The 54270-nt window shown below is 74.2% G+C and carries 64 protein-coding genes and 1 tRNA gene (2 of these 65 running past the window's edge); 38 read left to right on the forward strand and 27 right to left on the reverse strand.

Annotation, left to right across the window (positions count from 1 at the left end; translation table 11 throughout):
* From ACI79Q_RS03735 to ACI79Q_RS03755, 5 genes are all read right to left on the reverse strand, one after another.
* Positions 1-138: the beginning of a DUF3618 domain-containing protein gene (locus ACI79Q_RS03735; protein ID WP_456587446.1), read on the reverse strand. The gene continues 627 nt to the left of window position 1, outside the view; only the first 138 of its 765 coding nucleotides appear in the window; it begins with the start codon at positions 136-138; the stop codon falls past the left edge of the window.
* Between the two features lie 44 nt (positions 139-182).
* Positions 183-704, reverse strand: a complete 522-nt coding sequence (locus tag ACI79Q_RS03740; protein ID WP_456587447.1) for a phage holin family protein — start codon at positions 702-704, stop codon at positions 183-185.
* A 1-nt stretch (position 705) separates the two neighbouring features.
* Positions 706-1545 (reverse strand): hypothetical protein, encoded by an 840-nt coding sequence (locus ACI79Q_RS03745; RefSeq protein ID WP_456614193.1) that lies wholly within the window; start codon positions 1543-1545, stop codon positions 706-708.
* Between the two features lie 305 nt (positions 1546-1850).
* Positions 1851-2630, reverse strand: coding sequence for an enoyl-CoA hydratase/isomerase family protein (locus ACI79Q_RS03750; protein WP_456612760.1), 780 nt, complete (start codon positions 2628-2630; stop codon positions 1851-1853).
* A 3-nt stretch (positions 2631-2633) separates the two neighbouring features.
* Positions 2634-2750 (reverse strand): neutral zinc metallopeptidase, encoded by a 117-nt coding sequence (locus tag ACI79Q_RS03755; protein WP_456587450.1) that lies wholly within the window; start codon positions 2748-2750, stop codon positions 2634-2636.
* 53 nt (positions 2751-2803) lie between these two features.
* Between ACI79Q_RS03755 and ACI79Q_RS03760 the strand changes: the two genes are divergently transcribed.
* Positions 2804-3247: a nitroreductase family deazaflavin-dependent oxidoreductase gene (locus ACI79Q_RS03760; RefSeq protein WP_456587451.1), complete on the forward strand. Its 444-nt coding sequence runs from the start codon at positions 2804-2806 to the stop codon at positions 3245-3247.
* A gap of 21 nt (positions 3248-3268) precedes the next feature.
* On the opposite strand, the gene ACI79Q_RS03765 is transcribed toward ACI79Q_RS03760, so the two are convergent.
* Positions 3269-4330: a winged helix DNA-binding domain-containing protein gene (locus tag ACI79Q_RS03765; RefSeq protein ID WP_456614194.1), complete on the reverse strand. Its 1062-nt coding sequence runs from the start codon at positions 4328-4330 to the stop codon at positions 3269-3271.
* Between the two features lie 38 nt (positions 4331-4368).
* Entirely contained in the window at positions 4369-5133 is a 765-nt protein-coding gene (locus tag ACI79Q_RS03770) for a TrkA C-terminal domain-containing protein (protein WP_456587453.1), read from the reverse strand.
* A 57-nt stretch (positions 5134-5190) separates the two neighbouring features.
* On the opposite strand from ACI79Q_RS03770, the gene ACI79Q_RS03775 reads away from it, so the two are divergent.
* The 4 genes from ACI79Q_RS03775 to ACI79Q_RS03790 all read left to right on the forward strand — a co-directional run bounded on the left by ACI79Q_RS03775 (position 5191) and on the right by ACI79Q_RS03790 (position 7983).
* Positions 5191-5787: a class I SAM-dependent methyltransferase gene (locus tag ACI79Q_RS03775; RefSeq protein WP_456614195.1), complete on the forward strand. Its 597-nt coding sequence runs from the start codon at positions 5191-5193 to the stop codon at positions 5785-5787.
* Between the two features lie 11 nt (positions 5788-5798).
* Positions 5799-5924, forward strand: a complete 126-nt coding sequence (locus ACI79Q_RS03780; protein ID WP_456587455.1) for a hypothetical protein — start codon at positions 5799-5801, stop codon at positions 5922-5924.
* Between the two features lie 102 nt (positions 5925-6026).
* Positions 6027-6326 (forward strand): three-helix bundle dimerization domain-containing protein, encoded by a 300-nt coding sequence (locus ACI79Q_RS03785; protein ID WP_456587456.1) that lies wholly within the window; start codon positions 6027-6029, stop codon positions 6324-6326.
* A gap of 37 nt (positions 6327-6363) precedes the next feature.
* On the forward strand, positions 6364-7983 hold the full coding sequence (locus ACI79Q_RS03790; RefSeq protein WP_456587457.1) for an ABC-F family ATP-binding cassette domain-containing protein: 1620 nt from the start codon (positions 6364-6366) through the stop codon (positions 7981-7983).
* Here ACI79Q_RS03790 and ACI79Q_RS03795 read toward each other — a convergent pair whose 3' ends face one another.
* A complete protein-coding gene (locus ACI79Q_RS03795) occupies positions 7984-9198 on the reverse strand; it encodes an alanine racemase (RefSeq protein ID WP_456614196.1) in 1215 nt (404 codons plus the stop codon).
* Positions 9199-9303: 105 nt separating this feature from the next.
* On the opposite strand from ACI79Q_RS03795, the gene ACI79Q_RS03800 reads away from it, so the two are divergent.
* Complete coding sequence (locus tag ACI79Q_RS03800) at positions 9304-10641, forward strand: D-arabinono-1,4-lactone oxidase (protein WP_456614197.1); 1338 nt, start codon at positions 9304-9306, stop codon at positions 10639-10641.
* A gap of 20 nt (positions 10642-10661) precedes the next feature.
* On the opposite strand, the gene ACI79Q_RS03805 is transcribed toward ACI79Q_RS03800, so the two are convergent.
* The 3 genes from ACI79Q_RS03805 to ACI79Q_RS03815 all read right to left on the reverse strand — a co-directional run bounded on the left by ACI79Q_RS03805 (position 10662) and on the right by ACI79Q_RS03815 (position 14155).
* Positions 10662-11555, reverse strand: a complete 894-nt coding sequence (locus ACI79Q_RS03805; protein WP_456612754.1) for an oxidoreductase — start codon at positions 11553-11555, stop codon at positions 10662-10664.
* Positions 11556-11595: 40 nt separating this feature from the next.
* On the reverse strand, positions 11596-12804 hold the full coding sequence (locus ACI79Q_RS03810; protein WP_456596759.1) for an MFS transporter: 1209 nt from the start codon (positions 12802-12804) through the stop codon (positions 11596-11598).
* A gap of 169 nt (positions 12805-12973) precedes the next feature.
* Entirely contained in the window at positions 12974-14155 is a 1182-nt protein-coding gene (locus tag ACI79Q_RS03815) for a zinc-dependent alcohol dehydrogenase (RefSeq protein ID WP_456596758.1), read from the reverse strand.
* A gap of 277 nt (positions 14156-14432) precedes the next feature.
* Here ACI79Q_RS03815 and ACI79Q_RS03820 point away from each other — a divergent pair, with 277 nt between their 5' ends.
* Both ACI79Q_RS03820 and ACI79Q_RS03825 read left to right on the forward strand, forming a co-directional pair.
* Entirely contained in the window at positions 14433-15884 is a 1452-nt protein-coding gene (locus ACI79Q_RS03820) for a M23 family metallopeptidase (RefSeq protein WP_456614198.1), read from the forward strand.
* A gap of 101 nt (positions 15885-15985) precedes the next feature.
* Positions 15986-16990, forward strand: coding sequence for a cytochrome c oxidase assembly protein (locus tag ACI79Q_RS03825; RefSeq protein WP_456587464.1), 1005 nt, complete (start codon positions 15986-15988; stop codon positions 16988-16990).
* Between the two features lie 73 nt (positions 16991-17063).
* Here the strand turns inward: ACI79Q_RS03825 and ACI79Q_RS03830 are convergent, their stop codons facing one another.
* A complete protein-coding gene (locus ACI79Q_RS03830) occupies positions 17064-18662 on the reverse strand; it encodes an MFS transporter (RefSeq protein ID WP_456596755.1) in 1599 nt (532 codons plus the stop codon).
* 76 nt (positions 18663-18738) lie between these two features.
* Here ACI79Q_RS03830 and ACI79Q_RS03835 point away from each other — a divergent pair, with 76 nt between their 5' ends.
* From ACI79Q_RS03835 to ACI79Q_RS03855, 5 genes are all read left to right on the forward strand, one after another.
* The gene (locus tag ACI79Q_RS03835) at positions 18739-19248 is read left to right on the forward strand and encodes a metallophosphoesterase family protein (protein ID WP_456612751.1); all 510 of its coding nucleotides are present in this window, start codon (positions 18739-18741) and stop codon (positions 19246-19248) included.
* Positions 19245-20102 carry a putative RNA methyltransferase gene (locus ACI79Q_RS03840; RefSeq protein ID WP_456614199.1) on the forward strand — a complete coding sequence of 286 codons (858 nt, stop codon included), beginning with the start codon at positions 19245-19247 and terminating at the stop codon, positions 20100-20102. Before ACI79Q_RS03835 ends, ACI79Q_RS03840 begins: the two co-directional genes overlap by 4 nt.
* A gap of 64 nt (positions 20103-20166) precedes the next feature.
* The gene (gene ctaD / locus ACI79Q_RS03845; protein WP_456587468.1) at positions 20167-21924 is read left to right on the forward strand and encodes an aa3-type cytochrome oxidase subunit I; all 1758 of its coding nucleotides are present in this window, start codon (positions 20167-20169) and stop codon (positions 21922-21924) included.
* A 216-nt stretch (positions 21925-22140) separates the two neighbouring features.
* Positions 22141-23406 (forward strand): phosphoserine phosphatase SerB, encoded by a 1266-nt coding sequence (gene serB, locus ACI79Q_RS03850; protein WP_456612749.1) that lies wholly within the window; start codon positions 22141-22143, stop codon positions 23404-23406.
* Positions 23407-23569: 163 nt separating this feature from the next.
* A complete protein-coding gene (locus ACI79Q_RS03855; RefSeq protein ID WP_456587470.1) occupies positions 23570-23764 on the forward strand; it encodes a hypothetical protein in 195 nt (64 codons plus the stop codon).
* Between the two features lie 6 nt (positions 23765-23770).
* Here the strand turns inward: ACI79Q_RS03855 and ACI79Q_RS03860 are convergent, their stop codons facing one another.
* Positions 23771-24346 carry an isochorismatase family protein gene (locus ACI79Q_RS03860; RefSeq protein ID WP_456596751.1) on the reverse strand — a complete coding sequence of 192 codons (576 nt, stop codon included), beginning with the start codon at positions 24344-24346 and terminating at the stop codon, positions 23771-23773.
* 17 nt (positions 24347-24363) lie between these two features.
* Complete coding sequence (locus ACI79Q_RS03865; protein WP_456614200.1) at positions 24364-25647, reverse strand: nicotinate phosphoribosyltransferase; 1284 nt, start codon at positions 25645-25647, stop codon at positions 24364-24366.
* A gap of 60 nt (positions 25648-25707) precedes the next feature.
* Between ACI79Q_RS03865 and clpS the strand changes: the two genes are divergently transcribed.
* A complete protein-coding gene (clpS, locus tag ACI79Q_RS03870; RefSeq protein WP_456587473.1) occupies positions 25708-26004 on the forward strand; it encodes an ATP-dependent Clp protease adapter ClpS in 297 nt (98 codons plus the stop codon).
* Complete coding sequence (locus ACI79Q_RS03875) at positions 26001-26498, forward strand: DUF2017 family protein (protein ID WP_456587474.1); 498 nt, start codon at positions 26001-26003, stop codon at positions 26496-26498. Before clpS ends, ACI79Q_RS03875 begins: the two co-directional genes overlap by 4 nt.
* Here ACI79Q_RS03875 and ACI79Q_RS03880 read toward each other — a convergent pair.
* On the reverse strand, positions 26437-26790 hold the full coding sequence (locus ACI79Q_RS03880) for a hypothetical protein (RefSeq protein ID WP_456587475.1): 354 nt from the start codon (positions 26788-26790) through the stop codon (positions 26437-26439). The two genes, ACI79Q_RS03875 and ACI79Q_RS03880, sit on opposite strands and share 62 nt — an antisense overlap.
* Before the next feature lie 102 nt (positions 26791-26892).
* Here ACI79Q_RS03880 and ACI79Q_RS03885 point away from each other — a divergent pair, with 102 nt between their 5' ends.
* From ACI79Q_RS03885 to ACI79Q_RS03935, 11 genes are all read left to right on the forward strand, one after another.
* On the forward strand, positions 26893-27378 hold the full coding sequence (locus ACI79Q_RS03885) for a Mov34/MPN/PAD-1 family protein (RefSeq protein WP_456587476.1): 486 nt from the start codon (positions 26893-26895) through the stop codon (positions 27376-27378).
* A gap of 155 nt (positions 27379-27533) precedes the next feature.
* On the forward strand, positions 27534-27812 hold the full coding sequence (locus ACI79Q_RS03890; protein ID WP_456587477.1) for a MoaD/ThiS family protein: 279 nt from the start codon (positions 27534-27536) through the stop codon (positions 27810-27812).
* A 46-nt stretch (positions 27813-27858) separates the two neighbouring features.
* Positions 27859-28809, forward strand: a complete 951-nt coding sequence (locus ACI79Q_RS03895; RefSeq protein ID WP_456587478.1) for a PLP-dependent cysteine synthase family protein — start codon at positions 27859-27861, stop codon at positions 28807-28809.
* An 86-nt stretch (positions 28810-28895) separates the two neighbouring features.
* Positions 28896-29636 (forward strand): 3-keto-5-aminohexanoate cleavage protein, encoded by a 741-nt coding sequence (locus ACI79Q_RS03900; protein ID WP_456596749.1) that lies wholly within the window; start codon positions 28896-28898, stop codon positions 29634-29636.
* A gap of 13 nt (positions 29637-29649) precedes the next feature.
* Positions 29650-30474, forward strand: coding sequence for a glutamate racemase (gene murI, locus ACI79Q_RS03905; RefSeq protein WP_456587480.1), 825 nt, complete (start codon positions 29650-29652; stop codon positions 30472-30474).
* On the forward strand, positions 30471-31214 hold the full coding sequence (locus ACI79Q_RS03910) for an MBL fold metallo-hydrolase (RefSeq protein ID WP_456587481.1): 744 nt from the start codon (positions 30471-30473) through the stop codon (positions 31212-31214). The genes murI and ACI79Q_RS03910 overlap by 4 nt, the downstream gene beginning before the upstream one ends.
* Before the next feature lie 97 nt (positions 31215-31311).
* Entirely contained in the window at positions 31312-32253 is a 942-nt protein-coding gene (locus tag ACI79Q_RS03915; RefSeq protein WP_456614201.1) for a DNA polymerase domain-containing protein, read from the forward strand.
* A 221-nt stretch (positions 32254-32474) separates the two neighbouring features.
* On the forward strand, positions 32475-33923 hold the full coding sequence (locus tag ACI79Q_RS03920; RefSeq protein ID WP_456587483.1) for an alpha/beta hydrolase domain-containing protein: 1449 nt from the start codon (positions 32475-32477) through the stop codon (positions 33921-33923).
* A 338-nt stretch (positions 33924-34261) separates the two neighbouring features.
* Entirely contained in the window at positions 34262-35137 is an 876-nt protein-coding gene (locus tag ACI79Q_RS03925; RefSeq protein ID WP_456587484.1) for a poly(ethylene terephthalate) hydrolase family protein, read from the forward strand.
* A 71-nt stretch (positions 35138-35208) separates the two neighbouring features.
* The gene (locus tag ACI79Q_RS03930; RefSeq protein ID WP_456614202.1) at positions 35209-35799 is read left to right on the forward strand and encodes a QsdR family transcriptional regulator; all 591 of its coding nucleotides are present in this window, start codon (positions 35209-35211) and stop codon (positions 35797-35799) included.
* An 87-nt stretch (positions 35800-35886) separates the two neighbouring features.
* Entirely contained in the window at positions 35887-36369 is a 483-nt protein-coding gene (locus tag ACI79Q_RS03935; protein WP_456596743.1) for a DUF4262 domain-containing protein, read from the forward strand.
* A gap of 70 nt (positions 36370-36439) precedes the next feature.
* On the opposite strand, the gene bcp is transcribed toward ACI79Q_RS03935, so the two are convergent.
* The 3 genes from bcp to ACI79Q_RS03950 are packed head-to-tail and all read right to left on the reverse strand — an operon-like array spanning position 36440 to position 38203.
* Entirely contained in the window at positions 36440-36928 is a 489-nt protein-coding gene (gene bcp, locus ACI79Q_RS03940) for a thioredoxin-dependent thiol peroxidase (protein WP_456587487.1), read from the reverse strand.
* Between the two features lie 52 nt (positions 36929-36980).
* Entirely contained in the window at positions 36981-37385 is a 405-nt protein-coding gene (locus ACI79Q_RS03945) for a YjbQ family protein (protein WP_456587488.1), read from the reverse strand.
* A complete protein-coding gene (locus ACI79Q_RS03950; protein WP_456614203.1) occupies positions 37382-38203 on the reverse strand; it encodes a potassium channel family protein in 822 nt (273 codons plus the stop codon). Before ACI79Q_RS03950 ends, ACI79Q_RS03945 begins: the two co-directional genes overlap by 4 nt.
* Before the next feature lie 76 nt (positions 38204-38279).
* Here ACI79Q_RS03950 and rph point away from each other — a divergent pair, with 76 nt between their 5' ends.
* Positions 38280-39017, forward strand: a complete 738-nt coding sequence (gene rph, locus ACI79Q_RS03955) for a ribonuclease PH (RefSeq protein ID WP_456587490.1) — start codon at positions 38280-38282, stop codon at positions 39015-39017.
* Positions 39014-39625, forward strand: a complete 612-nt coding sequence (gene rdgB / locus ACI79Q_RS03960; protein ID WP_456587491.1) for an RdgB/HAM1 family non-canonical purine NTP pyrophosphatase — start codon at positions 39014-39016, stop codon at positions 39623-39625. The genes rph and rdgB overlap by 4 nt, the downstream gene beginning before the upstream one ends.
* Positions 39626-39637: 12 nt before the next feature.
* Here the strand turns inward: rdgB and ACI79Q_RS03965 are convergent, their stop codons facing one another.
* Complete coding sequence (locus tag ACI79Q_RS03965) at positions 39638-39868, reverse strand: hypothetical protein (RefSeq protein WP_456598960.1); 231 nt, start codon at positions 39866-39868, stop codon at positions 39638-39640.
* A gap of 126 nt (positions 39869-39994) precedes the next feature.
* Between ACI79Q_RS03965 and ACI79Q_RS03970 the strand changes: the two genes are divergently transcribed.
* From ACI79Q_RS03970 to ACI79Q_RS03980, 3 genes are read left to right on the forward strand one after another with little or no spacing between them, the layout of a single operon-like run.
* Positions 39995-40369 (forward strand): hypothetical protein, encoded by a 375-nt coding sequence (locus ACI79Q_RS03970; RefSeq protein ID WP_456587493.1) that lies wholly within the window; start codon positions 39995-39997, stop codon positions 40367-40369.
* 54 nt (positions 40370-40423) lie between these two features.
* The gene (locus tag ACI79Q_RS03975; protein WP_456598961.1) at positions 40424-40939 is read left to right on the forward strand and encodes a DinB family protein; all 516 of its coding nucleotides are present in this window, start codon (positions 40424-40426) and stop codon (positions 40937-40939) included.
* Positions 40940-40980: 41 nt separating this feature from the next.
* The gene (locus ACI79Q_RS03980; protein WP_456614204.1) at positions 40981-41901 is read left to right on the forward strand and encodes a DUF6910 family protein; all 921 of its coding nucleotides are present in this window, start codon (positions 40981-40983) and stop codon (positions 41899-41901) included.
* Between the two features lie 257 nt (positions 41902-42158).
* Here the strand turns inward: ACI79Q_RS03980 and ACI79Q_RS03985 are convergent, their stop codons facing one another.
* Positions 42159-42698: a GIY-YIG nuclease family protein gene (locus ACI79Q_RS03985; RefSeq protein ID WP_456614205.1), complete on the reverse strand. Its 540-nt coding sequence runs from the start codon at positions 42696-42698 to the stop codon at positions 42159-42161.
* A 99-nt stretch (positions 42699-42797) separates the two neighbouring features.
* Positions 42798-42878, reverse strand: a tRNA-Leu gene (locus tag ACI79Q_RS03990).
* Between the two features lie 88 nt (positions 42879-42966).
* Here ACI79Q_RS03990 and ACI79Q_RS03995 point away from each other — a divergent pair.
* On the forward strand, positions 42967-43260 hold the full coding sequence (locus ACI79Q_RS03995; protein ID WP_456587497.1) for a DUF3618 domain-containing protein: 294 nt from the start codon (positions 42967-42969) through the stop codon (positions 43258-43260).
* Between the two features lie 78 nt (positions 43261-43338).
* Here the strand turns inward: ACI79Q_RS03995 and ACI79Q_RS04000 are convergent, their stop codons facing one another.
* A complete protein-coding gene (locus ACI79Q_RS04000; RefSeq protein WP_456587498.1) occupies positions 43339-43962 on the reverse strand; it encodes a TetR/AcrR family transcriptional regulator in 624 nt (207 codons plus the stop codon).
* 127 nt (positions 43963-44089) lie between these two features.
* On the opposite strand from ACI79Q_RS04000, the gene ACI79Q_RS04005 reads away from it, so the two are divergent.
* The gene (locus ACI79Q_RS04005) at positions 44090-45199 is read left to right on the forward strand and encodes an EAL domain-containing protein (protein WP_456587499.1); all 1110 of its coding nucleotides are present in this window, start codon (positions 44090-44092) and stop codon (positions 45197-45199) included.
* A 12-nt stretch (positions 45200-45211) separates the two neighbouring features.
* Here ACI79Q_RS04005 and ACI79Q_RS04010 read toward each other — a convergent pair whose 3' ends face one another.
* A complete protein-coding gene (locus tag ACI79Q_RS04010; RefSeq protein ID WP_456614206.1) occupies positions 45212-45817 on the reverse strand; it encodes a histidine phosphatase family protein in 606 nt (201 codons plus the stop codon).
* 61 nt (positions 45818-45878) lie between these two features.
* Between ACI79Q_RS04010 and ACI79Q_RS04015 the strand changes: the two genes are divergently transcribed.
* From ACI79Q_RS04015 to ACI79Q_RS04030, 4 genes are all read left to right on the forward strand, one after another.
* Positions 45879-46733 (forward strand): aldo/keto reductase, encoded by an 855-nt coding sequence (locus ACI79Q_RS04015; RefSeq protein WP_456614207.1) that lies wholly within the window; start codon positions 45879-45881, stop codon positions 46731-46733.
* 128 nt (positions 46734-46861) lie between these two features.
* Positions 46862-48025, forward strand: coding sequence for an acyl-CoA dehydrogenase family protein (locus ACI79Q_RS04020; RefSeq protein WP_456587502.1), 1164 nt, complete (start codon positions 46862-46864; stop codon positions 48023-48025).
* Complete coding sequence (locus ACI79Q_RS04025; protein WP_456614208.1) at positions 48018-48701, forward strand: PaaI family thioesterase; 684 nt, start codon at positions 48018-48020, stop codon at positions 48699-48701. The genes ACI79Q_RS04020 and ACI79Q_RS04025 overlap by 8 nt, the downstream gene beginning before the upstream one ends.
* Before the next feature lie 65 nt (positions 48702-48766).
* Positions 48767-50242: an AAA family ATPase gene (locus tag ACI79Q_RS04030; protein WP_456614209.1), complete on the forward strand. Its 1476-nt coding sequence runs from the start codon at positions 48767-48769 to the stop codon at positions 50240-50242.
* Position 50243: 1 nt separating this feature from the next.
* Here the strand turns inward: ACI79Q_RS04030 and ACI79Q_RS04035 are convergent, their stop codons facing one another.
* From ACI79Q_RS04035 to ACI79Q_RS04050, 4 genes are all read right to left on the reverse strand, one after another.
* Complete coding sequence (locus ACI79Q_RS04035) at positions 50244-51362, reverse strand: NAD-dependent epimerase/dehydratase family protein (protein ID WP_456614210.1); 1119 nt, start codon at positions 51360-51362, stop codon at positions 50244-50246.
* Between the two features lie 48 nt (positions 51363-51410).
* Positions 51411-52775, reverse strand: coding sequence for an MFS transporter (locus ACI79Q_RS04040; RefSeq protein ID WP_456587506.1), 1365 nt, complete (start codon positions 52773-52775; stop codon positions 51411-51413).
* Between the two features lie 91 nt (positions 52776-52866).
* On the reverse strand, positions 52867-53103 hold the full coding sequence (locus ACI79Q_RS04045) for a hypothetical protein (RefSeq protein ID WP_456587507.1): 237 nt from the start codon (positions 53101-53103) through the stop codon (positions 52867-52869).
* 129 nt (positions 53104-53232) lie between these two features.
* Positions 53233-54060 (reverse strand): alpha/beta fold hydrolase, encoded by an 828-nt coding sequence (locus tag ACI79Q_RS04050; protein ID WP_456614211.1) that lies wholly within the window; start codon positions 54058-54060, stop codon positions 53233-53235.
* A gap of 84 nt (positions 54061-54144) precedes the next feature.
* On the opposite strand from ACI79Q_RS04050, the gene idi reads away from it, so the two are divergent.
* On the forward strand, positions 54145-54270 hold the 5' portion of the coding sequence (gene idi, locus ACI79Q_RS04055) for an isopentenyl-diphosphate Delta-isomerase (protein ID WP_456614212.1). Its footprint extends 414 nt past the window's final position; only the first 126 of its 540 coding nucleotides appear in the window; it begins with the start codon at positions 54145-54147; its stop codon lies beyond the right edge, outside the window.

Below are 54270 nucleotides of genomic sequence, written 5' to 3' on the forward strand. Positions count from 1 at the left end.
GCCCTTGGCCGCGGTCACCCGCCGGTCCATGACGCGGGACGGGTTGACCTTCTCGTTGAGGGCGTCGACGTCGTAGCTGAGCTCGCGCCGGGTGTCCTCGATCTGCCGCCGGATGACGTCCGGGTCACTGCTGGTCATTGGTATCGGCTCCTGCCGTTCAAGAGACCTCAGCGGTCTGGTGGTCAGTTGGGCTTGAGGGCACCGGGCACCTGCTGCAGGGTGTCCACGGTCCGTTCGGGCTTCGGGTGGACCTGCTCGAACTTCTTGCGGCCCATCACGTACGCGACGGCCCCGACGGCGCCCCAGAGGACGGCCACGATGAGGGCGGCCAGCCCGGCGTCCATCACGTTCTCCAACGCCCACCACAGGGCGAAGGACAGGAACATCAGCACCATGTAGCCGGCGAAGCCGGCGGCGCCGAACATGCCGGCACCCTGCCCGGCCTTCTTGGCCTCGCTCTTCAGCTCGACCTTGGCCAGCTCGAGCTCCTGGCGCATCAGGGTGGAGAGGTCCTTGGTGACCTCCCCGATGAGCGCGCCGACCGAGACGCCTTCGACGTCGGGGTGACCGGAGTCGGTGGTGGGGGTGCCCATGGCGCCGCTGTGCTGCTGGCCCTGGGAGTAGTCCGCCGCGTAGTTCTGCGGCGTCGGCTCCGCATAGCCCTGCGACCCGGCCGGGGTGGCCCCGGAGTAGGGGGTGCTCATGTCAGCGCACCTCACCGGGCCGGCGGGACGGGTCGTCCCAGCCAGCGGGCGTCGCCGGGGGCACCATGCTGCCGGCGGGCGGCACCGTGCCGTACGGCGGCGGCGGGAGCGGGGCGCCGGTGCCGGTCCCCGCGCCGGTGGTGGCGCTGGAGTAGTCCGAGTACGTCGGCGCGGGGTCGACGTAGTTCGTCGGCGTGCTGCGGTGACCGTTGCCCGACCCGGAGTCGCTGTGCGCGGCCTTGGCCCCGCTGGTCAGCCGACCGGCGACGATCCCGGCGGCCGCGGCGCCGAGCAGGAACAGGCCCGGCTTGCGGCGGGCGAAGCTGCGCACCTCGTCGAGGAGCTGCGCCGGCTCGCGGTTCTGCAGCTTGTCGGCGAAGCCCTCGACGACGCCGGAGGCCTGGTGCAGCAGGTCGCGCGCCGGGCCGGGGGCGCCGTCGCTCGTGCCGTCGGCGAGGCCCCGCAGCTCCTGCGCGAGGGACGACAGGCCGGTCGCGGCCTTCTGCTGCTGGCTGATGGCCTGTTCCTTGAGCTGGGTGCGCCCCTGCTCGATGAGGTCCATGGCCTGGCGCTGGGTCTCGTTCGCCACGTTCATGGCCTGGTCGGCGGCGGTCGAGGCGACCTGGCTGCCGGCCTGGGCCGCGGTCTGCCCGACGTTGCGGGCCTCGTCCTTGGCGACGTCCTTGGTCTGCTGGGCCTCGTGCTTGGCGACGTTCTTGGCGTTCTGCGCCTCGTGCTTGGCTGCGTCCTTGGTCGACGAGCTCTCGGTCGTGGTGCCCGTCGTCGCGCCGCTCGTCGGCGGAACCGGTGGCGGGAACGGGGCATCGATGGAGTGAGTCATCGGTCCTCCTCGGCATGCTTGCTGGTCGGTGGGAGCGCTACCCCGACGCCGTTGCGGCACACATCCGGGCGCTGCACGGGCCCGGGGTGCCGCGACGACGTCGGCTCGGCGCCCTGGTGGGGCGGGAAGAGCTGACCGAAGTCCACCCGGCGCATCCGTGCGTCTCGGGGCGGGATCGGGGGTGGCAGGGGCTGGCCAGCGTCGTCGCTGCGCCATCCGCCTGCCGCTCGTGAAGAGCGCCGTTCCGCGCAACGGGTGGGGTACCCCCGGTGAGGGGTGGGTGAAACCGCCGGACGCCCCCGGCGTCAGCCGGACCAGGGGAAGCGCGGGGCGCGGCGCTCCGCGAAGGCCCGGACGCCCTCGGCCAGCTCCCCGGCGGCGATCGTCTCCCGGTACCGCGCCGCGGCGAGCGCCTCGCCGTCCCCGCCCTCGGCCAGCGCGGCCACGGTCTCCTTGGTGGCGCGCTGGGTGAGCGCGGAGCGGGACGCCAGCACCCCGGCGAACCGGTGCGCCTCGGCAGCCAGGTCCTCGGCGTCGACGAGCCGGTCGACCAGCCCGGTGCGCAGGGCGGTGGGGGCGTCGATCAGCTCGCCGCTGTACAGCAGGTACTTCGTCGTCGCCGGCCCCACCAGGTCCACCAGGGCCTTGGTGGAGGAGGGCGTGTAGACGATGCCGACCTTGGCGGGGGTGACCCCGAAGACCGCCGTCGGGTCGGCGAAGCGGAGATCGCAGCAGGTGGCGAGCTCCACCCCGCCCCCGATGCAGTGCCCGCGCACGACCGCGACGGTGGGTTTGGGGAAGGTGCGCAGCGCCGCCTGCGCGGCGAGGTTGTGCCGCCGGACGTCGGCCATCGGGTCCGCGGGGTCGTCGCCACCGAGCAGATCGGAGATGTCGGCGCCCGCGCAGAAGCTGGGGCCCGCGCCGGTGACCAGCAGCACCCGGACCCCGGGGTCGTCGGCGAGCGGGGCCAGCACGGCGGGCAGCGCCGCCCACATCCCCACGGTCATCGCGTTGCGCTTCTGCGGCCGGTCGATGGTGAGGACGGCGACGGAGCCGTCCCGGGTCACGCGGAGGTGGTCGGTCATTCCTCAGCCCAGGTCGTCGGTGGCGAAGGTGTCGCAGCGGCTGGGGTCACCGGTCTCGTACCCGGTGCGGAACCAGCGCTGCCGCTGGCCGACGACACGGTGCCATCGGGGCCCGGGCACCCGCGACCCGGGTCGGCGGGCAGCCGCGCCGCGGCGCCCCTAGATTCGGGAGCATGCCGCTGGAGGGTGAGTACGAACCGAGTCCGCAGCAGTGGGTGCGCGAGCAGGTCGAGCGCTACGAGGCGACCGGGGGGCGGGAGGCGAACACGCTCCTGGACACCGGGCTGCCGGTGGTCATCTTCAGCACCCGCGGCGCGAAGAGCGGCAAGGTGCGCAAGCAGCCGCTGATGCGCGTGGAGCACGACGGGGTGTACGCGATGGTGGGCTCGCAGGGCGGGGCGCCGACCGATCCCGCGTGGGTCGCCAACCTGCGGGCGCACCCCGACCAGGTCACCGTGCAGGACGGCCCCGAGCCGTGGGACGGCGTCGCCCGGGAGATCTCCGGTGCGGAGCGGGACGAGTGGTGGGAGCGGGCCGTGGCGGCCTACCCGCCCTATGCCGAGTACCAGCAGAAGACCGACCGGCAGATCCCCGTGTTCCTCGTCGAGCGCCGCTGAGGAGCAGCGGGGCGGCGCCCGTCAGGGCCAGGCGTCCGCGAGCCGGGTGACGGCTGCCTGGACGTCGGCGTCCCAGGCGGTGAACGGCTCGGCCTCGACGGTGCGCGCGGTGCCCCGGCCGGTGAGCCGCCAGGTGCCGGCGATCCGGCCGTCGACGACCACGGTCGGGCGGAAGACGCCGTTGCGCCCGGGCACGATGCGCTGGGCGTCGGCCGGGTCCAGGACGGCGCCGCGGTCGGCGTAGCCGAGCACGAACTCGTCGAAGCCGGGCAGCAGCAGCGGTGCCCGGGCGGCCTCCCGGTGCGCCGCGCAGCGGTCGAGGGTGTCCGGGTCGAGGAAGTGCTCGGTCCCGTCCACCTCGATGCGCGCCAGCCGGTCGCGGACCGCGTCGAGCCCGGTGCGGACGTCACGCACCGTCGTCCCCGCCCAGCGGACCAGGTCGTGCACCGTGGCCGGGCCGTGGCCGAGGAAGTACCGCAGCACCAGCTCCGCGAGCGCCTCGTCGCGGGCGGGCCGACGCGGTGCGCGCACCCACTCGTCCAGCAGCACGAACGCCTGCTCGCCGTCCTCGGTCGGCCCCAGGCAGAGAGTGCCGGTCTGGGCGAGGAACCACAGCAGGTGGTAGCCGCGCTGGCCGGTGGTGGGCACGCCGCCCTCGTCCAGCACCCCCAGCAGGGCGCGGCGGGAGAGCCGCCGGCCACCCGAGAGGGCCGCCCGAGCGAGGTCCCGGGCGCGCTCGGCATCGGCATCGGTCAGGCCCAGGGCCGCCCGCCGGCCGGCCAGCCCGGCCAGCGCCCGGGGGCCGAGCAGCTCGAGCAGCCACGGCAGGTCCTCCCCGGGCACCAGGTGCAGCGTGCCGCGCATCGGCCAGGACCGGACGACGGCCCCGCTGTCGAGCGCCCGCAGCACGTCGTCCCGGCTCCGGCTGCGGGTGCGCAGGGCCACCGACGTCACCGCGCCCGGGAAGTCCTGCCCCTGCACCGCCACCAGCCGGCGGACGGCCGCGGCGGCGTCCTCCGCCGGCGGCCCGGCGAGCCGCTGCGCGACCAGCCGCAGCAGGGCCACGTCGTGCGGGGTCGTCATGGGCACACCCTCGCAGAGGGGTACGACGGCTCCCGGGCTCAGCGCCGGCGCTCGACGACCTCGACCGGAGGCGTCGCGGCGTGCCAGGCGCGGGACCGCTCGCTGGCCTGGTCGCCCTCGTCGCCGTGCAGCCGGTCGGTGATGTCGTCGAGGATCGCCTGCCGCCCGTAGAGCACCACGACGTCGCCCGTGCGCAGCCGGAGGTCCTCCCTGGGCGCGCCCATCCACGTGCCGTCGTCCCGCTCGACGCCGAGCACGGCGACCCCTTCCTCGGGCAGGCGGAGCCGGCCCAGCGGCCGGGAGGAGATCCAGTCGTCGTCCTTGACCGGCAGCGAGACGACCCGCCACTGGCCCCGCAGGTGCAGCAGCGCGGCGTAGTCGCGGAGGTCGAGGTCGGCGACCCGCCGCAGCACCCGCTCGATCACCCGCCGCAGCACGCGGTCGACGCGCTCGTTGCGCGAGAGCCACAGCAGCGCGGTCATCGAGCCGACGATGGCGACCGTCCGGCGCACCCCGCCCACGGTGGAGTCCACGCCCGCGTACGTGAGGATCAGCGTGCCCAGCACCGACACGGCGCCGGCGCCGCTGACCAGCATCAGCACCATCACGATCCGCCGGCGCACCGGGTGGGAGACCACGGCCTCGGCCTCCGACGTCGTGAAGCCCGTCCCGGTGAAGGCGGAGCGGGCCTGGAAGCGGGCGTGCTGCAACGACATGCCGGTCATGGTCAGCGCGACCGTGGCGACCCGGGTGACGAGCAGGCCCAGCGTGACGATGACGACCAGGGAGACGACGGCGGCCACGCACCACCTCTACCCCGTCCGGGCGCGGGCAGCGACTCCGGCTGCGAGACTGCCGGCGTGCGGGCGGAGGACTGGGACCGGCGCTACGCCGAGCACGCCCAGTGGCCGGCCGAGCCGAACTCGCTCGTGGCGGAGCTGCTCGGTGACCTACCACCCGGTCCCGCGGTCGACCTCGCCGCCGGGGAGGGGCGGCACGCCCTCTGGCTGGCCGCCCGGGGGTGGGCGGTGACCGCGGTCGACTTCTCCGCCGTCGGCCTCGCCCGCGGCCGGGGAAGCCCCGGCGCCGAGCGGGTCCGCTGGGTCACCGCCGACGTGCTGACCTGGTCGGCGCCGCCGGGATCGCTGGACCTGGTGCTGGTCGCCTACCTCCACCTGCCCGAGGAGGAGATGACCGCGCTGCTCACCCGGGCCGTCGGCTGGCTGCGGCCCGGTGGCCGGCTGCTGCTCCTCGGGCACGACGTGGAGAACCTCACCGCGGGTGTCGGCGGGCCGCAGGAGCCGGCGATCCTGCACAGCATCGACCGCCTCGCGCCCGTCGCGCGCCTCCTCGACCTCGACCGGCTGGAGCAGGTCCGCCGGGCCACCCCGCACGGCACCGCCCTCGACACCCTGCTGTGGGGACGGCGACCGGTTCGGTCTCCCGACGGCCGGTAGCGTCGGCCGGTGTGATGGGGATGGGTGGCGCCGGCGGGCGTGACGCGGAGCGGCGCCGGCGACTGGTCGCCGCGCTGGTGGTCCTGGCGATGCTGCTCGCCGCCGGTGCGACGGTGCTCTCGATCGTGGTGGGCTGACCGCGGGTCCTTGGACCCTGGTGCCGGCCACCGCGGAACGGAACCGTATGGAACCGCCGCGTCCGCTCCGGCCCGGCACCGCCCCGGAACGAAGGACCGCCGATGACCCAGGTCGTCCCGCCGAGCTCCTCCGGCCCCGCCGCCGACGAACCCACCGGTGCGGGAGGGCTGCCCACCGGCGGTGAAGCGTTCCCCCGGGACGCCGGCGCCCTCCCGGGCGACGAGGCCGTCAGCGCGGCGGTCAGCCGGCTCAGCGGGGAGTTCTCCGGCCGGGTCGGGCGACGGGTGGTCGTGCGGATCGTCCGGGACTGCCGCCGCGAGCTCGGCGGGTCACCGGTGGGCGCGCTGCCCGAGCTGGTCGAGCGGCTGGCGCGCTACCGCCTGGACCGGCACATCGGCTGACCGGGAACCCGGTTGCCCGGCGGGGCAGGATGACGGCGTGGGCTACGTCGACGTGACCGGGATCCGGCACACCCTCTCCGACGGGCGGGTGCTGCTGGACGACGTCTCCTTCCGCGTCGGCGAGGGTGCGCGCGCGGCGCTCGTGGGGGAGAACGGTGCGGGGAAGACGACGCTGCTGCGGATCATCGCCGGGGACCTGACGCCGGAGGCGGGCTCGGTCGCCCGCACCGGCGGACTCGGGGTGATGCGCCAGTTCATCGGGGCGGTGCGGGACGGCACGACCGTCCAGCGGTTCCTCGTGGATCTGTCGCCCCCCGCGGTGCGGGCCGCCTGGGACGCGGTGGAGGCCGCCGAGCTGACGCTCATGGAGACCGACGACGAGCGGTCGCAGATGGCCTACGCCGACGCGCTGGCGCAGTGGGGCGATGCCGGCGGCTACGACGCCGAGGTCACCTGGGACACGGTGACCGTCGCGGCGCTGGGTGTGCCCTACGAACGCTGCAAGTACCGCGAACTGGCCTCCCTGTCGGGCGGGGAGCAGAAGCGGCTGGCGCTGGAGGCGCTGCTGCGCGGGCCCGACCAGGTGCTGCTGCTCGACGAGCCGGACAACTACCTCGACGTCCCGGGCAAGCGGTGGCTGGAGCAACGCCTGCTCGAGACCCGCAAGACCGTGCTCTTCGTCAGCCACGACCGGGAGCTGCTGGCCCGCGTCGCCGACCGGGTGGTGACCGTCGAGGGCGGGACGGCCTGGGTGCACGGTGGTGGCTTCGCCTCCTACCCGGAGGCGCGCACCGCCCGCCACGAGCGGCTGGCCGAGGTGCGGCGGCGGTGGGACGAGGAGCACCAGCGCCTGATCGACCTGGTGCGCACGCTCCAGCAGCAGGCCGCCAACTCACCCGACATGGCCAACCGGTACCACGCGATGCAGACCCGGCTGGCGAAGTTCGAGGCGGCCGGGCCGCCGCCGGACCGCCCGCCGGAGCAGAAGGTGGCCATGCGCCTGCGCGGTGGCCGGACCGGGGTGCGCGCGGTCGTCGCCGAGCAGCTGGAGCTGACCGGCCTGATGCAGCCGTTCGACCTCGAGGTCTGGTACGGCGACCGGGTCGGCGTCCTCGGTGCCAACGGTGCGGGCAAGTCGCACTTCCTGCGGCTGCTCGCCGGCCAGGAGGTCGCGCACACCGGGGAGTGGCGGCTCGGGGCGCGCGTCGTCCCCGGCTTCTTCGCCCAGACCCACGCGCACCCGGAGTGGCAGGACCGCACCCCGGTCGACCTGCTCTGGCACGGCGAGCCGGGCCGGCCGGGCGTCGACCGCGGTCGGGCGATGGCCGTGCTGCGGCGCTACGGGCTCACCGACGCCGCCGACCGGCCCTTCCGCACCATGTCGGGCGGTCAGCAGGCGCGCTTCCAGATCCTCGTGCTGGAGCTGTCCGGTGCGACCCTGCTGCTGCTCGACGAGCCGACGGACAACCTCGACGTGCTCTCCGCGGAGGCGCTGGAGGAGGCGCTCGCGGCCTTCGACGGCACGGTGCTCGCCGTCACCCACGACCGCTGGTTCGCCCGCTCCTTCGACCGCTTCCTGGTCTTCGGCGCCGACGGCCGGGTCTACGAGTCCGCCGAGCCGGTCTTCGACGAGACGCGGGTCGCCCGCGCCCGCTGATCAGCCGAAGGCCTTGCCCTCGCCGCGGTAGGTGGGCAGCGCGTCGACGACGGTGTCGCCCGCGACCGCGTGCAGGGCGCCGACGTGCTCGCAGACCTCTCCGGCCTTGGCGTGCCGGAACCACACCCGGTCACCGATGCGCAGACCCGCGGTGCCCGGTCCGCGCAGCGGCGTCTGCACCTCGCCGGACCCCTCGCCGGGCAACCGGCGCAGCCCGGCCGGGAAGGTCGGCACCGGCAGCCGGTCGGCCCCCGGCGGCCCCGAGGCGATCCAGCCGCCACCGGCCACGGTCACCACACCGGGCGCCGGGACGCGCGTCACGGGGACGGCGAAGAAGGCGGCCGGGTGCCCCGTGAATGCGCGGTAGCCGTCGAACAGGGTGGGGGAGTAGAGGCCCGAGCCCGCAGCCACCTCGGTCACGGCCGGTTCGGCGGCGGTCCGCTCCAGGCTCCCGGTGCCGCCGCCGTTGACGAACCGCAGGGGCGCGACCGCGGAGACGGCGGCCACGACCGCGGCGCGCCGGGCGGCGAGCTCCCGGGCGGAGAGCGCCTGCAGCCCGCGTACCGCGAGCCCACGCAGGGGCCGGCCGGCGGGCGCGTCCTGCAGGCCGGCGATCTGCGCCTCGTACGCCATGAGGCCCACCAGCTCGACGCCGCGCCGGGCGAGCACCGCGCGCGCCAGGGCGACGGCGTCCTGGGGGGTGTGCACCGGTGACCGCCGGACGCCCACGTGCACCCGGCCACCGGCGGCGCGCAGCGAGGCGTCGACGTCGAGGCAGACCCGCAGCACCGGCCCTCCTGGCGGGGCCACCGCGGCGATGAGCTCCAGGTGCTCGACGGAGTCGACCATCAGCGTCACCCGGCCGGCCGCCTGCTCGTCCCCGGCGAGCTGCCGGAGCGCGTCGGCGTCGACCGACGGGTAGCCGACGACGACGTCGGTGCTGACCGGCTCCTCGCCACCGGCCAGCCAGAGCGCCTCGCGCAGCGTGTAGGCGAGAACGCCGGAGAAACCCGGCCGGGCCAGCACCCGGCGCAGCACGCCGCGGCAGCGCACGGACTTGCTGGCCACGCGGATCGGCTTGCCGGCGGCGCGGGCGACCAGGTCCGCCGCGTTCGCGTCCAGCGCGGCGAGGTCCAGCACGGCGAACGGCGGGTCGAGCCCCGCGGTGGCGCGGTCGAGGGCCGCGTGCCGTGCGGCGGGTGGGTCCGCGGTCATGACGCCGCAGCGTGCCCCGCGCGGTCGGCCGGGGCAAGAGCCCCGGAGCGGTTGACCGGCCGGTGCCGCACCCGCCAGAGTCCCCGCTCGACGGAGGGAGACCAGGTGAGCGAGCCGCTGGACCGGCCGCACGACCGCACCCGCTGGCGCAACTGGGCGGGCAACCAGCGTGCCCAGGTGACCGCGGTGCACCCGGGCTCCGCGGACGAGGTCGCGCAGCTGCTGACGACGGCGGCCGCCGCCGGCCGACGTGTCCGTCCGATCGGCAGCGGCCACTCCTTCTCCGGCATCGGGCTGCCCGAGGACGTCCAGCTCGTGTGCGACCGGCTGACCGGCGTCCGCGCCGTCACCGCGGACGGCCTGGTCACCGTGGGCGCCGGGACGACGCTGCACCGGCTGGGCGTCGAGCTGCTGCGCCGGGGGTGGGCGCTCACCAACCTCGGCGACATCGACCGGCAGACGGTCGCGGGCGCCCTGGCCACCGGGACGCACGGCACCGGGGCCCGGTTCGGCGGGCTCGCCACGCAGGTCCGCGCGCTCGAGCTCGTGCTGCCCTCCGGCGAGGTGCTCGTCTGCGACGCGCAGCGGAACCCGGAGGTGTTCTCCGCTGCCCGCGTGGGCCTGGGCGCGCTGGGGGTGGTGACGGCGGTGACGCTGCAGGCGGAGCCGGCGTTCGCGCTCCGGGCGGTGGAGGGACCGGGCACCCTCACCGCTGCCCTGGAGGGCTTCGACGAGCTGATGACCGCCACCGACCACGTCGAGTTCTACTGGTTCCCCCACACCGACGCGACACTGGTGAAGCGCAACACCCGCGTCCCGCTGGCCGACGGCCTGGCGCCGCTCCCGCGCTGGCGGGCGGTCTGGGACGACGAGGTGATCGCCAACGCGGCGTTCGCCGGGGTGGTGGCGGCGGGCCGCCGGGTGCCGTCGCTGGTGCCCTCGCTGGCGCGGGTGTCGGCGCGGGCCCTGGGCCCGCGCGCGTGGACCGACCACTCCCACCGCGTCTTCGTCAGCCGGCGGCGGGTGCGCTTCCTGGAGATGGAGTACGCCGTCCCCCGGGCCGACGCACCGGCGGTGCTGGCCGAGCTGCGGCGGGTGCACGAGGCCGGCGACTGGCGCGCGGCCTTCCCCGTCGAGGTGCGGCTGGCCGCGGCCGACGACGTCCCCCTGTCGACGGCGTCCGGCCGCGACACGGCCTACATCGCCGCGCACGTCCCCGCGGGCAGCGAGCCGGGCTGCTGGTTCGCCGCGCTCGAGCGGATCGCCGGTGAGGTGGGCGGCCGGCCGCACTGGGGCAAGCTGCACGGCCTGGACGCGGCCACGCTGAGCCGGCGCTACCCCCGGTTCGCCGAGTTCGTCGCGGTGCGCGACCGGGTGGACCCGGCGGGCGTGCTGTCGAACGGGTACCTGGACCGGGTGCTGGGGCCGGTGGCTCGCGGCTGAGGCGCACCACCGGCCACCGGTCAGTCGGCCGGGTCGGGGTCGCCGGTGCCGCCGATCCGGTCGAGCTCGGCGAGCTCCTCCGGGCCGAGCACCCGGGCGGCCGCCTGCAGGTTCTCCTCGAGGTGGGCCACCGACGAGGTGCCGGGGATGAGCAGCAGGTTGGGGGAGCGGGCGAGCAGCCAGGCGAGCGCCACCTGCATGGGCGTCGTCTCCAGCCTGCGGGCGACCGTCTCGAGGGCTGCGGACTGCAGCGGGCTGAATCCGCCCAGGGGGAAGAAGGGCGTGTAGGCGATGCCCTCGCGGGCGAGGGCATCGATCAGCGGGTCGTCGGCGCGGTGCACCAGGTTGTAGTGGTTCTGCACGCACACGACGGGGGCGATGGCCCGGGCCTCGGCGAACATCTGCGGCGTCACGTTGCTCACGCCGAGGTGCCGGATCAGGCCCTCCTGCTGCATGGCCGCCAGCGCCTCGAAGGGCTCGGCGAGTGAGCGCTGCACCGGCTCGGCGAAGCCGGGCATGCGGAGGTTCACCACGTCGAGCGCCTCGACGCCGAGGTGGTCGATGTTCTCCTGCACCGCCCGGCGGAGGTCGTCGGGGTCCAGGGCCTCCGGCCAGCCGCCGTCGGCGTCGCGGCGGGCGCCGACCTTGGTGACGATGACCAGCTCGTCGGGGTAGGGGTGCAGCGCGTCGCGGATGAGCTCGTTGACGACGGTGGGGCCGTAGTAGTCGCTCGTGTCGATGTGGTCGACGCCGAGCTCGACGGCGCGCCGCAGGACGGCGATGGCGGCGTCCCGGTCGGCCGGTGGGCCCATGACGTGGGGGCCGGTCAGCTGCATGGCGCCGTAGCCGAGGCGGCGCACCTCCCGGTCGCCGAGGCGGTAGGTGCCGGACTGCTCTGCGGTGCCGATGGTCATGCGGGCTCCCTACCCGTCGCGGCGGGGGTATGTGCGCCGCTCACGTCGCGACGGCCGGTTCGGCGGCCTCCGCGCCGACGGGCGTCGCGGGGAGCACCGTGGCCGGGTGGCGCCGGGCGTCGGCGCGGATGGCCAGCGCGATCCCCGCGCCGACCAGGGCCAGCCCTGCCCCCACCCACATCGGCGCGGTGAGCCCGAGCCCCTGCGCGATGACGAGCGCGCCGAGGGCGGCGCCGATCGCATTGGCGATGTTGAACGCGCCCTGGTTGGCCGCCGACACCAGGCTGCCACCGGGCACCTGCGCGGCGTCGATGACGGCGTTCTGGACGACCGGCCCCAGTGCGAAGGACAGGGTCCCGAACAGCACCAGCAGCGCGACGGCGGCCACGGTGGACCGGGCGAGGAAGGAGAACGCGACCAGGATGCCGGCCATCGCCACCAGCCCGACCGCGACGAAGGAGAAGCCGTAGCGGTCGCCCAGCCGTCCGCCGGCGAGCGTGCCGACCGTCGTCCCGACGCCGAAGAGCGCGAGAACCGGCGTCACCCACTGCGTCGGGATGCCGCCGAGCTCGGTGAGGATCGGGCTGACGTAGCTGTAGACGGCGAACAGCGCCGAGAAGCCGATCATGGTGAGCGCGAGGACGAGCCAGACCTGTCGACGCCGGAACGCGTGCAGCTCCGCGCGCAGATCGGTGGGCTCGCCGGCGTCGGCGGGCATCCACGCCAGCAGGCCGGCGATCGTCGCGACGCCGATCAGCGCGATCGCCGCCAGGACGATCCGCCAGCCGGCGTGCTGGGCGACGAACGTGCCCAGGGGGACGCCGACCACGTTGGCCAGCGTGAGGCCGGTGATCATCAGCGAGATGGCCCGGGTGGCGCGGTCGGGCGGGACCAGCCGGCGGGCGGCGACCGCCCCGACCCCGAAGAAGGAGCCGTGCGCCAGCGCGGTGAACACCCGGGCGGCGACGAGCAGTCCGTAGCTCGGTGCCACCGCGGACAGGGTGTTGCCGACCACGAACACGACCATCAGCGCGACGAGGGTCTGCCGCGGGGTGAACCGCAGCCCGAGCGCGGTGAGCGTCGGTGCGCCGACGACGACGCCGATCGCGTAGGCCGAGATGAGCAGGCCGACCGCGGACACCGAGACGTCGAGGCCGGCGGCGATCTCGGGCAGCATGCCCATCACGACGAACTCGGTGGTGCCGATGCCGAAGGCGCCGATGGCGAGGGCGAGCAGTCCACGAGGCACGCGAAGAACTCCGGGGGACACGGTGGGGAGCCGGCGGGCCGGGTGATCCCGGGCTGCCGATCAGCGGGGTGCTTGCGTGGTGCAGCGCGGGACCGCTGAGGTTGATGCCGGACCGGGGCGGTGGGACTGCTCACAGCGGGCGGGCGCGAGTGCGCCCGCCCGACTGCGGTCAGGGCTGGAGCAGCACCTTCACGGCGCCGTCCTTCTTCTGCCGGAAGTTCGCGTAGGCCTCCGGCGCCTGCTCGAGCGGCACCCGGTGGGTGGCGAACTCGTCCACGCCCAGCGGGTCGCCCTCCAGGAGCAGCGGCAGGATGTCGGGCACCCAGCGCCACACGTTGGCCTGCCCCATGCGCAGCTGGATCTGCTTGTCGAACATGCGCATGAGCGGGAGCGGGTCGGTGGCGCCGCCGTAGACACCCGACAGCGAGATGGTGCCGCCACGGCGGACCGCCTCGATCGCGGTGTTCAGGGCCGCCAGCCGGTCGATGCCGGCCACGGTCATGACCTTCTCCATGATCGCGTCGGGGACCAGGGCGCTGGCCTTCTGCGCCATCGTCGCCAGCGGCGAGCCGTGCGCCTCCATGCCGACGGCGTCGATCACCGAGTCCGGTCCGCGGCCGTCGGTCAGGTCGCGGACGCGGGCGACGACCTCGGCCTGCTCCGTGGAGTCGATGACGGTGATGCCGTTGCGCCGGGCCCGGGCCAGGCGCTCGGGCACGACGTCGGAGGCGATGACCTGTCCCGCGCCGAGGTGCTTGGCGATGCGCGTGGCCATGTCGCCGATCGGGCCGAGGCCCAGCACCAGCACGCTGCCGCCCTGTGGGATGCCGGCGTACTGCACGGCCTGCCAGGCGGTGGGCAGGACGTCGGAGAGGTAGACGAACCGGTCGTCCAGCGGGGCATCGGGCACCTTGATCGGCAGCGTGTTGCCGAAGGGCACCCGCAGGTACTCGGCCTGCCCGCCGGGGACCTGCCCGTAGAGCTTGGTGTAGCCGAACAGGGAGGCACCCATGCCCTGCTCGCGGTTCTGCGTGGTCTCGCACTGGGAGTGGAGGCCTTCGGAGCACATCCAGCAGGTGCCGCACGAGATGTTGAACGGCACCACGACGCGGTCGCCGGGCTTCACCGCGGTCACCTCGCGTCCGACCTCGCGGACGACCCCCATGGGCTCGTGGCCCATCACGTCACCCACCGACATGAACGGCGCCATGACCTCGATGAGGTGCAGATCGGACCCGCAGATACCGCTGGAGGTGATCTCGACGATGACGTCGGTCTGCTCCTGGATCGTGGGGTCGGGGACGGTCTCCACCCGGACGTCTCCTCGGCCGTGCCAGGTCACTGCGCGCATACGACTTCTCCCTCGATCGGGCTGCGGAAAACGGGCTCCTGCCCGTACGTGAGCCGGATCGCGCCACTCTCAACCATCCACGGCGCGCCCCTTACGTTCCGTAAAGACGCCCTCACGCAACGACGAGAATGCGCGCCGCATCGCGGTGATCCGGTTCACAGAACTGCAGGTCAGTACCCCGGTCGTCAGATCACGAACCCATCACGCCGTGTTTACATGGGCCCCGCTCCTCTCCCCGGGAGTCGCTGTGCAATGTCCGCCGACGGAAGTCAGGTGCATGAGTTCGCTCCACCACGACCGCCTCCCCGAGGGGGGTGCGGTGCCGGCCGGAACGGTCGACGCCACGCTCGCCCCGGCCCGCTCCACCAGCGGGACGATCGAGGAGAAGGCCGCGTCCACGGTTCCGCCGCAGCGCCAGGGGAAGGCGCGCAAGGCGGGGGCCGGCTGGACGACCGATCCCACCGCCCGCCGGCGGGCCAGAGCCGCCACCGTCAAGGTCGCCGGCGCAACCGCGGCCACCGCCGCAGCGGCGACCCGGAAGGCGACCACGGCGGCGCGCGCTGCTGCCGCCGCCCGCAAGACCGCGAAGGCGCGCGGCCCGGAGACCCCGGCCCCGGGTGCGTCCGGGCCGCAGGCGGGAACGGTCGACCGGGCCTCGACGCTGGTCGCGGACGGGTCCACCACGGCGGAGGCCCAGGGCGTGCAGGCGATCGCCGCGACGGCGGCCGCCGAGACGCCGGTGCGGCGCCGCCCGACCCCCTACAAGCGGTCCGCCGTCGACCTCGCGGCACTGGCGCCGGTCACCGACGTCGCCGCGCTCACCGACGCCCCGGTGGTCGCACCCGACGCCGTCGTCGTCGTGAAGGACGCCCCGGCGCAGCCGGAGCGGTCCGCCCTGGCACCGGTGCCCGCGGAGCCGGTCGTCCGGGTCGTCGGCACCCCGGGTGCCGACGCGGCCGAGGTCCTCGCGGCCGTCGCCACCGGCGGGCGTCGCTGGCTGGACCGCCGCCCGCCCGCGGTGCGGCGCCGCCCGGCGCTCTACCTCGCCGCGGTCCTCGTCGGCGCCCTCGGCCTCAGTGGCGCCTCGGTCGCCGGCCCGACGGAGGTCGCGACGGAGACGGTCAGCCAGTCGGTGAGCGTGGCCGAGCAGCTGGGCATCGACGGTTCCGCCGCGGCGCCGCGCGTCGACGAGGACGACACCTCCCGGCTGCGCGAGGTGGTCGCCAGCCGCAGCGCCCGCGAGACCGAGCGCACCGCCGCCGCGAACGCCCAGGCGGAGGCCGACCGGATCGCCCAGGAGGAGGCCGACCGCGCCGCCGCCGAGGCCGCCCGCCCCGCGGCGGTGCTCCCGGTCGAGGGTGGCCGGTTGACCAGCGGGTTCGGCGCGCGCTGGGGCACGCTGCACGCGGGCATCGACCTGGCCGCACCCATGCGCACGCCCGAGTACGCCGTGATGGACGGCGTCGTGCTCGAGGCCGGCCCGGCCGGCGGCTACGGGCTGGTGGTGTACATCCAGCACGGCAACGGTGACGTCACCGTCTACGGCCACATGGACGAGATCCTGGTGACCCCCGGCCAGGTGGTCCGCGCCGGCGACACCATCGCGCTGCTCGGCAACCGCGGTCAGTCCACCGGCCCGCACCTGCACTTCGAGGTGCACGTCGGCGGCATCGGCGGCGAGCCGATCGACCCGCTGCCCTGGCTCCGGGAGCGCGGCGTCCAGATCTGACCCGCGTCACTCCCGACGACGCCCCCTGCCGGAACTCCCGGCGGGGGGCGTCGTCGCGTGGGGAGGATCTCCGTGCTCCCCTCGGGGGAGCGCGGCGCGCGGTGGGACAGTGGGGTCGCACGACCGGCCGGCAGGAGGAGATCGCGGTGGAGCACGGGCACCACTCGGGCATGTGGGTCCCGGAGGACCCGCCGACCTGGGGGCGGATGTTCCTCCCGCACCTGGACGCCTGGTCGGTGCTCCCGGTGCTCAGCGTCATCGGGCTGGTCGTCTACCTGGCCGCTGTCGTCCGCCTGCGCCGGTCCGGGGTCAGCTGGCCGTGGTGGCGGACCCTCGCCTGGATCGCCGGCACCGCGTCGCTGTTCGCCGTCACCGGCACCTGGCTCAACGGCTACAGCATGGTGATCTTCAGCGTCCACATGACCCAGCACATGGTGCTGTCGCTCATCACGCCGCTGCTCCTGCTGCTCGCCGCCCCCGTGACGCTGGCGCTGCGCACCCTCCCGCGCGGCCGCGGGCCGGCCGGCGCCCCGCGGGCACTGCTCCTGGAGGCGCTGCACAGCCGGTTCGCCCGCGTCGTGGCCCACCCGCTGTTCAGCGTGCCGCTGTTCATCGCCAGCCTCTACGGCGTCTACTTCACCCCGCTGTTCGACTGGCTGATGTCGAGCCCGGTGGGCCACCAGTTCATGCTCGCCCACTTCGTCGTCACGGGGCTGCTCTTCTTCGGCCCGATCGTCGCGCAGGACCCGTGGCCGCGGACGCTCAGCCACCCGGGGCGGATGCTCGAGCTGTTCCTGCCCGTGCCGTTCCACGCCTTCTTCGGCGTGGCGATCATGATGGCCGGCTCGCTCGTCGTCGACACGTTCGCCGACCCGCCGGCGGGGTGGGGCGTGGACCCGCTCACCGACCAGGCGGTGGCCGGCGGCATCGTCTGGGCCTTCGGGGAGCTGCCCACCGTCCTGGTGCTCGCCGTCGTCTTCTTCTCCTGGGCCCGCTCGGACGACCGCCGGGCCCGCACGCTCGACCGCGCGGCCGACCGTGACGGCGACGCGGAGCTCGCGGCGTACAACGCCCGGCTCAAGGCGCTCGCCGAGCACCGGGCCTGACCGGTCCCCGGCGCGCAGCGGCCCGCGCCCGGAGGGGCGCGGGCCGCTGCGAGGGGCCGGGACGAGTTCCTTCTCAGCCGACGTGGACGACGGCATCGCCCTCGGCCGGCAGGTCCTCCTTGGTCGCCTTGATGAGCAACGCCGAGACGACGGCGCCCAGCAGCAGCAGCCCGGCGGCCCACGCGAAGGCCGTGGTGTAGCCCTCCACCTGCGCCGAGAGGCCCACCGACGGGTCTCGCGGGTCCGCACCCGAGGCGAGCACGTCGGCGGTGTAGGTGCTGATGGCGGCCACGGACAGCGAGGCGAGCACGGCGGTGCCGATGGAGGCGCCCACCTGCTGCGTGGCGTTCAGCATCGCGCTGGCCGCCCCGGCGTCGTGGACGCCGGCGCCCACCAGCGCCAGGTTCGACAGCGGCACGAACGTGAAGCCCAGGCCGAGCCCGAGCAGCAGCTGGCCGGGGAACGGCAGCTGCCAGAACCCGGTGTCCAGACCGACGAAGGACAGGGTGGCGAGACCGCCTGCGGCGAGCACGCCACCGAGGACCATGAGCGGCTTCGGCCCCACCCGGGGGACCAGCACGCTGGCCAGCCCCGCCGAGATGAAGACGCCGAGGGTGGTCGGCAGCGACGCCAGGCCCGCCATGACCGGCTCGTACCCGAGCACCTGCTGGAAGTAGAGGCTCAGGAAGAAGAACGCCCCCAGCAGCCCGGCTCCCACGAGCGTCGAGGTCAGGTAGGCGCCGCCCCGGTTGCGGTCGAGCACGATGCGCATCGGCAGCAGCGGGTTGCGCGTCCGCAGCTCCAGCAGGACGAACAGGGCGATCAGCACCAGGCCGCCGGCGATGAACAGCCACGCGAGACCGTCGGTCCAGCCGCTCTCCGGCGTCACCAGCGTCGGGATGCCCTGCGCCGCAGCCTCGGCGTTGGCGGCGGCAGCCTGGGCCGCGAAGGCCTGCGAGGCCTCGGCCACGCGGGTGAAGCCGTAGACGATCGACGCCAGGCCGAGGGTGACCAGGACGGCGCCGGGGATGTCGTAGCTGGTGTCGCCGGGAGCCTTGCTCTCCGGGACGATCGGGATGGCCAGCACGATGGCGAGGATCGCCACCGGCAGGTTCACCCAGAAGCACCAGCGCCAGTCGGCGTACTCGGTGAGGACACCGCCGAGCAGCAGGCCGATGGCCGAGCCGCCGCCGGCGATCGCGCCGTAGACGCCGAAGGCCTTGGCGCGCTCCTTCGGGTCGGTGAACAGGACGGTGAGCAGCGCGAGGGACGCCGGGGCCAGCAGTGCGCCGAAGACGCCCTGCAGGGCGCGGGCGCCGAAGAGCATCGTCTCGTTCTGCGCGACGCCGCCGAGCGCCGAGGCGACGGCGAAGCCCGCCGCGCCCACCAGGTAGGTGCGCTTGCGGCCCCAGAAGTCGGCGATGCGGCCGCCGAGCAGGAGGAAGCCGCCGAAGGTCAGGGTGTAGGCGGTCACGATCCACTGCTGGCTGGCCGCGCTGATGCCCAGGTCGGCGGTGACCGCGGGCAGCGCGATGTTGACGATCGTGGCGTCGAGGATGACCAGCAGGACGGTCATGGCGATGACGCCGAGCGCCAGCCACCGCTTCTCGTAGGGCTCATCGGCGGAGGTCGTCGCGCCGGTCGCGGCAGGGGAGGGCAGGGGTTCGGTCACGGGAAGTCCTCGGGTCGTGCGGAACGGGCCGGATCGCCGGCCGGGAGAGAAGGTAGCGGCCTGCAACGATGTCGTCGTGCCTGTTTCGCTGGTGTTCACCGCAGATACGCACGTCCCCAAGCGCGCGCGTGAGCTACCTCTCGGCCTGTGGTCGGCGATCGACTCCGCCGACGTGGTGGTGCACGCCGGTGACTGGGTGGACGTCGCCCTCCTCGACGAGCTGGAACGGCGGGCGCACCGCTTGGTCGCCGTCCACGGCAACAACGACCACGGGGCGCTGCGCGAGCGGCTGCCGGAGGTCGCCCGCGCCGAGATCGAGGGCATCCGGTTCGCCGTCGTGCACGAGACGGGGCAGGCCACCGGGCGCGAGGCGCGGTGCGCGGCGCGCTTCCCCGACGTCGACGTCCTGGTGTTCGGGCACAGCCACATCCCCTGGGACACCACGGCGCCCACCGGGCTGCGGCTGGTGAACCCGGGGTCGCCCACGGACCGGCGTCGCCAGCCGCACGGGACGTTCGTCACCGCGGTGGCCGACGCCGGGCGGCTGCGGGACGTGACCTTCCACGCGGTGCCCCCGCGGCGGTGAGCGCCGCACCGCTCGACCCCCGCGCGGTCGCCCTGCTCGCCTGCCCCGTGTGCGCCGCGCCGTTCACCGCGGAGCCGGACGGCTCGGGGCTCCGCTGCGCCGAGGGACACCGTGTCGACCGCGCGCGGCAGGGGCACCTCACGCTGCTGCCCCCGGGGCGCCGCCCGCCGACCGGCGACTCCGCCGAGATGGTCGCCGACCGGGTGACCTTCCTCTCCGCCGGCCACTACGACGGCGTGACCGCGGCCCTGGCCGCGGCCGTCCGCCGGCCGGGGGAGCCCGCGAGGCTGCTCGACCTGGGTGGCGGCACCGGCCACCACCTGGCCCGGTTGCTCGACGTCCTCCCGGACGCCACCGGCGTGGTGCTCGACGCCTCGCGCTACGCCGCCCGACGGGCGGCGAAGGCCCACCCGCGCGCGGTCGCCGTGGTCGGGGACACCTGGGCCCGGCTGCCGGTGCGCGACGCGGCGGTGGACCGGGTGCTGGTCGTCTTCGCCCCGCGCAACGGGCCCGAGATCGCCCGGGTGCTGTGCGCGGAGGGGCGGCTGGTCGTGGTGACGCCCGGCCGCGACCACCTCGCCGAGCTCGTCGGGCCGCTGGGCCTGCTCCGGGTCGACCCCGCAAAGGCCGAGCGGCTCAGCGCGACGCTGGAGCCGCACCTGGCGCGCGAGGACGCGCACCGCCACCGCCAGACCCTGGTGCTGGACCATCCCGCGGTGGCGACGCTGGTGGGCATGGGGCCGCACGCCCGGCACCTCACGGCCGCCGCTCTCGCGGCCTCGCTGGCGCGCTTGCCGGCCGCCGTGCCGGTCACGATCTCGGTCGACGTCGCCACCTACCGGCGGCCCGGATGATCCTCGCGGCGCGCCCTGCCCGCCCGACCTGAGGCGCCGTATCGCACGGTCTAAGCTGCCAGCCGTGACGATTGCACCGGCGCCCATCGTGAGCCGGCCCAGCCCGGCTCACGTGGTCGAAAAGGGCTCGCGGCTCTCGAACCTGCTGCGGACCACCGACCACAAGACCATCGGCCTGATGTACATGGCCACCTCGTTCACGTTCTTCGTGCTGGGTGGCCTGATGGCGCTGCTGATGCGTGGTGAGCTGGGGCGGCCGGGGCTGCAGTTCCTGTCCCCCGAGCAGTACAACCAGCTGGTCACGATGCACGGCACGATCATGCTGCTGATGTTCGCGACGCCGCTGTTCTTCGCGTTCGCGAACCTGATCATGCCGCTGCAGATCGGTGCGCCGGACGTCGCGTTCCCGCGCATGAACGCCTTCTCCTACTGGCTGTTCCTGTTCGGCAGCCTGATCGTGGTGGGGGGCTTCCTCACCCCCGGTGGGGCGGCGGACTTCGGCTGGTACGCCTACGCACCGCTGTCGAACGTCGTGAACTCCCCGGGCGCGGGCGCGAACATGTGGTTCGCCGGCCTGGCGGTCAGCGGCCTGGGCACGATCCTCGGTGGCGTCAACTTCATCGCCACGATCGTCTGCCTGCGGGCCCCGGGCATGACGCTGTTCCGGATGCCGATCTTCACCTGGAACACGCTGGTCACCAGCCTGCTCATCCTGCTGGCGTTCCCGATCCTCACCGCCGCGATCATGGGCATGCTGGCCGACCGCAACCTCGGTGCGCTGATCTACTCGGACGAGAACGGTGGCCCGATGCTGTGGCAGCACCTGTTCTGGTTCTTCGGCCACCCCGAGGTCTACATCATCGCGCTGCCGTTCTTCGGCATCGTCACCGAGGTCATCCCGGTGTTCGCCCGCAAGCCGTTGTTCGGCTACAAGGGCATGGTCTTCGCGACCATCGCGATCGGCGCGCTGTCGCTGGCGGTGTGGGCGCACCACATGTACGCGACCGGTGCGGTGCTCCTGCCGTTCTTCGCGTTCCTGACTTACCTCATCGCCGTGCCGACCGGCATCAAGTTCTTCAACTGGATCGGCACCATGTGGCGGGGTCAGATGACCTTCGAGACGCCGATGCTGTTCTCGATCGGCTTCATGATCACCTTCCTCCTCGGTGGTCTGACCGGTGTGCTGCTGGCCAGCCCGCCGCTGGACTGGCACGTCAACGACAGCTACTTCGTCGTCGCCCACTTCCACTACGTGGTCTTCGGCACCGTGGTGTTCGCGGCCTACGCCGGCATCTACTTCTGGTTCCCGAAGATGTGCGGCCGGATGATGGACGAGCGGCTGGGCAAGCTGCAGTTCTGGCTGACCTTCATCGGCTTCCACGCCACGTTCCTGGTGCAGCACTGGCTGGGCAACGAGGGCATGCCGCGCCGGTACGTGGACTACCTGGAGACCGACGCGTTCACCGTGCTCAACACGGTCTCGACGATCGGCTCCTTCATCCTCGGCGCCTCGGTGCTCCCGTTCATCTACAACGTGGTCAAGTCCTGGAAGTACGGCGAGCTCGCGCTGCGCGACGACCCGTGGGGCCATGGCAACAGCCTGGAGTGGGCCACCTCCTCCCCGCCGCCGCGGCACAACTTCGTCGAGATCCCCCGGATCCGCTCGGAGCGGCCCGCGTTCGAGGCCCACTACCCGCACCTCGTCGAGCGGCTGCAGGCCGAGGCCCACGTCGGCAAGCGGCACGAGCCCTACGCCGGTGTCAGCGAGCTGGGTGGTACCGGCGGTGCGCGCCAGGGCCCGAAGGACCCCGACCCGACCTGACGAAGGACCACCCTTCCCCCCGCGCCTCGCAGGCTCGGCGCGGGTCCCTGAAGGGTGGCCGTTCCAGAACGTCACGGACGCCCCGCCGGCCACTGGCCGGCGGGGCGTCCGTCGTCCACGGGTGGAAGACCCGGGCGGCGGGCCGCCCCGCATCGCGGCGACCGGCGGGTCAGGGGTCCGGGCGGTCCCCGGGCGGACGTGCGGCACGATGACCGCGTGCCGCTCGACCCGACGCCCCGCCAGCTGCCCGAGCCCGACCCCACCGCGGCGCGGGCGCTGCTCACGGTCACCGGGGCGGACCGGCCGGGGGTGACCGCCCACCTCTTCGCCGCACTGGCCTCGGACGGGGACGGGCGCCCGGAGGTGGAGGTCCTCGACGTCGAGCAGGTCGTCGTGCACGGCCACCTGGTGCTCGGCGTCGTGGTCGGTGCCCTCGCCGGCGATCGGCGACCGGCGGTGGGCGAGGCGGAGCTGCTCGGCCACCTCCGGCGGGTGGCGGGTGAGGTCGAGACCGCCGTGGGCGTGCACGTGGCGGTGGAGTCGGCCAGCGGGCCCGACGCGCCCCTCGTGCAGGGGCGCCCGCACCACGTCATCGTGCTCGGGCGGCCGGTGCCACCCGAGGCCGTGGCCGGCGCCGCGCGGGCCGTCGCGGGCATCGGCGGGAACATCGACGCGATCCGCCGGCTCTCCGACCACCCGGTCACCAGCTTCGAGCTCACCGTCTCCGGGGCGGAGGCCACGGCGCTGCGCACCGCGCTCGCCTCGGTGGCGGCGTCGACAGGTGCCGACATCGCCGTCGAGCAGGTCGGGATCGCCCGGCGCAGCAAGCGGCTGATCGTGCTGGACGTCGACTCGACCCTGGTGCGCGGCGAGGTGATCGACGAGCTGGCGGCGCGCGCCGGGCGGGCGGCGGAGGTCGCCCGCATCACCGCCGCGGCCATGAACGGCGAGCTGGACTTCGCCGAGTCGCTGCGGGCGCGGGTCGCCGTGCTGGCCGGCCTGCCCGAGGAGGTGCTCGACGAGGTGCGCGAGCACCTGGTGCTCACACCCGGCGCGCGCACCCTCATCCGCACGCTCCAGCGTCTCGGCTTCCGCTGCGGCATCGTCAGCGGCGGGTTCACGCAGATCACCGACCCGTTGGCGGAGAGCCTCGGGCTCGACTTCGCCGCCGCCAACACCCTGGAGGTCCGCGACGGCCGCCTCACCGGTGGGCTGGTCGGGGACATCGTCGACCGGCCGGGGAAGGCCCGGGCCCTGATGCGCTTCGCCGAGGAGTACGGCATCCCGCTGGACCAGACGGTCGCGGTCGGCGACGGCGCGAACGACCTGGACATGCTCAACACCGCGGGCCTGGGCATCGCCTTCAACGCGAAGCCCTTCGTGCGCGAGCAGGCGCACACGGCGCTCAACCAGCCCTACCTCGACGCGGTGCTGCAGGTGCTCGGCTTCACCCGCGACGAGGTCCTCGACGCGGCGCCTTGATGATCAGGTGACCTGATCGTCAGGGGTCCTGGCTCAGCGTCGGTCGTGAGCCAGGACCCCATACGGTGAGCCAGGACGCGGTACGGCGAGCCAGGACGCCGTACTGCGGGACGACGCGGGCGTCAGCCCGGCCGAGCGTCGAGGCGCCCGGCATCATGACCCGGTGGACGAGCAGCTTCCCGTCGGGTCCCTGGTGCGCATCCGGGAACCGGAGGACGCGCCGGATCAGCCGATCGGCACTGTGGTCATCTCCCGGGACGCGATGGGGCAGGTGCACGTCCGGCGCGACGGGGTGGGCGTGGAGGTCTACGCGCCCGACGAGGTGGTCGCGGTCAGCACGGACGGTGAAGGCGCCTGACCTCGCTCACGCGCTGGGTCCGAGCTCTCCGGCCAGCTCGACGCCGGCCGTGCGCAGCTGGTCCAGCGCAGCGTCGGTCGTCGCCTCGGAGACGCCGGCGGTGAGCGGCAGCAGCACGCGGGTGGCGAACCCGGCCGCCACGGCGTCGAGCGCGGTGGCGCGGACGCAGTGGTCGGTGGCGATGCCGACGACGTCGACGGCGTCGACCCCTCGCTCGCGGAGCCAGTCGGCCATCCCGACGCCGTCGGCCGCGCCCTCGAAGCCGGAGTAGGCGGCGGCGTACTCGCCCTTGTCGAAGACCGCTTCGAGCGGCTGGCGGTCCAGCGCCGGGTGCAGCTCGACACCGTCGGTGCCGACCACGCAGTGCGGCGGCCAGCTCTCGAGGAAGTCCGGGTGCTCGGCGAAGTGGTCGCCGGGGTCGATGTGGTGGTCGCGGGTGGCGACGACGTGGGCGTACCCGGCGCCCGCCGTCCGCAGGTGCTCGGTGACGCCGGCCGCCACGGCGGCGCCACCGGCGACCGCGAGGCTGCCGCCCTCGCAGAAGTCGTTCTGCACGTCGACCACGATCAGCGCGCGGGTCATGGGCTGCTCCTCCCGGGTCAAGCGGGAACTGTCTCCAGGACCGGTTCCCCGCGTGAGAGCGCCCATGCCTCGGCGGGCAGCGCCTCCCGCACGCGCGCGTGGTGCTCGCGGGCGAGCCGCAGCGCCTCGGCGGGGGAGACGTCGGCGCAGAGCGCGCCGCCACGCACCAGCGGGACCACGAGGTCGCGGTCGCCGTCGCGCGGCCCGACCGGTGTGCTGCTGACCACCTCGGCGACCGCGGTGCCGTCGGCGTCGTGCCGCCGGACGGCGTGCTTGCGCCCGCCGACCGAGTTCTTGCCCTCCGACCGCTTCGCGACCGGGATGCCGTCGCGCTCGACGAGCTTGTAAACCATGCCGGCCGTCGGCGCCCCCGAGCCGGTCACCAGCGAGGTCCCGACCCCGTAGCCGTCGACGGGTGCGGCCATCAGCCCCGCGATCGCGTACTCGTCGAGATCGCTGGTGACGATCACCCGGGTGCGGGTCGCGCCGAGCTCGTCGAGCAGCTGGCGGGCGCGGGTGGCGAGCGTGGGCAGGTCGCCGGAGTCCAGCCGGATGGCGCCCAGCTCCGGGCCGGCCACCTCGATCGCCGTCCGGATGCCCTGCTCGACGTCGTAGGTGTCGACGAGCAGCGTCGTGCCCACCCCCAGCGTCTCCACCTGGGCACGGAAGGCCGCCCGCTCGTCGTCGTGCAGCAGCGTGAACGCGTGGGCGCTGGTGCCGGTCGTGGGGACGCCGTAGCGCCGGCCGGCCTCCAGGTTCGAGCTGGACGCGAAGCCGACCAGGTGGGCCGCGCGCGCCGCGGCCACCGCGGCTCGCTCGTGGGTACGGCGCGAGCCCATCTCGATGCAGGGTCGCTCGCACGCCGCCGCCACCATGCGGGCGGCCGCCGAGGCGATCGCCGAGTCGTGGTTGAGGATGGACAGCGCCAGGGTCTCCAGCAGGACGCCTTCGCCGAAGGGTGCGCGCACGGTGAGCACCGGCGACCCGGGGAAGAACAGTTCGCCCTCCGCGTAGCCGTCGATGTCCCCGCGGAACCGGAAGTCGGCCAGCCAGTCCAGCAGCCGCTGGTCGGTCAGCCCCTGGGCACGCAGGGTCGCGAGCTCCTCGTCGCCGAACCGGAAACCGGGCAGCGCCTCGAGCAGCCGGCCGGTGCCCGCGAGCACCCCGTAGCGACGGCCGTGGGGCAGCCGGCGGGCGAACACCTCGAACACGCAGTCCCGCTCGGCGGTGCCGTCGGCGAGCGCCGCGGCCAGCATCGTCAGCTCGTAGCGGTCGGTGAGCAGCGCGGGGGCCGTCGGCATGGCTCCGCAGCGTAGGCGGCGCCGGGTCCGCGGGGCCGGGCGACGTCCTAAGCTGGATGCGTGGCCGCACCGCTCGCCCCGACTCGGACGCCCGAGACGACCGACGAGGAACGCGGCGACCTCGACCGGCCGTGGGTCACCATCGTCTGGAACGACCCGGTGAACCTGATGACCTACGTGACCTTCGTGCTGCAGGAGCTCTTCGGCTACGACGAGCCGACGGCGACCTCGCTGATGCTGCAGGTGCACCACGAGGGGAAGGCGATCGTCAGCTCCGGCCCGCGCGAGCGGATGGAGCACGACACCAGCCGGCTGCACGCCTACGGGCTGTGGGCCAGCTACCAGAGGGACTCGTGAAGCCGTTCCGTGCCCGGGGCGGGTGGCTGGTCGCCCGGCTCGACCGGGCCGAGGCCGGCATCGTCGGGCTGCTGCTCGACCAGCTCGAGCAGCTCCTGGCCGCCGATCGGGCCGACAGCAGCGGCGATCCGGTGATGGCCCGGCTGTTCCCCGCCGGGCACCGCACCGACCCCGCGCTGGCCGAGGACTACCGGGGGCTCACCGAGCAGGCGCTGCGCGGCGGCAAGGCCGACGACCTGGCCACCGTGCGCGCCACCCTACCGGCCGACGGGGGAGAGGTGCGCCTGGACGCCGACCAGGCCGGTGCCTGGCTGCGCACGAGCAACGACCTCCGGCTGGCGCTCGGCACCCGGATCGACGTCGGTGAGGACACCGAGCCGCCGGACGAGATCGTGGACGAGGCCGACCACCAGCTCGCCGTCTACTACTGGCTCACCGCGCTGCAGGGGTCGCTCGTGGACGCGCTCGTCGCCGATCGCGCCGGCCGAAGGTGAGCAGCACCAGGGCGGCGAGCAGCAGGTCGAGCACGAAGAGCACGTAGACCATGCGGTGCAGCTCGACGTCGGCGAGCATCGCGCCGATCGTGGACACCAGTACCAGGGCCGAGGCGGCGAGCAGCAGCAGCAGGAGCACGGCGCGCACGACGACGATCACCACCACGGGAGCCCGGTCGCCCGGATGGACCGCGCTGTAGCCACGGTGCCGGAACAGCCCCCGTAGCCCCAGGAGGAGCGCCGGAAGGGCCAGCAGCACGACGCCGGCGGTCAGGAGCGACGGGACCCACACGACGCCGACCGTATCGGTCCGGGAGCGTCTCCCGACGGCCGCCCGTCCGTGCGACCGGGGGCGATGGGGGAGCGGCGCGGCGGGCCCGCCTAGACTGGCCCCGTGCTGCGCATCGACCGCGCGACCTACGACGCCATCGTGGCCCACGCCCGGAAGGACCATCCGGACGAGGCCTGCGGTGTCGTCGCCGGTCCGGAGGGGACCGAGCGCCCCGAGCGCTTCGTGCCCATGCTCAACGCCGCACGGTCGCCGACGTTCTACGAGTTCGACAGCGCCGACCTGCTCGCGCTGTACCGCGACCTGGACGACCGCGACGAGTGGCCGGTCGTCGTCTACCACTCGCACACCGCCACCGAGGCCTACCCCTCGCGCACCGACATCGGGTACGCCTCCGGTCCCGCCGCCGATCCGCGCACCCACTACGTGCTGGTGTCCACGCGCCACCACGGGCCGCAGACCGGCCTGGCCGGTGACGAGGTCGAGTTCCGCAGCTACCGCATCGTCGACGGGGAGGTGTCGGAGGAGGAGGTCGAGATCGTCGAGTCCTACCTGTTCGGGCACTCGCCGACGACCGTCGTCTACGACTGAAGAAACACCCCGTTCCCCCGCGCCTCGCAGGCTCGGCGCGGGTCCCTGAACGGGGCCGGAATCCCGCGCGGCGGCCGGGCGTTGACCCGCCAGACGCACGACCGCTGCCCTGTGCAGCGCCCCCACGCATCGACGTCCCCGAGGAGAAGCACGCCATGGCCATCGAGGTCCGTATCCCGACCATCCTGCGCACCCACACCGGCGGCAACAAGACCGTCGAGGGCAGCGGGGACACCCTCGGCGCGCTGATCGACGACCTCGACAGCAAGCACTCGGGCCTGAAGAACCGCCTCGTCACCGAGGAGGGCAAGCTGCACCGTTTCGTCAACGTCTACGTCAACGACGAGGACGTGCGCTTCACCGGCGCCCTGGACACCCAGGTGAAGGACGGCGACTCGGTGACGATCCTCCCGGCGGTCGCGGGCGGCTGCTGAGCGGTCCCCGCTCCGCCCCCGCCCGTCTCCCCGGAAGAGCATCCCTATGGCCCGCTTCGCCTCCCTCGTCGACTCCCTCGGCGGCACCCCGCTGGTGGGGCTGCCGAACCTCTCGCCGACGCCCGACGTCCGGTTGTGGGCCAAGCTCGAGGACCACAACCCCACGGGCTCCATCAAGGACCGCGCGGCGATCAAGATGATCGAGGCGGCCGAGAAGGACGGGCTGCTGAAGCCCGGTTCGACCATCCTGGAGCCCACGAGCGGCAACACCGGGATCTCGCTGGCCATGGTGGCCCGGCAGCGCGGCTACAAGCTGATCTGCGTGATGCCGGAGAACACCTCGGTGGAGCGCCGGCAGCTGCTGGAGATGTACGGGGCGCAGATCATCTCCTCGCCCGCGGCCGGTGGCTCGAACCAGGCCGTCGCCGTCGCCAAGGAGCTGGCCGCCCAGCACGACGACTGGGTGATGCTCTACCAGTACGGCAACCCCGCGAACGCACACGCGCACTACGAGGGCACCGCCCCGGAGATCCTGGCCGACCTGCCGTCGATCACCCACTTCGTCGCCGGCCTGGGGACGACCGGCACGCTCATGGGCTGCTCCCGGTACTTCCGCGAGCACAAGCCCGGGGTGCAGGTGATCGCCGCCGAGCCCCGCTACGGCGAGCTGGTCTACGGCCTGCGCAACATCGACGAGGGCTTCATCCCCGAGCTCTACGACGCCTCGCTGCTGGACTCACGGTTCTCCGTGGGCCCCGACGACGCGATCCACCGCACCCGCCAGCTGGTGGAGCGCGAGGGCATCTTCGCCGGGATCTCGACCGGCGCGATCCTGCACGCGGCGCTGGGCATCGCCGACAAGGAGGTCGCGGCGGGCCGCCGGGCCGACATCGTGTTCGTCGTCTGCGACGGCGGCTGGAAGTACCTCTCCACCGGCGCCTACGCCGGCACGCTCGAGGAGGCGGCCTCCGCGCTGGAGGGCCAGCTCTGGGCCTGAGGCGGTCCCGCTCGGCCCGCTGGTCGCTGACGGGTGGCCGTTCCCGCGCGTGACCTCGGTCGGTGGTGTCTGGCAGGGTGCGGCGCGTGCTGCTCCAGGCCTGCCTCAACGGGTCCCGCCGGCCCGGGGAGCACCCTGCGCTGCCGGTGACACCGGCGGCCGTGGCCCGGGACGCCGCGCTCGTCGTGGCGTCCGGCGCCGGCGCCGTCCACGTCCACCCCAAGGACGACGCCGGCGCGGACTCGCTCCGACCGGGCGACGTGGCCGCCGTCGTCGACGCGGTGCGGGCGGCCGCCCCGGGCATCCCCGTGGGGGTCACCACGGGGGCCTGGGCGGCGCCCGACCCCGCCGACCGGATCGCGGCGATCCGCGGCTGGGCGGTGGTGCCGGACTTCGCTTCCCTGAATTGGCACGAGGACGGCGCGGACGGCGTCGCGGCGGCGCTGCTCGACCGTGGCATCGGGGTGGAGGCCGGGCTCTGGCACCTCGCCGGTGCGGCCGCGTGGGCCGCCTCGCCGCACCGCGACCGCTGCCTGCGCGTGCTGTTGGAGCTGCCTGACGGGCTGGACGAGGCGGGCACGGGGACGGCGGCCGGGCGCCTGCTGACGGCCGTCGGCGACCGGGCGCCGGTGCTGCTGCACGGGGAGGGGAGCAGCGCCTGGCCGGCGCTGCGGCTGGCGGCCCGCCGCGGGCTGGACACCCGCATCGGTCTGGAAGACGTGCTCGAGCTGCCCGACGGCTCGCCGGCCCCGGGCAACGCCGAGCTGATCCGCGCTGCGACCACCGTCACCGCCGCCGTCGGGGCGAGCGGCGAGGCGGGCGGCTAGCCTGACCGGCGACATGGGGACGCAGCCAGCAGCCGACGCGCCGATCGGCATCTTCGACTCGGGGGTCGGTGGGCTCACCGTCGCCCGGGCGGTGCTCGACCAGCTGCCGAACGAGGCGGTCCGCTACATCGGGGACACCGCGAACGGGCCCTACGGCCCGCTCCCGATCGCCGAGGTGCGCCGGCACTCCCTGGCGGTCATGGACGAACTCGTCGACAGCGGCGTCAAGATGCTCGTCGTCGCCTGCAACTCCGCCAGCGCCGCGTCGCTGCGGGACGCCCGGGAGCGCTACGACGTCCCGGTGGTCGAGGTGGTCCTCCCCGCGGTCCGCCGGGCGATCGCGGCCACCCGCAACGGCCGCATCGGCGTCATCGGCACCCAGGCCACCGTCACCAGCGGCGCCTACGACGACGCGTTCGCCGCGGCCCCGCACGTGTCGGTCACCTCTGCGGCCTGCCCCAGCTTCGTCGACTTCGTCGAGCGCGGGATCACCAGCGGCCGGCAGCTGCTCGGGCTCGCGCAGTCCTACCTGGATCCGCTCATGGCGGCCGGCGTGGACACCGTCGTCCTCGGGTGCACCCACTACCCGCTGCTCACCGGCGTGCTCTCGGTCGTGCTCGGCGACGGGGTCACGCTGGTCTCCAGTGCCGAGGAGACCGCCAAGGACGTCTACCGGGTGCTCACCCGAACCGATCTGCTGCGCGACCCCGACGCGCCCGCGCCGGAGCACGCCTTCCTGGCCACGGGCGACCCCGAGCCGTTCGCCCGGCTCGGCCGCCGCTTCCTCGGGCCGGAGATCGGGGCCGTGCTCGGCGCCGGACGGGCGGGGGTCGCGTGAAGCTGACCGTCGTGGGGTGCTGCGGCAGCGGCCCCGGTCCCGACTCGCCCGCGTCCTGCTACCTCGTGGAGCACGACGGCTTCCAGCTCGTGCTCGATCTCGGCAACGGCGCGTTCGGCGCGCTGCAACGGGTCGTGGACCCGGGCGCCGTGGACGCGGTCTTCCTGTCGCACCTGCACGCCGACCACTGCCTGGACGTCGCCCCGTTCGTCGTCTGGCACCGCTACTCCGGCCGGTCCCGGGGAGCGCTCGTACCGCTGTACGCGCCGGTGGGTGCCGAGCGCCGGCTGGCGCTGGCCTACGACGGCGACGGCGACGGGTTGACCGACGTCTTCGACTTCGTCCCCGTGGGCCCGGGCGCCCTCCGCATCGGGCCCTTCGAGGTGGAGCTGGCCCGCACGGCCCACCCGGTCGAGACCTACGCCATCCGGCTGACCGCGGGTGGCCGGTCGATGGTCTACACCGGCGACACCGGCCCCAGCGACCGGCTGGTGGAGCTCGCCCGCGGGGCCGACGTCCTGCTCGCCGAGGCGGCGCACCCGGACAACGCCCCCGACCAGCCGCCCGGTCTGCACCTCACCGGGCGGCAGGCAGCCCAGCACGCGGCGGCCGCGGGGGTAGGCCGGCTGCTGCTCACCCACGTGCCCGCCTGGGTCGACCACATCGGCCAGCTGTTCGCGGCCAGCTCGGTGTTCTCCGAGACCGAGCTGGTCAGCCCCGGCGCCACCTACGAGATCTGAGGAACCGGCCCTCCTGCCCCCACCGCTCGCAGGCTCGCGGCGGGCCCCCGCACGAGGGCCGGTTGCCGGATGGCCGCGATCGCGGAACGGTGACCCCATGGACGAGCGGGACGGCGTGCCGCTGAGCAGCCTCGACTCGCCGCTCGGTGACGGGCTGGGGGTCTCGAAGCGCGCGCTGGTCGACCACCTCGACGCCGTCGCCGACCGGCTGGTCCCGCTGCTGGCCGGCCGGCCGCTCTCGGTGGTGCGGGTGCGGCCGGGCCAGGCGCCGTTCATGCAGCGGAACGTGAGCAAGGGCGCCCCCGCGTGGGTGCGCACCGTGCCCGTCTGGGCCGAGTCGGCGCACCGCGAGGTGCACCAGGTGCTCTGCGAGGACCGGCGCACCCTGATGTGGCTGGCCAACCAGCGCGCGGTCGAGTTCCACGTCCCGTTCCTGCGGGCCGGGTCGCGCGAGCCCACCGGCCTCGTGCTGGACCTGGACCCGCCCGACGGGGTGGAGTTCTCCACCGTCGTGGCGGTCGCCCGGCTGGCCCGGCGGGCGCTCGAGGAGGCCGGCCTGGCCGGCGCGGTGAAGACCAGCGGCGCCACCGGCCTGCACGTCGTGGTGCCCGTGCGCGGCGCTCCGGTCGAGGACGTCGCCGCGGCGACCCGGGCGCTCGCGCAGCGCACGGCGCAGCTGGACCCGGGGATCGCCACGACGGCGTTCCTCAAGGATGAGCGGCAGGGGCGGGTCTTCGTGGACTCCACCCGCTCGGGCACGGGCACGGTCGCCGCCGCCTACAGCCCGCGGGTGCGGCCGGGTCTGCCGGTGTCCGCCCCGGTCGACTGGAACGACCTGGGGTCCGTCCGCCCGGGGGAGCCCACCGTCGCCTCCGGGGCGGCGGGGCTCCCCGACTGGGCGGCCCTGCTGCCCGATCCCCAGCGGCTGCCGGCCGACCTGGTCGCCGAGGGGCACACCATCCCGGTCGCCCGTGCGCAGGCGATGCACGAGGGCAAGCGACGGGCCCGCCTCCGGCGGGAAGCCGGGGACGACGGGTGACGGGCGCCGGGCGGCTCCGGCCCGTGCGGCGGCAGGCTCCGCAACAAGGCGAGGATTTGTTGCAGCAACCGTTGTCGAGCGGTCCTCCGTCGGGCTAGCTTGCAGGGGACGCCATGTGATCGGCGTCATGGTTCTGGGCCTGGAACTCGTTCGCTCCCCATCTGACCGCTGCTCCTCGAGGGTGCCCGTCGGGGTGCCCAGGGGCAGCAGAAGGAGTTCCCTTGCCCGTTCCCACGCCCCTGAGCGCCCGGGCCGGCGGCACCACCGTCGCCCTGGGTGTGGCCCTGGCACTGCTGGCCCCGGCCCTCCCGGCCGGAGCTGCGGACGACGTCCGCGTGCCGATCCGCGACGCCGAGGTCACCGGGCCGCTGCCCAGCGATCTCGGTGGCAGCCCGCTCTCCGACGACCTGGCGGAGACCTACCCGTTCTTCGCGACGTACCAGGACCTCGCCGGCGTCGGGTACGTCGAGGAGGAGTTCCTCGTCTCCGGCCTCGCCGATGCCTACGCCAGCCCCCGCACCCCGGACATCGCCCCGGGCACGCTGCTGGAGGAGGACGTCCCCTACACCACGCGGATCGTCGTCCGCCGGCCGGCGAACCCCCGGCACTTCAGTGGCACCGCCCTGGTCGAGTGGCAGAACGTCACGGCGGGCTACGACCTCGACGCGCTGTGGAACTTCGAGGACGTGACCCGCGACGGTGACGCCTGGATCGGGGTCTCCGCCCAGCAGGTTGGCGTCGACCAGCTGCGGGAGTGGAGCCCGACCCGGTACGGCTCGCTGGACGTCACGGCGGGGGGTGAGTACGCCCTCGACCAGCTGGCGATGGACATCTACGCGCAGGCGGCCAAGGCGCTCGTCGCCCCGACCGGTGTCGACCCGATGGGTGGCCTGGACATCGAGACGCTGCTCTCCATCGGTGCATCGCAGTCCACCCGGTACCAGAGCGCCTACTACGACCACGTCCTGCCGAAGGTCGAGCCGGTGTTCGACGGTTACGCGATCATCGTCGGGACGGCACCGAGCCGGGCCGGGGACGAGCCGGTGTTCCAGGTGCAGTCCGAGACCGACGTGACGGCCGCCGCGGCGGCGGCCCGGCGTCCCGACGACGAGGTGTTCCGGCGCTGGGAAGTCGCGGGCGCGGCCCACTCGGGCTGGCAGGGGCAGGAGTACCGCGCCCCGCTCTCCGAGCGCGACCTCGGTGGCGCACCGCAGTACGACTGCGACCTCCCGCCGTTCAGCCGGGTGCCGATGCACCACGTGACGGCGGCCGCCTACGCGCACCTCGCGCGCTGGGCCGAGAAGGGGATCGCACCTCCGTCGGCGCCGTACCTGGAGTTCGACGACGAGGGCAACAAGGTGCGCAACGAGCTGGGGCTGGCGCAGGGCGGCATCCAGCTCTCCCAGGTGGCGGTGCCCACCGCGCTGAACGCGGGCTACAACAGCGGCGCGAGCTTCTGCCGCCTGTTCGGCACCCACCAGCCGTTCACGCTCGAGCAGCTCACGGCGCTGTACCCGCGCAAGGGTGAGTACATCAACGGCGTGCTGGCGGTCGACCACGCCAACCTGCGGGCCGGCTACATCGAGAAGGCCGACGCGAAGGAGAACTACCAGGAGGCGCTGGTCGTCGAGCGCCAACTGCGGCAGCAGCTGCGGGACGACCGCGGCTGAGCACCTGGCACGTCGGACGGCCGGCCCCTCCGGGGGCCGGCCGTTCGCGTGTCCGGGTCGAGGGCAGGCCGGAGGGCCGGGAGGGGGCGGATCGGCCGGTCCCGGCCCCGGACGCCTGCCGGAGGGAGGCGTGGGCGGACCCCACGCAGGCGGCCGACGGGCCCTGGACCAGGCAGTTCTGAAACACTTGCCGAAAGTGTTGCGCACCTGCAGAGCGTGACGCTACCTTGACGCCACGTCGGCGGTGATGTGCATCACAACCGGGCCCGGTGCGCCGGCGTACGTCCTCCTCGGTCGTCGCGACCGTCGGTCGCGACACTCCTTCCGAAAGGTCCACCGTGCCCATTCCACGCCTGTTGGCGCGCGCCTCCGCGGCGCTCGCCCTCACGCTGGCGACGGTCGTCGCCACGTCGGTCCCCGCCTCCGCCGACCCCGCCTGGTGGCGGGGCCCCGCCCCCACCCAGGCCAGCATCACCGCCGAGCGCGGTCCGTTCGCCGTCTCGACGACGTCGGTGTCGGACTGGTCGACCCCGGGCTTCGGCTCGGCGACCATCTACTACCCGACGACGACGTCGGCGGGCACGTTCGGCGGGGTGGCGATCTCGCCCGGGTACACCGCGTCGGAGTCGACGATCGCCTGGCTGGGCCCGCGGATCGCCTCGCAGGGCTTCGTCGTCATCACGTTCAACACCAACTCCCGCTACGACCAGCCGGCCTCCCGCGGTGACCAGTTGCTGGCCGCGCTGGACTACCTCACCGGTTCCAGCGCCGTCCGGTCGCGGGTCGACGCCTCCCGGCTGGCGGTGATGGGGCACTCCATGGGTGGTGGGGGCTCGCTCGAGGCGGCCAAGGACCGGCCCGCGCTGCGCGCGGCGATCCCGCTGACCGGCTGGAACGTCGACAAGACCTGGCCCGAGGTCCGCACGCCCACCCTGGTCATCGGCGCGGAGAACGACAGCGTCGCGCCCGTCAGCAACCACTCGATCCCGTTCTACAACAGCCTGACCAACGCCTCCGAGCGGGCCTACCTGGAGCTGAACAACGCGAGCCACTTCGCGCCGAACAGCCCCAACGCCGACATCGCGTCCAGCTCGATCGCCTGGCTGAAGCGGTACGTCGACGCCGACACCCGGTACACCCAGTTCCTGTGCCCCGGCCCGACGGTGTCGATCTTCGGCAGCATCTCGGACTACCGGTCCACCTGCCCGATGTGAGCACCCCCTAGGTCGGCGGGGCGGGTTCCGACGACGTCGGGGCCCGCCCCTCCTGGCCTAGGCTCACTGCTGTGAGCGGCGTCCCCGAGGAGATCGTGCGCCACGCGGCGCGGACGCTCATGAGCGGCCGCCGGCTGGACACCGGCGCCCTCGCCGCGGAGCTGGGCATCTCCCGCGCGACGCTGTTCCGCCGGGCCGGCAACCGGGACGCGATCCTCGGTGAGGCCCTGGCCTTCCTCGGCCTGCGGACCCTGCGGGCGATCGAGCGCGAGCACGACGCCCGTCCGGCTCCCTCCGGGGCGCCCACCCGGCTGCGCTCGCTGGCCGTCAGCGAGGAGTTCCGCTATGCCCTCAGCACCGCCCTCCCGATCCGCCGCCTGCTCGACGAGGAGCCGGCGACGGCGATCCGGGTGCTCACCGATCCGCAGGGCCGGGTCCAGCCGCGGGTGGTCGAGGCCTACACCGAGCTGTTCCAGCACGACGTCGACGAGCACGGGCTCGAGCCGCAGATCGCCGTTCCGCTGCTCGCGCTCGCCGTGGTCCGGCTCGGGGAGTCCTTCCTCTACTCCGACGTGCTGGCGGCGCGCGCGCCCGACCTCAAGGCGGCGACGACGGTGCTCGACGCGCTGATCACCAGCGTCTTCGGCCTCGACGACCGCTGAGCGGCGGTCGCCCCCAGGCGCGCCGCCCGTCCACAGCCCGAGTCGGCTGCCCCCTGGTTGTCGGTGGTGAGCCGCACTCTCTGTCGCATGACGACCGATCCGCAGACGCTGGCCTGGCTCGACCAGGAGGACAGCCGGATGGCGCAGACGATCCGGGCCCACCGCGTCGCCGTGCAGTACGTCATGCGCGGCGAGGAGTCCGACGAACCGCCGTTCGGCTACACCGTCGGCCTGTTCGGGGTGGGCCATCCCGAGCTCGTCGTCGTGGGGGTGGGCCACGAGACCGCCTGCGCCATGCTGAACACCGTGGCCGGCCTGGTCCTCGCCGGGCGGGACCTGGTGCCGGGCGAGCTCCTCGTCCTCGACCGGGAGCGCCGGCTCGCCGTCGAGACGCTGCCCAACCCGGCCGACGTGCTGTTCTCGGCCAATCGCTTCTACCAGCGGCCGGACGAGTTCTCGGTGCCCGCCCACCAGCTCACCTGGGCCCACGAGGGGGGCGTCTTCCCCTGGGATCCCGGCTATCCCTGCCCGCCCGAGTGCCAGCCCCGGCCGGGGACGTGGCGCGCGTAGAGCGACGTCCCGGGCACGGCCGCCCCGCAGGGCCCCGCCGCCGGCCTGCGAGTGGCGGGTTGGTCGTCGTTCAGTCGAGGCCGAGGTCGCGGCGCAGCTTGGCGACGTGCCCGGTGGCCTTGACGTTGTAGGACGCGCGCTCGATCCGGCCCTCGGCGTCGATCACGAACGTCGAGCGGATCACGCCGACGACCTCCTTGCCGTACAGCTTCTTGGTGCCGTAGGCGCCGTAGGCCTGCATCACCTGCTTGTCCGGGTCGGACACCAGCGTGATGTCCAGGTCCTCCTTCTCGCGGAAGCGGGCGAGCTTCTCCACCGGGTCGGGCGAGATCCCGATGATCTCGAGCCCGGCCTCGGCGAGGTCGCCGGCGGCGGCGGTGAAGTCGACGGCCTGGGTGGTGCAGCCGGGGGTCAGCGCCGCCGGGTAGCAGTACACGATCACGCGCCGGCCGCGGTAGGAGGAGAGCGACACCGGGTTCCCGTCGGCGTCGGGCAACGTGAAGTCCGGCGCCGGGTCGCCGGGGGTGAGGCGGACGGGGGCGGCGTCGGTCTCGCTCATGCCGCGCATCCTGCCGTGTCCCGGGGGCGGCCCTGCAAGGGGGCGGCGGGGCTCACCCGGGCAGGAAGGAGAAGCGCACCTGCCGCTGGGGGTTGTCGGTGTTGGTGTCCACCAGGCAGATCCGCTGCCAGGTGCCCAGCATCAACCGCCCCTCGAGGACCGGCACGCTGGCGTGCGGCGGGACGAACGCCGGCAGCACGTGGTCGCGCCCGTGCCCCGGGCTGCCGTGCCGGTGGCGCCAGCGGTCGTCGCGGGGGAGCAGCTCCTCCAGCTGGGCCAGCAGGTCGTCGTCACTGCCCGAGCCGGTCTCCAGGATCGCCAGGCCGGCGGTGGCGTGCGGGACGAAGACGTGCAGCAGGCCGTCGTCCTCGGACCGCACGAAGTCGGCGCAGTCGTCGGTGAGGTCGACGACGACGGGGGCGCCCCCGGTCCGGACGGCACGCAACTCCGATCTCATGGCGACGATCCTGCCCGGTCCGCCGGCCCGGTGTGCGGTGGACGGGTACCGCGGGTCCCCGGGGCGGCGTCGGATCCGTCGCCGCGGGGATCCGCCGACAGGAGCGACCGCAGCCGGGCGACCTCCTCGGTGAGCGCCTGCAGGTCGCGTCGCGTCACCGCTTCGGACTCCTCGCCCACCTGCTGCACGCGCTCGACCAGCCAGGACGCGAACGTCGCGGTGATCACCCCGAGCAGGGCGATACCGGTGAGCATGAGACCGGCGGCGACCACCCGCCCCTCGGCGGTCACGGGGTAGCGGTCGCCGTACCCGACCGTGGTCACGGTCGCGAAGGCCCACCACAGCGCCTCGCCGAAGCCGTCGATGTTCGCCTCCGGGTGGTTCCGCTCGGCGTCGAGCACGGCCAGGGCGGCGACGAACATGAGCAGGGCCGTGGCGCCCACGACGAACACCGCGACGCGGCCGCGCAGCGAGTGCCCGGCGTGCCGGTTCAGCGCGTGGAGCAGGGTGACCAGGCGGAGCAACCGCAGCGGCCGCAGCAGCGGGAGGACGATGACGGCGAGGTCGAACAGGTGGGTCCGAACGAACCGCCGGCGGTGCTCCGACAGGGCGAGGCGGATCCCGTAGTCGACGGCGAACCACAGCCAGCTCAGCCAGGTGACCCAGCGGCAGACGGTGGGCCACGGCGGCGCGAGGTCGGGTTCGAGGACCGGCCAGGCGTAGGCGGCCAGGAACAGCAGCGCGGCCGCGGTGAGGATCCAGTCGGTGGAGCGCTCCCAGCGCTCCCGCCGCGGATCGGTCAGGGAGGTCACCGCCATGTCCGCCGACGCTAACGGGACACCGCTCCGGGCATGCGCCGTGGTGGTCCTGCACGGGGCACTACTGTCGGTGGCCGTGACCCGCCCCGACGGCCGTACGGCCGAGCAGCTCCGCCCGGTGACGATCACCCGCAACTGGCTGGATCACGCCGAGGGCTCGGTCCTCGTCGAGTTCGGCCGCACCCGCGTCCTCTGCGCGGCCAGCGTCACCGAGGGTGTTCCGCGGTGGCGCAAGGGCTCGGGACTGGGGTGGGTGACCGCCGAGTACTCGATGCTGCCGCGCGCCACGCACACCCGCAGCGACCGCGAGTCGGTGAAGGGGAAGATCGGTGGCCGCACCCACGAGATCAGCCGGCTGATCGGCCGTTCGCTGCGCGCCGCCGTCGACCTCGGCGCGCTGGGGGAGAACAGCATCGCCATCGACTGCGACGTCCTGCAGGCCGACGGCGGCACCCGCACCGCGGCCATCACCGGCGCCTACGTCGCGCTGGCCGACGCCGTCTCCTGGCTCGGCGCGCGGAAGCGGCTGGCCCGGCCGACGGCGATCGTCCAGTCGGTCGCCGCGGTCAGCGTCGGGATCATCGACGGCGAGCCCCGGCTGGACCTCGCCTACGAGGAGGACGTGCGGGCCGGTACCGACATGAACGTGGTCTGCACCGGCGACGGCGGGTTCGTCGAGGTGCAGGGGACGGCGGAGGGCGCGGTCTTCGACCGTGCGGCGCTGGACGCGCTGCTCGACCTGGCGGTCGCCGGCTGCGCCGAGCTCACCCGCCTGCAGGCCACGGCGCTGTCACTGGAGCCGGTGGTCCGATGAGCACCCGGCTGCTGCTGGCCACCCGCAACGCCGGCAAGCTCGCCGAGCTGCAGCGGCTGCTCGCGAGCGCGGTGCCCGGCGTCGAGGTGGTCGGGCTGCGCGACGTCCAGGAGTACCCCGAAGCACCCGAGACCGGGGCGACCTTCGCCGAGAACGCCCTGCTCAAGGCGCGCGAGGCGGTCCGCTACACCGGTCTGCCGGCGGTGGCCGACGACTCCGGGCTCGCGGTGGACGCGCTGAACGGCATGCCCGGCGTGCTGTCGGCGCGCTGGTCGGGCCAGCACGGTGACGACGACGCCAACACTGCGCTGCTGCTCGGGCAGCTCGCCGACGTGCCGGACGAGCGGCGAGGAGCGGCGTTCGTCTGCGCGGCGGCGCTGGTCACCCCCGACGGCGCCGAGCGGGTGCTGGAGCGGGAGTGGCGCGGGCGGGTGATCCGCGAGAAGCGGGGGAGCAACGGCTTCGGCTACGACCCGGTGTTCGTCCCGGAAGGCCTGGAGCTCACCTCCGCCGAGCTGGAGCCCGCCGAGAAGGACGCCCGCAGCCACCGGGGGCAGGCGTTCGTGGCGCTCGTGCCCGTGCTGACCGAGGTGCTCGCCGGGCGCTGAGCCCCCGTCGGGTCAGTCCCGGCGCAGCGCGAAGCCGAGCCAGGCGAGTGAGTCCTCCTCCTCGGGCTCGGCGTGCCGGCCCGGGCGGAGCAGCTGCTCCTCGTCGGGCACCCGCGCCGGGGCCTCGAACTCCGAGGCGCGGTGCCGGCCACGGGCAGGTGCGGCGGCGGGGGAGTGGACGACGGCGGCGCGCACCATGGCGGCCGGCAGCCAGGTCGTGGTCGGGGTGGCGCCGGAGGTCATGCCCTCCCATCGGCCGGTGCCCCGCCGGGCGAGAGGGGCACCGGGGCGACGCCACCCGGCTGGGTGAACGGCCCGACCAGGTTCTGTGACGGGGTGCACTCCCGCCGCCTCAGTAGCCTCCGGGGCATGGAGCTCGTTCGTCTTCTCCTCGTCGTCGTCCACATCCTCGGCCTCTCCCTGATCATCGGGCCGTTCCTGTTCCAGGTGAGCCGCAAGGCCGGGTTCGACACGACGCTGATGACGATCGGTGCGCTCACCCAGCTGGTGAGCGGCCTGGCGCTGGTCGGCATCCGCGAGGCCGACGACCTCCCCGTCGACCACGCCAAGATCGGTGTCAAGCTCGTCGTCACGGTGCTGGCCGTGGTCACGGTGTTCCTGGCCGCGCGCAAGCAGCAGGCCGCCGACGCCGGCCGGGCCGCTCCGAAGTCGCCGCTGCCGTTCTTCCACTCCACCGGGGCGCTGGCGATCCTGAACGTCTTCATCGCCGTCCTCTGGACCTGACCGGAGCGGAACCCGGCTGACAGCTCCGGGGGCGGGGCGCTAGCGTCCGGCCCCGTGCACCCGCCTCCGCGTGTCCGACCGCCCGGGGCCGCGGACGAGCGGGCTCAGCTCGGGGGCTGGCTGGACCTGCAGCGTTCGCTGGTGCACCACAAGTGCGAGGGCCTGGGCGAGGACGACGCCCACCGCGCCCTCCTGCCGACCTCGCCGCTGATGACGGTGGCCGGCCTGGTCTCCCACCTGCGCTGGGTCGAACACTGCTGGTTCGAGGTGCTGTTCCTCGATCGGCCCGCCGCACCCAACCCCCAGTTCGGCCAGGAAGGGGACGCCGACTTCCGCGTCGAGGGGGTGCCGCTGGCGCGGCTGCTGGACGAGTACGCCCGCCAGTGCGCGGTGTCGAACGGGATCGTGGCGGCGGCGTCGCTGGATGACCGCGGCCGGAACGGGCAGTACGGAGCCGACGCGCTGTCCCTGCGCTGGATCCTCGGGCACATGGTCGAGGAGGTGGCCCGGCACGTGGGGCACCTCGACCTGCTCCGGGAGATGCTCGACGGGCGGACCGGCTACTACTGAGCGGGCGCGTGACCCGCCGTCACCCGGGGCACACCCCAGCGATGCAGGTCTTCGTGGACGCCGCCCGGACGCTGAGCTTCGCCGACGGCACCCCGGTGACCGCGGCCTCGGGCGTGGCCCCGCTCGGGGACGGCTGGCTCGTGGTGCCGGACGACTCGACGATCGCCGCCTGGCGCCGTCCCGGCGAGGTGCTGGCGGTGCCGGTGCTCCCACCCGTCGAGGGGCTGCACACCTTCCGCGAGTCCGACGGCACCAAGCACCTCAAGCCCGACCTGGAGGTCGCCTGCCCCGCGGAGTTGGACGGGGAGCCCGCCGTGCTCCTGCTGGGCTCGGGGTCCACGCCCCGGCGGATGCACGCGGTCCTCGTGCGGCTCGAGGACCGGCAGCCGGTGGTGCGCTCCGCCGAGCTGACCCCGGTGTACCAGCGCGTGGCCGAGCGCCTGGGGCTGCCGATGGACCACGTGAACCTCGAAGGCGCGAGCTGGCACGGGGACGTGGTCCGGTGGTTCAACCGGGGCAACCTCTCCGCCGGCGTCCGCTCGGCGAGCGTCGACGTGCCGCTGCACGACCTGGTCGCCGCCGTCCTGGGCCGGGCCGAGCCCGCCGCCGTCCCGGTGGACCGGCCCCGCGAGTACGAGCTGGGCGAGGTCGAGGGCGTGGGCCTGGCGGTCACCGACGCGGTCGCGCTGCCCGACGGCCGGGTGCTGCTGAGCGCCGCCGCCGAGGACACCCCGAACGCGGTCGACGACGGGCCGGTGGTCGCCACCGCGATCGCGCTGCTGGACGGTGACACGGTGCGGGAGGTCGTGCCCATCCCCGAGGTGGACGGCCATGTGCAGAAGGTCGAGGGCCTGGCGCTGCGCGGCATCGAGGACGGCGTGGTGCGTCTGCTGGCCGTCGTGGACGACGACGACCCGGACACCCCGTCGGCCGAGCTGGACCTGCGCGTCGACCTGGGCTGAGCCGACCGGCTGCTACGGGCGGTGAGCGGGCGGGCCGGGCGGTTGGCGTCATCCCATGGACTTCGTCGTCTGCCCGCACGACGCCGCCCACCTGAAGGTCGTGGAGCGGCGCCGCGGCCACCCTGACGGACCTCTCCTGACCTGCCCGCACTGTCGACGACGGTTCGTGATGTCCGGTCGCGAGGTGAAAGAGGTGCCACCACCGTCGCCCTGAACGGTCGCTGCGGGCGGAGTCCCGACGCCGTCCAGCGGGTGGGCTACGGGTGAGGGCCGGCGGAGGCGCGGTAGGCCGCCCGCGCCGCTCTGATCATCTCGTACGACGGGTGGGCCTTGTTGTCCCGCTGGTTGAGCGGCGGGGCCGACTCGGCGATGACGGCCGCCTCCACCGCCTTCGGTTCCGGGTGCACCGCCCACGTCACCTGCAGGTGTGTGCGCATCCACTCGGACAGCCGCGCCTCGTCAGCGTCGACCGGGACGACGCGGTCCGTCGTCCACCGGGTGGTGTAACTCTCGGACGGCATCAGCAGCGCGACCAGGACACGGCGCAGGGTGGAGGAACCGGTCGGGCCTCGGAAGTGGTTGCCGACCACTCTGGCACGCAGGTCCCGAGCCAAGCCGATGTACAGCAGCTCCAGCCCTTCGACGCCCGGATGAGCCGGGCCGGACACCCCGGGCAGCGTCCCCGCCCGAGCCCACCAGGCGTAGAGACCGGAGCGACGCGGGATCTGTCCGCCCGCTCGCTCCGCATCGGCCGGTGGCCCGCACAACTCGTTCGCGACGGCGAGTGCATCGGTCACTTCCGCAGCCTCCCACCGCTCTCCGGCGGGACGTGGCGTCGTGCGGGGGAGACCCGGGCGTCGTCCGGCGTGGGGCCCCGGCCTGCGGGGTTGCTCCAGTGCGGGAGAGGGGAGTCGAACCCCTACGCCCGAAGGCACCAGATCCTAAGTCTGGCGTGGCTGCCGTTACACCACTCCCGCGTGCTTCCGGAGTCTAGGAGCACCCGTGCGGGCACCCCGGGAGGACCGTCACCGCGCTGACCTGCGCCGCGTCTGGCAGGCTGTCGCCGTGCCCCGCGACCCACGACAGATCCAGCTCGAGATCGATGCGGCCCGCGAGTCGCTGGCCGCCACCCTGGACCAGATCGCCTACCGCAGCAGCCCCACGCGCCTGAAGGCCCAGGGCAAGGACGCCGTGCAGCGCTTCCTGCAGACGCCCGCCGGTCAGGCCACGATGGGCGCCGTCGGGCTCCTGGTCACGCTGGTGGTGGTGCAGAAGGTCCGGCACCGCAAGGCCGCGGCGCCGGCCAAGCGGAACCGTCGGCCCGTCGTGGAGAAGAAGGTCCAGTACCGCACGCGCTGATCGCCGTCCGACACGACGAGACCGGCCCGTCCCCCAGGGGGACGGGCCGGTCTCGTGGTTCTCGGGTGCTCGGCCGGGTCAGGCGCTGGTCGCCCGGTGGCGCACCAGGGGCAGGACGACGGTCTCCAGCACCTCGTCGACGAAGGCCTCGTCGACCGGGCGGTGGGTGAGCAGCCAGCGCTGCACGAGGAGCGCGCTGACGGTCTCGGCGGCGACCGAGGTGCGGAACGACGGGTCGAGCTCGCCGCGCGCCTCGGCGTTCTGCCACACCTGCTCGAAGGACTGCTGCCACACGGCCAGCGGACCCTTCTCGAACGCCTCGGCCAGCGCCGGGTGACGCGGCACGGTCGACAGCAGGGAGAGGGTGGCCGCGCCCGTCGGGCCGTTCACGACGCCGACGAGGGAGTGCATGATCTCGCGCAGGTCGCCCTCGAGGGAGCCGGTGTCGGGGCTGTGCGCCTCGGCGCGGTTGAGGTCGGAGATCGTGTCGACGACCAGGTCCTGCTTGGTGCGCCACCGTCGGTAGATCGTCGCCTTGCCCACGCCGGCCTCCGCGGCGACCGCATCCATGGTCAGCGCGCCGTAACCCACGTCGGCGAGCAGGCGGAGGATCGCCGCGCGGATCACGCCGTCCCGGCTGGGATCGCGCGGCCGGCCGCCACGACTCGGACGAGCGGCTTCTGCGGTGGGGAGAGCGGCCATGGGCGAAACCTTAGACATTCAAGTTGTGAACTAGCTGGGAGTCCCCTGCGAGTACCCCCGGAAGAGCGTTCCGATACCGCCGCGCGCCTGTCCCGTGTGCCCGTGCGCGTGAGTCACCCTGTCCTCCGTGGGAACCATCTGCGGCGGCGTCTGCGGGTGCCGCCAGAACTGGGAGGTGCCCGGGCGGGCGGGTCGTGCGCTGCTGGCGACGTCGATCGGGCACGTGCTGCCGCACGTGGCCCGCACCGCCAAGGCGCTGGGCCTCACCGTCTACTCCGCGCCCCAGCTGGTCGACGTCGTCGACGACCGGGGTGGACGGGGTCTGGAGCGGCTGTTCCAGAAGCTGGCGCGGGAGCTGACCGCCGCCGAGACCGAGGCGGTGCGGGTCGCCACCGACCCGCCGGACGACGGCGCCGCGCTGACCGCCCGGCTGCTGACCGCGCCCACGCTGGCCGTGGAGCTGGCGCGCCGCGGCGTCACGGTCGAGGTCGGCGTCCTGGCCGAGGCCGAGTTCTGGTCGGTGTACCAGCCGATCGTCTCGCTGGCCGACCGCTCCGTCGTCGCGCACGAGGCGCTGCTGCGCGGGCTGGTCGACGGCCGTGAGGTCGGCGGCGGGGACCTGTTCTTCGTGGCCGAGTCCGCCGGCTGGCTGCACCGGCTGGACCGCATCGGCCGGGAGTCCGCCATCGCCGGCGCAGTGCCGTGGCTGGGCGAGGACGACCTGTTCATCAACTTCAACCCCGCCTCGATCTACCGGCCGCAGGTCTGCCTGGCCAGCACCGAGCAGGTCGCGCACGACGCCGGCATCGCGCCGACCCAGCTGGTCTTCGAGGTGGTCGAGTCGCACGCCATCGCCGACCGCGGGCACCTGGTCTCGGTGCTGGAGCACTACCGCTCGCTGGGGTGGCGCGTCGCGCTCGACGACGTCGGCGCCGGCTGGAACAGCCTGTCGCTCCTCGCCGCGGTCCGGCCCGACGTGGTGAAGCTGGACAAGGGGCTGGTGCAGGAGCTGCCCGACGACGGTGCCCGCACGGTGCTGAAGGCGGTGACCGACCTGGCCCACCAGCTGGGGGCGGTGGTCGTGGCCGAGGGGATCGAGACCGAGCGGCTGGCCGAGGAGGTGACCGCGCTGGGGGCCGACATGGGCCAGGGCTGGCTGTTCGGCCGGCCGGTACGCCCCGAGCCGCCCGCCGAGGAGCCCGAGGGTCGCTGGCAGCCGGTGGCGCGGACCCGCTGACGCCGTCGCCGGTCAGTCCAGGGCCCAGCCGGTGAGCACCGGCCGGCCGTGCTCGTGCCCCAGGACGCCGTACCGGCCGGCGGGCAGCGCGAACAGCGCCCCGGCCTCGGGCGCCAGCCCGAGCCAGCGGGCCGTCAGCACCCGCAGCACGTGGCCGTGGGCGACGAGCGCGACGTCGCCGTCGGGAAGGCGGTCACGGACCCGGTCGAGGACTCGGTCGACCCGGGCGCCGACGTCGGCCAGCGTCTCGCCGGGGACGTCGGCGTCGGCCGTGCCGTCCCGCCAGATCGACCACTCCCGGCCCAGCTCCTCGCTGATCTCGGCAGTGGTGCGGCCCTCGTAGCCGCCGTAGTCGAGCTCGACGAGGTCGCCGTCCACCGCTGTGGCGGTCAGGCCGGCCAGCTCGGCGGTCCGCCGGGCCCGCTGGAGCGGGCTGACCCGCACCTCGGCGAAGCTGCGTCGGCCCAGCGCCGCGCGCAGGGAGCGGGCCTGCTCCTCGCCCTCGGGCAGCAGCGGCAGGTCGGTGGCCCCGGTGTGCTGGCCGCTGCGGCTCCACTCGGTCTGCCCGTGCCGCAGCACCACGAGCTCTCCCAGCCGTCCACCGACGATCTCGCCCACGTCGTCCATCGAACACGCCCGTCCGGGAACACGCGCGGTGGCTGCCGCGCTGGCTCCCGGCATGACCACCGCACAGCTCAGCGACACGTTCAGCATCGGCGGAGACCTCCCCGTCCACCGGCTCGGCTACGGCGCCATGCAGCTGCCCGGCCCCGGCGTGTGGGGCGAGCCGGCCGACCGGGCCGCCGCCGTCCGCGTCGTGCAGGCCGCCGTCGAGCAGGGCGTGGACTTCATCGACACCGCCGACTCCTACGGCCCCGAGGTCAGCGAGCAGATCATCGCCGAGGCGCTGCACCCCTACCCCGAGGGCCTGGTCATCGGGACGAAGGCCGGGCTGACCCGCCAGGGCCCGGGCATCTGGACGCCGGTCGGCCGGCCCGCCTACCTCAAGCAGCAGGTCGAGCTCTCCCTGCGGCACCTGAAGGTCGACCGCATCGACCTCATCCAGCTGCACCGCATCGACGCCGAGGTGCCGCTGGCCGACCAGCTCGGCGCCTTCGCAGAGCTCAAGGAGCAGGGCAAGGTCCGGCACATCGGCGTCTCCGAGGTGTCGGTGGATGAGCTGGAGGCGGCGCGCGGGATCACCGAGATCGTCAGCGTGCAGAACCTGTACAACCTGACCACCCGCCAGAGCCAGGACGTCCTGGACTACGCCACCGCCGAGGGCATCGCCTTCATCCCGTGGTTCCCGATCGCCACGGGTGACCTGGCCGCCCCGGACAGCCCGGTGGCGGACATCGCCCGCGAGCTCGACGCCACTCCCTCGCAGGTGGCGCTGGCCTGGCTGCTGCAGAAGTCGCCGGTCATCCTGCCGATCCCGGGCACCAAGTCGGTCGACCACCTCACCGAGAACCTCGGTGCGGCTCGGCTGACCCTGTCCGACGAGGACATGGCCCGCCTGGACGCGCTGGCCTGAGCCGCCGCCCGCCCGGGCATAGGAAGCTCTACCCGCGTTCAGCCACCCCCGGATGCAGGTAGAGCTTCCTATGCCTCACCGGCGCGGCGGGACCCCCGGCGCGCCGGAGGGCTGAGGCACGCGTCACCATGGCCTGCGTGGACGCCGAGGACTTCCGCCAGGTCAAGGACGCCGTTCGACAGCTGATCCGCGAATCGGTGCTGCCCCGCGAGGAGCAGATCGAGGACGAGGACCGCATCCCCGACGACCTGCGGGCGCAGGCCGCGGAGATGGGTCTGTTCGGGTACGCGCTGCCCGAGGACTACGGCGGGCTCGGCGTCACGATGAGCGAGGACGTCGAGCTCGCGATGGAGTTCGGCTACACGACGCCCGCCTTCCGCTCCCTCTTCGGCACGAACAACGGCATCTCCGGCCAGGTGATCGCGAAGTTCGGCAGCGAGGAGCAGAAGAAGAAGTACCTGCCGCGCCTGTCGGCCGGTGAGCTCATCGGCTCCTTCGCGCTCACCGAGGCCGAGGCCGGCTCCGACCCCTCGGCACTGCGCACCAGCGCCCGCCGGGACGGCGACGAGTGGGTCATCAACGGCAGCAAGCGCTACATCACCAACGCGCCGATCGCCGACCTGTTCGTCGTCTTCGCCCGCACCGACCCGGAGCAGAAGGGCGGCCGGGGCATCTCCAGCTTCGTCGTCGAGACGACGACGCCGGGCGTCACCGTCGGCCCCAAGGACGCGAAGATGGGCCAGGCCGGCGCCTGGACCAGCGAGGTGTTCTTCGACGACGTGCGGGTGCCCGCCGACGCGCTGATCGGCGAGGAGGGCCGCGGCTACGCGAAGGCCCTCACCGTGCTCTCCCGCGGCCGGCTGCACATCGCCGCGCTCTGCGTCGGCATGGCGCAGCGGGTGCTCGACGAGTCGGTCGCCTACGCCGCCACCGCCAAGCAGGGCGGGGCGCCAATCGGCCGCTTCCAGCTGGTCCAGGCGATGCTCGCCGACATGCACGCCGAGCTGCTCGCCGGCCGCAGCATGGTGCGCGACGTCGCCGCCCGCTACGACTCCGGCGAGGACACCTCCGTCGGCCCGTCGTCGGCCAAGCTCTTCTGCACCGAGATGGTGGGCCGCGCTGTCGACAAGGCCGTGCAGGTGCATGGCGGCATGGGCTACCTGCGGACGACGCCGGTGGAGCGCTTCTACCGCGACGCCCGGCTGTTCCGGCTCTACGAGGGCACCAGCGAGGTGCAGCGGGTCATCATCGGCGGCGCGCTGCTGCGTGAGGCCGGCATGGCACGTGGCTAGGCCCGAGCTCACCGACGACGAGCGCGGGGTCCGTCGCGAGGCGGCGGCGGAGCTCGGTGAGGCCCTGCGCGAGCTGGTCGACGCCGCCGTCCGCACCGAGGCGCCGGTCGACCGGCTGAGCGAGGCGACCCGGGCCGCGCGCGAGCTGACCGCGCTGCTGTCGGAGGACCTGCGCGAGGTGCACGAGATCGCTTCGGTGGACGACCCGGAGACCGGCCAGCGGTGGTACAGCCCGGTGTACGGGCCGGGCAGCCCGGTCGCGCCGCCGATGGTCGTCGAGGACCTCCCGGACGAGGGCCGCTGCGTCGGCCGGGTCACGATCGGCAAGAAGCTCGAGGGCCCGCCCGGGCTCGTGCACGGCGGGGTGGTGGCCACGCTCCTGGACCACGTGCTGGCGCGCTCCGCGCGCGGCGCCGGTCACGGCGGGCTGACGGCGACCCTCTCCGTCACCTACCGCCGGCCCGTGCACCTGGGCGTGCCGCTGGTGGTGACCGGTCAGCTGGTCTCGGTCGACGGCCGGCGGGCCACCGCGACCGCCCGGCTGGTGGCCGAGGACGACCCGGCGACGACGCTGGCCGAGGGGGAGGCGCTGCTCGTCGCCCTGCGCGCGGAGCGGGCCTCGGAGGTGTTCGCGCGCACCGGCCGCGACGTAGGTGCCTGGACCAGCCGCAGCTGAAACGGGTTCGGGAACCGCCCGGTACCCGGTAGCGTCCGCCCTCCACCGATGCACCAGGAGGGCACGTGCGGCGCACGTACGTCAGCTACAGCGGCTCCTACCAGCCGCTCACCGCGGCGGCTGTCGCGGCTCCCGACGGGCTGCGGCCGGAGCTGGCCGACGTCGGCCGGCTCGCCCGGCGCGGCGTGCGGGCGCTGGTCGGCGCCGCCCGCGCGGGGGAGCGGCCGCGGCTGTCCCGAGTGCTGGCTGCGCACCTGGGCGACGCGGCCGAGGGGCTGGACGTGGTGGAGGAGACCTGGCCCGGCTACGAGCACGTCAACGTCCAGGCCGGGGTCGACGCCTGGCTGACCGGGGCGGGGCGGACGCACGAGCTGGTCGGGGTGGCCGGGTTCCAGCACACCCAGTTCGGCCTCGGCGACCTGCTCGGTCCCGACGGCGAGCACCCGCACGGACCCCGGCCGGGCAACCCGGCCACGGTCAACCTCGCCTGCGGCCCCGACGGCGAGGTCCGGGCCTGCCAGCGGTGCGCGATCTACCTGGTCACCGAGCCCGACGGCAGCCGCGCGGCGCTGCTGCTGCGGGGTGCGGCACCGGAGTACGGCGTGCCGCAGGTGTCGGTGCAGCTGGTGGGCACCGACCCGGCCGCGGTGGCCCGTGCCGCCGCCGAGATCCGCGCCGCGAGCATCGAGCACAACGTGTTCCGCGGCCAGGTGCTCTCCTTCGGTCAGGAGGTGTTCGGGCACGGGCAGACGTTGCTGCAGTTCCACCGCCGGCCGGAGCTGCGGGCCGACCAGCTGATCCTGGCGCCGGCCACTCTCGCCGAGATCCGGCGGCAGGTGGTGGACGTCGCCCGGCACAAGGAGCGCCTGCTCGCGGCCGGCCAGCACCTCAAGCGCGGGGTGCTGCTCTACGGCCCGCCCGGCGTCGGCAAGACCCACACCGTCTGGTATCTGGTGAGCAACCTGCGCGACACCACGGTCATCCAGCTCACCGGCAACGCGCTGCACCTGATCGCCGAGGCGTGCTCGGTGGCACGGGCGCTGGCGCCGGCCATGCTCGTCGTGGAGGACGTCGACCTGATCGCCGAGGACCGCGGCATGCACCCGGGCCAGCATCCGCTGCTGTTCCAGCTGCTCAACGAGATGGACGGGCTGGCCGAGGACGCCGACGTCGTCTTCGTGCTCACCACGAACCGCGCCGACCTGCTGGAGCCTGCGCTGGCCGCACGCCCGGGCCGGGTGGACCAGGCGGTGGCGCTGGAGCTGCCCGACGCGGCGGCGCGCCGGGCGCTGTTCGACCTCTACCGCGGGACGCTGGAGGTGGACACCAGCGGCCTGGACGACGTGATCGCCCGGACCGAGGGCGTGACGGCGTCCTTCCTCAAGGAGCTGCTCCGCCGGGCCGCGCTGGTGGCGGCGGCGCGGACCCCGGACGGCGGCGGGCTCACGGTGTCGGCGGGTGATCTGACCGCGGCGCTGGACGAGCTGCTCGACACCCGCAACGCGATGACCCGCACCCTGCTGGGCAGCCTGCCCGGCTGAGTCAGTTGGCCCGCGGCCCGGGCGCGTTGGCCCGGTCACCGGCCGGGTCCAGCTCCGGGCCGCCCGCCGGGCGCAGCAACGGCCCGGGCGCACCGGTGCCAGTGCCGAGCGCCGCCACGAACTGCCGCAGCACGTCGTCGCCGGCGTGGAACGGGGCCCAGTCGAGCAGCTTGCGCGCCCGGGCGGTGTTCAGCGCGGGCGCCTGCGTGCCGATGTCCACCCAGCCGGGCTCGGTGGGCACCACGTGCGCGGTGAACGCCGCGTGCAGCCCGGCGCGCACCGCGAACGCCGGGGTGGGGATCCGCATCGAGCCGAGGGCGCGGGCCAGCGCGTCGGCGTCCATCAGCGGCTCGGCCGCCAGGTTGAACGGGCCGGGGGCACGGCGGTCGAGCATCCGCTCGAGGGCGTCGGCGACGTCGTCGGCGTGCACGAACGAGAGGGCCAGCGCGGGCAGGGGGAGCGGGAGCAGCCGGGCGACCGCGCCGGGCAGCATGCGCGCGGCCCCGAACAGCAGCGGCCCCAGGAAGTAGCGGCCGATCTCGCTGCTGGCCTCCGGCTGCAGGACGAGGGTGGGGCGGACGACGGTCAGGGTGGTGTCCGGGTGTCGGGTGAACACCTCGCGGACCACCCGCTCGGCCTCGGACTTGTCGCGGCTGTACTGCGCGCTCGGGATGCCGGTCGTCGGCCAGTCCTCCGTCACCCGCTGCCCGCGCGCGCCGGCGGCGTAGGCGCCGATCGAGCTCATGTGCACGAACTGGCCGACCCCGGCGGCCGCCGCCGCGCGGGCCACCCGCCGGGTGCCCGCCACGTTCACCTCGCGCAGGCGATCGGGCTGCCGGCCCGGCTGCAGCGCCCAGGCCAGGTGCACCACCGCGTCGGCTCCCTCGACGAACTCGGCGATCTCCGCCTCGCTCGCGGCCTCCCCCAGGTCGGCGGAGTGCCAGCGGACGCCGTCGTACGGGGCCGTCGCCGGCGGCCGGCGCCGGGCCAGCCCGCGGACCTCGGCCACGCCGGCCCTCGGGTCGGTGAGCCGACGCAGGAGGGCGGTGCCGACGTTGCCGCTGGCTCCGGTGACGGCGATGGTGCGGCCGGAGAGCTGGCCGGGGGAGAGGTTCGGCATGTCCTGCGGCTACCCGTCCGCCCCCGCGCCAACCGGCGCGCCCCGCGATCAGCCGGTCGAGCGGGCGGGGTCGGGCGAGGTGGCGTCGTCGTCGAGTGACCGGCCCCGTAGCTCGGGCAGTGCCCACGCCGCGATCGCGGCCACCACGAAGAAGACGGCGAAGGTGGCGAACACCAGCCCCGTGCCCCCGGCGTCGACCAGCAGCGGCACGCACAGGGGCGCGGCGATGGAGGCCAGCCGGCCGAAGCCCGCGGCGGCGCCGGCGCCGGTCGCCCGCAGCGCGGTCGGGTAGATCTCCGGTGTCACCGCGTAGAGGGCACCCCAGGCGCCGAGGTTGAAGAACGACAGCACCATCCCGGTCACGAGCACCGCGGTGTCGCCGTCGGCGGCCGCGAACAGCCCGGCGCCCAGCGCGGAGCCCAGCAGGAAGGTGGCCAGCGTCGGGCGGCGCCCCCACTTCTCGATCAGGTAGGCCGCCAGGGCGTACCCGGGCAACTGGGCGATCGTGATGATCAGCGTGTACTGGAAGGACCTCACCAGGGAGAAGCCCTCGTTGAACAGCAGCGTCGGCAGCCAGATGAAGGCGCCGTAGTAGGCGAAGTTGATGCCGAACCAGACGATCCAGAGCGCGGCCGTCCGGCGGGCGGTGCCGGCCGCCCAGAGGGCACCGACACCCGGCGGGGTGGCCGGCGGTGCGGGGGGCGGCGACGCGACCGGCGCGACGTCCGCGGCGCGCTCGAACCGGCGCACCGTCGCCTCCGCCTCGTCGGTGCGACCGCGCAGCTCGAGGAAGCGCACCGACTCGGGCAGCCCGCGGCGGACGACGACGGCGTAGAGGGCGGGCACGGCCCCGATCGCGAGCGCCCAGCGCCAGCCGTCGTCGCCGACGGGGACGACGAAGTAGCCGATGAGCGCGGCCAGCGTCCAGCCCACCGCCCAGAACGCCTCCAGCAGCACGACCACCCGGCCGCGCACCCGCGCCGGGGCGAACTCGCTGACCAGGGTGGAGGCGACCGGCAGCTCCGCGCCCAGCCCCAGGCCGATGAGGAACCGGAAGACCAGCAGCGCACCGACCGACCACGACAGCGCCGCGGCGCCCGTGGCCACCCCGAAGACGAGCAGGGTCAGGGCGAACACCTGGCGGCGGCCGAACCGGTCGGCCAGCAGACCGCCGAGCGTGGCGCCCAGCGCCATGCCCACGAAGCCGATCGACCCGATCCACGAGACCTCGCTGTTCGACAACCCCCACTGCGCGACGAGCGCGGTCATCACGAACGAGATCAGGCCGACGTCCATGGCGTCCAGCGCCCACCCGATGCCCGAGCCGACCACCAGCCGGCCGTGCTCACGGGTGACGGGCAGCCGGTCGAGGCGCTCGGCCCGGGTGGCGGTGGTCCTCGGTTCGGCGGTCATCGCGGAGGAAACTACCCCGGCGTGCACGCGAACCGGGGCGGGGCGCCGCGGGTGCGGGCCCCGCCCCGGATCAGGACGGTCGTCGGATCGCTCAGCTGCTCAGGCGTGCCTTGAGCAGGGCCTTCCCCTGCTCGCCACCCTTGCGGCTCTCGTTCTGCGCCTTGCGGAAGAACTCCGCGAGCTCCTGGTCCCCGGCGCGCTCGGCGTCCTGGATGTAGGCCTCGAGGCGCAGCGCGTTGCTGAGGCTGGCCTCGGTGAACCAGATCAGGTTGTAGTCCTTGTCGGCGGTGCCCGTGACGCGACCGGTTTCCGTGGTCGACGTGGTCATCAGGTCGTCCCCTTCCCTCGGTGTCGGTTACCGGACGCTCCGGGGCTACCCCGCAGCCGGGGCGCCGAACAGCCCCATGCCGACTTTCGGGCCGCCGATCCGGACGGTGGCGCGAGGGCGGCGCAGCGCTCAGCCGCGCACGTGGGCGGTGACCAGCTCGGCGGTCCGCTCCGCGGCGAGCTCCGGGATCCAGTGCGTCACGTCGTCGAGGACCTCGAGCCGGTACGGCGCCTCGACGAAGCGAGCGGTGTCCTCGGTCGCGGCGCGGCCGAGGAACGCGTCCCCGGTGCTCCACACGTGCAGCGTCGGCACCTGCACCTTCCCGACCGGGTCGCGCCCGCTCCACGGCAGGGCCCGGTACCAGTTCAGGGCCGCGGTCAGCGCACCCGGTTCGCGCATCCGCTGCGCGTACCGGTCGACGGCGTCCTCGGGGAGGCCGCCGTGCCGCAGCATTCTCCGCAGCGCGGCGCCGTCGCCGGCGAGCAGCAGCCGCTCGGGCAGCACGGGCAGCTGGAACACCCCCACGTAGTAGGAGCGCAGCGCCTGGTCGCTGGTCACCACGGCGCGGGCCATCGCGGCCGGGTGCGGTACGGAGAGCGCGGTCAGCGTGCGCACCCGGTCGGGGTGCCAGGCACCCAGGGCCCAGCCGACGATGCCGCCCCAGTCGTGGCCCACCACGTGCGCGGACTCCAGGCCGGCGGCATCGAGCAGGGCGAGGACGTCCCCTGCCGTCTCGCGCAGCCGGTAGTCCGCCCGCCCGCGCGGCCGCGCCCGGGGCGAGTACCCGCGCTGGTCGGGCGCCAGGGTGCGCAGGCCGTGCTGGTGCAGCGCCGGTGCCACCCGGTCCCAGGCGGTGGAGTCCTGCGGGAAGCCGTGCAGGAGGACGACGGGGTCGCCGTCGGTCGGTCCGGCGTCCCGGACGTCGAAGGTCAGGCCGTTCCGGTCGAAGCTGTCCACACCCCGACTGTGCCCCGAAGCCCGCCCTCGCGCACCGGGGGAGTGGAGCGGGCGCGCCCCCGGTCGATCGGGGACCATGGGCCGGTGACCGCCACTCCTGTCGAGATGATCGTGCTGGTGGACGAGGAGGGTCTGGCGATCGGCACGATGCCCAAGCGACAGGTGCACCACGGCGAGACGCCGCTGCACCGCGCGTTCTCCGCCTACCTC

This window comes from Blastococcus sp. SYSU DS0828, assembly GCF_054050975.1.

Coding starts and splice junctions, on each gene's coding strand:
- ACI79Q_RS03750 (WP_456612760.1), bottom strand. CDS start 2,630: ATGACCGACCACCTCCGCGTGACCCGGGACGGCTCCGTCGCCGTCCTC.
- ACI79Q_RS03860 (WP_456596751.1), bottom strand. CDS start 24,346: ATGACCCGCGCGCTGATCGTGGTCGACGTGCAGAACGACTTCTGCGAG.
- ACI79Q_RS03795 (WP_456614196.1), bottom strand. CDS start 9,198: ATGACCGCGGACCCACCCGCCGCACGGCACGCGGCCCTCGACCGCGCC.
- ACI79Q_RS03895 (WP_456587478.1), top strand. CDS start 27,859: ATGGCCCGCTTCGCCTCCCTCGTCGACTCCCTCGGCGGCACCCCGCTG.
- ACI79Q_RS03760 (WP_456587451.1), top strand. CDS start 2,804: ATGCCGCTGGAGGGTGAGTACGAACCGAGTCCGCAGCAGTGGGTGCGC.
- ACI79Q_RS04040 (WP_456587506.1), bottom strand. CDS start 52,775: ATGACCGCCGAACCGAGGACCACCGCCACCCGGGCCGAGCGCCTCGAC.
- ACI79Q_RS03970 (WP_456587493.1), top strand. CDS start 39,995: ATGGAGCTCGTTCGTCTTCTCCTCGTCGTCGTCCACATCCTCGGCCTC.
- ACI79Q_RS03945 (WP_456587488.1), bottom strand. CDS start 37,385: ATGAGATCGGAGTTGCGTGCCGTCCGGACCGGGGGCGCCCCCGTCGTC.
- ACI79Q_RS03935 (WP_456596743.1), top strand. CDS start 35,887: ATGACGACCGATCCGCAGACGCTGGCCTGGCTCGACCAGGAGGACAGC.
- ACI79Q_RS04020 (WP_456587502.1), top strand. CDS start 46,862: ATGGCCTGCGTGGACGCCGAGGACTTCCGCCAGGTCAAGGACGCCGTT.
- ACI79Q_RS03980 (WP_456614204.1), top strand. CDS start 40,981: ATGCAGGTCTTCGTGGACGCCGCCCGGACGCTGAGCTTCGCCGACGGC.
- ACI79Q_RS03805 (WP_456612754.1), bottom strand. CDS start 11,555: ATGACCATCGGCACCGCAGAGCAGTCCGGCACCTACCGCCTCGGCGAC.
- ACI79Q_RS04035 (WP_456614210.1), bottom strand. CDS start 51,362: ATGCCGAACCTCTCCCCCGGCCAGCTCTCCGGCCGCACCATCGCCGTC.
- ACI79Q_RS03765 (WP_456614194.1), bottom strand. CDS start 4,330: ATGACGACCCCGCACGACGTGGCCCTGCTGCGGCTGGTCGCGCAGCGG.
- ACI79Q_RS03950 (WP_456614203.1), bottom strand. CDS start 38,203: ATGGCGGTGACCTCCCTGACCGATCCGCGGCGGGAGCGCTGGGAGCGC.
- ACI79Q_RS03745 (WP_456614193.1), bottom strand. CDS start 1,545: ATGACTCACTCCATCGATGCCCCGTTCCCGCCACCGGTTCCGCCGACG.
- ACI79Q_RS03965 (WP_456598960.1), bottom strand. CDS start 39,868: ATGACCTCCGGCGCCACCCCGACCACGACCTGGCTGCCGGCCGCCATG.
- murI (WP_456587480.1), top strand. CDS start 29,650: ATGGGGACGCAGCCAGCAGCCGACGCGCCGATCGGCATCTTCGACTCG.
- ACI79Q_RS03815 (WP_456596758.1), bottom strand. CDS start 14,155: ATGCGCGCAGTGACCTGGCACGGCCGAGGAGACGTCCGGGTGGAGACC.
- ACI79Q_RS03890 (WP_456587477.1), top strand. CDS start 27,534: ATGGCCATCGAGGTCCGTATCCCGACCATCCTGCGCACCCACACCGGC.
- ACI79Q_RS03820 (WP_456614198.1), top strand. CDS start 14,433: ATGAGTTCGCTCCACCACGACCGCCTCCCCGAGGGGGGTGCGGTGCCG.
- ACI79Q_RS03785 (WP_456587456.1), top strand. CDS start 6,027: ATGACCCAGGTCGTCCCGCCGAGCTCCTCCGGCCCCGCCGCCGACGAA.
- ACI79Q_RS04045 (WP_456587507.1), bottom strand. CDS start 53,103: ATGACCACGTCGACCACGGAAACCGGTCGCGTCACGGGCACCGCCGAC.
- ACI79Q_RS03865 (WP_456614200.1), bottom strand. CDS start 25,647: ATGCCGACGGCCCCCGCGCTGCTCACCGACCGCTACGAGCTGACGATG.
- ACI79Q_RS04015 (WP_456614207.1), top strand. CDS start 45,879: ATGACCACCGCACAGCTCAGCGACACGTTCAGCATCGGCGGAGACCTC.
- ACI79Q_RS04000 (WP_456587498.1), bottom strand. CDS start 43,962: ATGGCCGCTCTCCCCACCGCAGAAGCCGCTCGTCCGAGTCGTGGCGGC.
- rdgB (WP_456587491.1), top strand. CDS start 39,014: ATGAGCACCCGGCTGCTGCTGGCCACCCGCAACGCCGGCAAGCTCGCC.
- ACI79Q_RS03915 (WP_456614201.1), top strand. CDS start 31,312: ATGGACGAGCGGGACGGCGTGCCGCTGAGCAGCCTCGACTCGCCGCTC.
- ACI79Q_RS03740 (WP_456587447.1), bottom strand. CDS start 704: ATGAGCACCCCCTACTCCGGGGCCACCCCGGCCGGGTCGCAGGGCTAT.
- bcp (WP_456587487.1), bottom strand. CDS start 36,928: ATGAGCGAGACCGACGCCGCCCCCGTCCGCCTCACCCCCGGCGACCCG.